Source organism: Arthrobacter sp. Y3223166, from assembly GCF_059090935.1.
Genome location: NZ_JBNHGE010000012.1, coordinates 1 through 55,723 on the forward strand (window position 1 = coordinate 1; position 55,723 = coordinate 55,723).

Genomic DNA, 55,723 nt, shown 5'->3' on the forward strand with positions numbered 1-55,723 from the left:
TCCAGCACGACGGCGTAGCTGCCGCCGCCGGCCGTCACCAGGGCGCCGGCGGGCGCGTCGGCGGCCGCGTCGCCCGTCCAGGCCACCGTCACGTCGCGGTGTTCTCCGCCGCCGAGGTCGAAGCTGACCGTGCCCGGGCGCGGCCCGCTCAACCGCCAGCCCTCGCTCCGCCAGGCGGACCCCGTGCCGCCGGCGGCACATGCCTGGATCCGCGCGTCCCGTTGCCGGAGCAGCCAGTCCACGGCGGCCACGGACAGTTCGGCGTCACCGGGCCGGCGGAACTGCTGGTGTTCGATCTTCCGGTCGATCAGCGTGGTGTCCAGCCGCCCGGCCCGCACGTCCTCGTCGGCCAGCAGGGTGCGGAGGTGCTCGATGTTGGTATGGATGCCGAGCACCATGGTGTCGGCGAGCGCACCGTCCAGCCGTGCCAGGGCCTGCTGCCGGTCTTCGCCCCAGGCGATGACCTTGGACAGCAGCGGGTCGTAGTCGGAGGGGATGACCAGCCCGGGCAGCAGCGAACTGTCCACCCGGATGCCCTCCCCGGCGGCTTCCTCCAGGGCCAGCACCGTGCCCGCCGAGGGCAGGAACTGCTGCGAGGGATCCTCCGCGTAGACGCGCGCCTCCACCGCGTGTCCCGTGAGCACGACGTCGGACTGGGCCAGCGTGAGCACCTCACCGGCGGCGATGCGCACCTGCCACTCCACCAGGTCCAGGCCGGTCACCAGCTCGGTGACCGGGTGTTCCACCTGCAGCCGGGTGTTCATCTCCATGAAGAAAAACTCGTCGGGGGCGTCGTCGGAGACCAGGAACTCCACCGTTCCGGCCCCGGTGTAGTCCACGGAGCGGGCGGCGTTGCAGGCCGCCTCGCCGATCCTGCCGCGGGTGGCGGCGTCGAGCAGCGACGACGGAGCCTCCTCGATGACTTTCTGGTGCCGGCGCTGCAGCGAGCATTCGCGCTCCCCCAGGTGGATCGCGTTGCCGTGCCGGTCGCACAGCACCTGAACCTCGATGTGCCGCGGCCGGGCGATCAGCCGCTCGAGGAAGAGCGTGTCGTCGCCGAAGGCGGAGGCGGCCACCCGGCGCCCGGCGGCGAGCGCGGCGCGCAGTTCCTCGGGCCGCTGCACGGCCATCATCCCCTTGCCGCCGCCGCCGGCCGACGGCTTGATCAACAGCGGGTAGCCGACCTCTTCGGCGGCCCGGACCAACCCGTCGTCGTCCAGCCCCGGTTCCGCGATCCCGGGAATGACCGGGACCCCATGCGATGCCACGTGGTTCTTGGAGCGGATCTTGTCCCCCATGATCCCGATCGCCCCCACGTTGGGTCCGATGAACACGATGCCGGCCGCCTCCAGCGCCTGGGCGAACGCCACGTTCTCGCTGAGGAAGCCGTAGCCGGGGTGGACGGCCTCGGCGCCCGTGGCCTTGCAGGCTTCAATCACCGCGTCGATGCGCAGGTAGCTCTCGGTGGCCGGGGCGGGCCCGATCCGCACCGCGATGTCCGCCTCGCGCACGTGGCGGGCCCCGGCGTCGGCATCCGAATAGACGGCCGCGGCCCGGATGCCCATGGCGCGCAGCGTGCGGATGACCCGGCAGGCGATTTCGCCGCGGTTGGCCACCAGGACGGTTTCAAACACTTTCGATCACATCCTGAACAGGCCGAAGGCGGTCTCGGGCAAGGGACTGTTGGCGCAGACGTCAAGGGCGAGGCCGAGCACGGTCCGGGTCTGCGCCGGGTCGATGATCCCGTCGTCCCAGAGCCGGGCGGTGGAGTAATACGGGTTGCCCTGCGCTTCGTACTGCTCCCGGATGGGGGCCTTGAACGCCTCCTCGGCCTCGGCACTCCACTCCTCCCCGCGGGCCTCCAACTGGTCCCGTTTGACGGTGGCCAGGACGGAGGAGGCCTGGTTGCCGCCCATCACCGAAATGCGAGCGGCCGGCCACATCCAGAGGAAGCGCGGCGAGTAGGCGCGGCCGCACATGGAATAGTTGCCGGCGCCGAAGGACCCGCCGATCACCACGGTCAGCTTCGGCACCCGGGCGGTCGCGACGGCCGTCACCATCTTGGCGCCGTGCTTGGCGATGCCGCCGGCCTCGTAGTCGCGGCCCACCATGAAGCCGGAAAGGTTCTGCAGGAAAACCAGCGGGATGCCGCGCTGGTCGCAGAGTTCAATGAAGTGCGCGCCCTTGAGGGCAGATTCGGAAAAGAGCACCCCGTTGTTCGCCACGATGCCCACCTGATGCCCGTGGAGCCGGGCGAACCCGGTGACCAGCGTGGTGCCGTACTCCCGCTTGAACTCGTGGAAGCGGCTGCCGTCCACCAACCGGGCGATGACCTCGCGGACGTCGTAGGCGGCGTTGACGTCCACCGGAACGGCTCCGTAAATTTCCTGCGGTTCGGCCGCCGGGGCCTCCACGGGCGCCGTCTCCCAGGCCGGTGTCCAGCACGGGAGCGTGGCCACGATGTCGCGGACAATCTCCAGCGCGTGCACATCGTTCTCGGCCAGGTGGTCGGTCACCCCCGAGGTCCGCGCATGCAGTTCGCCGCCGCCGAGTTCCTCCGCGGTGACAACTTCGCCGATGGCCGCCTTCACCAGCGGCGGGCCGCCCAGGAAGATGGTGCCCTGGCCGCGGACGATCACGGTTTCGTCGCTCATCGCCGGAACGTAGGCGCCGCCGGCCGTGCAGGAACCGAGCACCGCGGCGATCTGCGGGATTTTAGCCGCCGACATCCGCGCCTGGTTGTAGAAGATGCGGCCGAAGTGCTCGCGGTCCGGGAAGACGTCGTCCTGCTTGGGGAGGAACGCGCCGCCGGAGTCCACGAGGTAGATGCACGGCAGGTTGTTCTCCAGCGCCACCTCCTGGGCGCGCAGGTGTTTCTTAACCGTCATCGGATAGTAGGTGCCGCCCTTGACGGTCGCATCGTTGCAGACCACCAGCACGTGGCGGCCGTGCACCAGGCCGATGCCGGCGATCATCCCCGCCCCCGGCGAATCGCCGTCGTACATTCCCTCTGCGGCCAGCGGCGCGATTTCCAGGAACGGGCTGCCCTCGTCCAGCAGCGTGTCGACCCTGTCCCGCGGCAACAGCTTGCCCCGCTCCAGGTGGCGCCGGCGTGAGCCCTCCGGCCCGCCCGCCGCCACCGAGGCCAGGCGGGCGTGCAGTTCGGCAGCCAGCCGGCGCTGCTGCTCGTCGTTGGCCCGGAAACTGTCACTGGTAGTGTCCACCCGGGAAGCCAGTGTCTCCATCGACACCTTCCTGGCCGAAGCCGTCGCGCGCCCACGCCCGCCGCCCGCTGGGGGCGACTGGCCTGAAGGACGCATTTTGGTTAGTCTGTACTAACTGAAATCAGGCTAGTGGCCGTTAAGTGTCTTGTCCAGCACTTATTCGGCACCTTCTCGAAGGAACCGATCCATGCCCCCAGCACCGCATGCCGCCGCCGTGACGCGCCAGACCGGCCGCAGCCTGGCCAAGGCCACCCGGAGGGCCGCACTGCTGGACGCCGCCGCCCGCCTCTTCGCCGAGCGCGGCTTCAACGGCGTGTCCATCGAAGACCTCGGCTCGGCGGCCGGCGTCAGCGGGCCGGCCGTCTACCGGCATTTCGAGAGCAAACATGCGGTGCTGGCGGCGCTGCTCACGGGCGTCAGCCAGGACCTGCTCGACGGCGGCCAGGACGTGGCGGCCGGCCAGCAGGATGCCGAGGAGGCGCTCCGCGGCCTGGTCGCCTTCCACGTGGACTTTGCCTTGAAGAATCCCGACGTCATCCGGGTCCACGACAGGGACCTGGACAGCCTCCCCGCCGAGGATTCGGCGCTGGTCCGGACGCTGCAGCGCACCTATGTGGAGGTGTGGGTTTCCGTGCTGGCGCGGCTGCTGCCGGAGGCGGACGCTGCGCAGTTGCGGGTCCGCGCACACGCCGTCTTCGGACTGATCAACTCCACGCCGCACTCGACCCACCGGAGCCGGCAGCCGCGGGAAGCCTGGCGCCGCAATCTGCTGGAACAAATGGCTTGGGCCGCGTTGAAAGCCGAGTAGGGTGTATCAGACACCAACTAGCCGAAAGGTCTGCTGTGATTGAGCTTCGTCCTGTAGAACCTGCCGACCTCGACGAGTTCTTCGAGTACCAGCAGGATCCCGACGCCAACCATATGGCGGCGTTTGCCGCCCGGAATCCGTCTGACCGCGGCGTGTTTGATCTCCACTGGCAGAGCCTGCTCAACGACGAGTCCATCACCGTGCGCACCGTCACCGTCGACGGCGAGGTGGTGGGCAGCGTGCTGGCCTACCCCAACGAGGGGTACCCGGAACTGAGCTACTGGACGGCGAAGTCGCAGTGGGGCAAGGGCGTCACCACCGCGGCCGTCGAGGCCTTCCTGCGGGAATTCTCCGCGCGTCCCATCCGGGCGCGGGTGGTCAAGGACAACCTTGGCTCAGTCAAGGTCCTGCACAAGCTCGGCTTCCGGACCGTCGGCGAGGCCCAGGGCTTCGCCAACGCCCGCGGCGCCGTGGTGACCGAGGAGATCCTCGAACTGGCCTGAGCCGCCTCTGCACCCTGCTCACACCATGGCCAGCACCATGGCCGGGTGATCACACCATGGCCAGCACCATGGCCGGGTCCGACAGGATCGTGCCCACGTCGGCGAGGAAGCGTCCCGCCTGCTCCCCGTCCACCACGCGGTGGTCGAAGGACAGGCTGAGCGTCACCACATCGCGCAGCGCCACCTCCCCCCGGTATTCCCACGGCTGCCGGCGCACCGCGCCGAGGGCCAGGATGGCCGACTCCCCCGGGTTCAGGATCGGCGTTCCGGCGTCGATGCCGAACACCCCGATGTTGGTGATGGAGATGGTCCCCCCGCGCAGATCGGCCGGGGCGGTCCTGCCGGCGCGTGCCGTCTCGGTCAGCTCCCCCAGGGCCTCGGCCAGCCGGTGCAGGTCCATCCGGTGCGCGTCCTTGATGTTCGGCACGGTCAGTCCGCGCGGGGTCGCGGCGGCGATGCCCAGATTCACGTAGTTCTGCTGCACGATTTCGCCGGCGTCCCCGTCCCAGCGGGAGTTCAGCTCGGGGCGGCGCTGCAGCGCCAGGCACAGGGCTTTGGCGGCGATGGTCAGCGGCGTGAGTTTCAGCCCGGCGAACGCCTTGCCCGCCTTGAGCCGCCGGATCAACTCCATGCTCTCCGTCGCGTCGACCGTAAGGAACGAGGACGCATGCGGGGCGGTGAAAGCACTGGCCACCATGGCGGCGGCGGTGTGCTTCCGTACGCCCCTGACCGGGATCCGCGTCTCGGCCTCCGCGGCGCCGCCGAGCCAGCCGCCGGCCGTCCCGGACAGGGCGTCCGGGGCCGCGACCGCCGGGGCCGCTGCGGCCGCCTCGTGGACTGCGAGGACGTCGTCGCGGGTGATCAGGCCCCGTTCTCCGGTCCCGGCCACCTGGGCCAGATCGACGCCGAGGTCCTTCGCCAGCTTGCGGACCGGCGGGGTGGAGCGTGGCCGCTTCGGGATCGTCGTCCCGGACGGTTCGGCAGCGGCCTCGTGGTGCGCACCGGCCGGTGCGTTCCGGTCCAGGGTCGCCGGATAGGTGGCCGGCACCGCCGCGGTGGCTGCCCCTCCGCTCTTGCGCGGGCGCCGGGCAGGCCGCCCGTTCCCTTCGGCCGCCGCACCGTACCCCACCAGGTTCGCCTCGCGGCGCGGTTCCGGCGGGCTTCCCGCGGCCTTGGCACCGTCGTCGCCCTGCCCGGCGTCTTCCACCTCGATGGAGACGATCGGCTCGCCCACGCTGACCGTGGTGCCGGGTACCTCATGCAGGGTCCGGACCACGCCGGCGAACGGCGAGGGCAGCTCGACCACGGCCTTGGCGGTTTCCACCTCGCCCAGGATCTGGTTGAGCTGGACCGCGTCGCCCTCGGCCACGCTCCAGCTGACGATCTCCGACTCGGTGAGCCCTTCGCCCAGGTCCGGCAGTTTGAATACCTTGATCCCCACGGGTTCAGTCCTCCAGTCCGGTCAGCGAGTTGGGCCGGCCGAGCACCCGGTCCACGCCGTCAAGGATGCGATCCAGGTCCGGCAGATGATGCCGCTCCATCTTGGCCGGCGGGTACGGAATGTCCATCCCGGTGATCCGCACCGGCGCGTGTTCCAGATGATAGAAGCAGCGTTCGGTCAGGCTGGCCGCGATCTCCGCGCCGAGCCCGCCGGTCCTGGCCGCCTCGTGGGTGACCACCAGGCGGCCCGTTTTCCGCACGGAGGCCTCCACGGTGGGAAAGTCCAGCGGCGACAGCGAGCGCAAGTCAATGACTTCCACCGACACGCCGTCGTCCTCGGCGGCCTGCGCGGCCTCGCGTGCCGTCTGCACCAGCGCGCCGTAGGCCACCAGGGTCACGTCCGACCCGGGCACCTCCACCCGGGCGCTGCCCAGCGGCAGCGCGGACTCCAGCGCATTCTCGTCCACTTCGCCCTTGGTGTGGTACCGCCGCTTCGGCTCGAAGTAGACCACCGGATCGTCGGCGGCGATGGCCTGCTGGATCATTGTGCAGGCGTCCTGCGGGTTGGACACTGCCACCACCCGCAGACCGGACGTGTGGGTGAAATACGCCTCCGGGGATTCGGAGTGGTGTTCGGCCGCGCCGATGCCGCCGCCGAAGGGCACCCGGATGGTCAGCGGCATCTTGACCCGGCCGCGGGTGCGGTAGTGCAGCTTGGCTACCTGGCTGACAATCTGGTCGAACGCCGGGTAGATGAAGCCGTCGAACTGGATTTCGCACACGGGCCGGTAGCCCCGGTAGGCCATCCCGACGGCGGTGCCCAGGATCGCGGACTCGGCCAGCGGGGCATCGATCACCCGGTGGGCGCCGAAGTCCTTTTGCAGTTCGTCGGTAATGCGGAACACCCCGCCCAAGGCTCCGATGTCCTCGCCGATGATCACCACCCTGGGATCGTTTTCCAGGGCCTTGCGCAGCCCGGTGTTGATGGCGCGTCCAAACGTCATGGTGGTCATCAGCGGCCTCCCTCGGCAGCGTCGAACGAATCAAGATAGCGCTCGTAGTGCGCGCGCTGTTCTGCCAGCACGGGGTGCGGCGCCACGTAGACGTTCTCGAACAGTTCCAAGTCCGCCGGGTCGGCCATGCTCGTGCACCCGGCCCGCATCTCGGCCGCTGCCTGGTCGGCCGCGTCCCGGACCCGCTGTTGCAGGCCCTCGTCCAACAAGCCCTCGGCCGCCAGGTGGGCGGCCAGCCGGTCGATCGGATCGCGGCTCTTCCAGTCCTCCAGCTCGTTCGCGTCGCGGTAGCGGGTGGGATCGTCCGCCGTCGTGTGCGGTCCCATCCGGTAGGTGACCGCTTCGATGAAGGACGGGCCGCCGCCGCTGCGCGCGTGCTCCAGCGCCCGGCGGGTCACCGCCAGGCAGGCCAGGACATCGTTGCCGTCCACCCGGTAACTGGGAATGCCGAATCCGGGCGCCCGGTCGGAGAGTTTGCCCTGGGCCTGCAGTGACACCGGTTCGGAGATCGCCCACTGGTTGTTCTGGCAGAAGAAGATCACCGGCGCCTGGAAGCTGGCGGCAAACACCATGGCCTCGTTCACGTCGCCCTGGCTGGTGGCGCCGTCGCCGAAATACGTCACCGCCACGGCGTCGTCGCCGTCGAACTTGACCGCCATGGCGTAGCCGGTGGCGTGCAGCGTTTGCGCGCCGATGATGACCTGCGGGGTGGCCATGTTGATCTCGTAGGGGTCCCAGCCGGAGGGCCTGTTGCCGCGCCAAACGCGGATCATGTCGGTCAGGTCCACGCCGCGGCAGTACGCGACGCCGTTTTCCCGGTAGCTGGAGAAGACGAAGTCGTCCTTGCGCAGGGCGCGGCCGGAACCGATCTGGGCCGCTTCCTGCCCCAGCAGCGGCGGCCACAAGGCGAGCTCCCCCTGCCGCTGCAAGGCGGTGGCTTCCTGGTCCAGGCGGCGGACCACCACCATGTCCTGGTAGAGGCCGGCGAGTCGGTCGCCGTCGATATCCTCCAGCCAGGGGTCGAACTCCCCGCTGGGGGCCCGCGTGCCGTCCGGCGCGAGCAGTTGGATGTAGCTTTCCTGGTTATGCGGACCGGCCGGGTCCGTGCCTGGTAAGGACACTTGCGACACTCCCTTTGCGTCTTCAGGGCCGGGAAGTCTTGTGGACGTCCCGGCGCCGGACAGCCCCGCCTGCACCTTTGCCCGCGGTTGATTGTGACACTACTCACATCCGGCAAGTAGCGCAACGTTCCGGACAAAAACTGAGCAGAATGCCCTGTCGGGGCCGGGCAGGTCGTGCTAGTCTGCGCATTATGCGGAATCTGGACGGCACCGACCTGCGGTTACTGGCAGCCCTGACGCAGGATCCGCGCCGGACGGTCGTGGCCCTGGCGCAGATCCTGGGCCTGTCCCGCAACACGGTGCAGGCGCGCATGGCCCGGCTGGAAAAGGACCAGGTGTTCCTGTCCTTCGACCGGCGGATCAATCCCGCCGCCGTGGGATATCCGCTCGCGGCCTTCATCCACATCCACGTGCACCAGCCGAAACTGCAACAGATCACCGACGAGCTGGCCCGCATTCCGGAAGTACTCGAAGCGATCGGCATCACCGGCCAGGCGGATATTCTTGCCCGCGTCGTCTCCGAGGGCGCCGAGGACCTGTTCCGCGTCAACGGCAAGATTCTGGCGATCGACGGCGTGGAGCGGACCGACACGTCGCTGGCCATGCACGAACTGATCCCGTTCCGGATGGAACCGCTGCTCTCCCGCGGGGCCCCGGCAACCGGCTAGCTGTCAGGCCGGGTGCTGCTGCCCGCGCTGAGCACCCGGGATGGGAAGATCATTTCCGGACCCGTGCGCCTGGCTCATGCCCGCTGATCCCGAGCGCCCGCAACAGTGCGGGCCCGGCATCCATCCACCGGGCCCGCAGTGTTATCTGTGGCGGCGCGTTGCAGCAGGCGCGCGCCGCCGTCGTCGCATCAGTGAACCGTGGCCTTCTCCGCGCCGACGCCGGTGAGCGAGCGGACCTCCATTTCGGCCTGCTTGGACGCGTCCTCGCGGTTCTTGTCCAGCACGGTTCCCAGCCAGCCCAGGAAGAACGCGAGCGGGATGGAGACGATGCCCGGGTTGTTCAGGCCGAAGATGGCGAAGTCCGCCCCGGGGATCATCGACGTCTCCTTTCCGGAGACCACCGGGGAGAACACGATCAGGACGATGGCCGCGCCCAGGCCGCCGTACATGCTCCAGACCGCACCCTGGGTGGTAAAGCGCTTCCAGAACAGCGAGTAGACGATGGTGGGCAGGTTGGCCGAGGCGGCCACGGCGAACGCCAGCGCCACCAGGAAGGCCACGTTCTGGCCCTGGGCGCCGATGCCGCCGAGGATGGACACGACGCCGATGACCACTACGGTGCGGCGGGCCACCCTGACCTCGCCGGCCGAGTCGACCTGTCCCTTGCGCACCACGTTCGCGTAGATATCGTGCGCGAAGGAGGCGGCCGCGGTGATGGTCAGGCCGGCCACCACCGCCAGGATGGTGGCGAAGGCGACTGCGGAGATCAGCCCTAGCAGCACAGGGCCGCCGAGCGCGAAGGCCAGCAACGGTGCGGCGGAGTTGACCCCGCCCGGAGCGCTCTTGATGGCTTCCGGGCCGATCAGCGCCGCGGCGCCGTAGCCCAGCACCAGGGTGAACAGGTAGAACGCGCCGATCAGCCAAATGGCCCAGACCACGGACCGGCGGGCCTCCTTGGCCGTCGGCACGGTGTAAAAGCGCATCAAAACGTGCGGCAGGGCCGCGGTGCCCAGCACCAGGGCCAGCGCCAGCGAGATGAAGTCCAGCTTGGACGCCTCCGAGACGCCGTACTGCAGGCCCGGGTTGAGCAGCTCGGGGTTGCCGGCGGTTTCCACGGCGGCACCCAGCAGTTCGGACAGGTTGAAGCCGTGCAGTGCCAGCACCCACACGGTCATGATGAACGCACCGGCGATCAGCAGGCAGGCCTTGATGATCTGGACCCAGGTGGTGCCCTTCATGCCGCCAACCAGTACGTAGAGGATCATCAGTGCGCCGACGACGGTGATCACCAGAGACTGTCCCAGCCTGGAGTCGATGCCGATCAGCAGCGAGACCAGGGCGCCGGCTCCGGCCATCTGCGCCAGCAGGTAGAAAAAGCACACGGCCAGTGTGGTGATGGCCGCGGCAATCCGCACCGGGCGCTGCCGCAGCCGGAAGGACAGGACATCGGCCATGGTGAACTTGCCGGTGTTGCGCAACAGCTCGGCCACCAGCAGCAGGGCCACCAGCCAGGCCACCAGGAAGCCGATCGAGTACAGGAAGCCGTCGTACCCGTTGATCGCGATCGCGCCGCAGATGCCCAGGAACGACGCCGCGGAGAGGTAGTCGCCGGCAATGGCGGTACCGTTCTGACCGCCGCTGAAGGACCGGCCCGCCGCATAGTAGTCGGCCGCGGTCTTGTTGTTCCGGCTGGCCCGCAGCACCACCACCAGGGTCACGCCGACAAACAGGGCGAAGATCAGGATGTTGATCCAGGTGGAATCCTTGATGTCGTCCGCCGTGACGGCCAGCGGAATGTTCACGGCATGCCTCATTTGGTGTCCTCCGGTAGGCCGACGCCCTCGTTTTCGAGGCTGTGGCGGATGTCAGTGGCGATCGGGTCCAGCTTCTTGTTCGCGTAGCGGACGTACCAGGTGGTGATGGCGAAGGTGCTCACGAACTGCAGCAGGCCCAGTACCAGGCCGACGTTGATGTTGCCCCACAGCTTGGTGGACATGAATGCGTGCGCATAGTCGGCCAGCAGCACATAGGCGAAGTACCACAGCAGGAAGGCCACGGCCATCGGGAACACAAACGAACGGTGGCGCCTGCGGAGTTCGGTGAACTCCGGACTGCTCTGGACCACCTGGAAGTCCACGGCCGCGGCGGTGCCGGCGTCCGGGTTCGGGTCGTTACCCATCTTTTCCTCCTCATCGGGAACACGCAGGGTGTGACTGCGATCACTCTGCTAGCTCTCGGTCCCCGTGGCCAGCAGCCCGGCGGCGCGCATCGCCCAACGGTCCACCGGCTGCGGTGAACGGCGCTCCCCTGCGCCGAGCTGCATTCGGCCGTTCGGCCCTGCGGCTAGGCTGGAGGGCATGCTCAGCCCGGCCGTGGACATCGCGCTCATCGCCGCCCTGGCCGTGGTGGCGGTGGCGGTGATCGCGCTGGTGGGCTTTAAACTGACCCGCTCCCACCGGGACCTGGGCTCCGAGGCCGACCGCGCAACTTACGCCACGCTGCATACCGCGGGGCTCGCGGGCCAGTACCTGCGTTCCGGGCTGACGCCGGCCGGCGCCGGCAAGGCGAGCAAGCACCTGCGCGGCCTGTTGGGCTCCGAGGTGCTGGTGTTGACCGGGTTGGAGGACGTGCTCGGCTGGGACGGCGCCGGCCAGCCGCCGGAGTCGGCCCTGCGCCTGGCCGGCAAGACCATCGGATCGGGCCGCACCCAGGTGTTCCGCGGCGACCAGTTGCTGCCGGAGGGCCGGGTCCCGCGGGGGGCTGCCGCCCGGGACGGCGGCCCGACGGAAGCGGTCTTCGCCCCGATCCGGGTTCGGGACCGGGTGGTCGGCACCGTCGGCGCCTACACCGGACACGTAGCGGCGTCGCTCGTGCGGGCCACCAACGAGGTCGCAGCCTGGGTGGCCACGCAGATCGAACTGGCCGAACTGGACACCTCGCGGACGTTGCTGATGGAGGCCGAGGTGCGCGCGCTCCGGGCCCAAATCAGCCCGCACTTCATCTACAACGCCCTGAACGCCATCGCCTCCTACATCCTCACCGACCCGGCGCGGGCACGGGAGCTGGTGATCGAGTTCGCCGACTTCACCCGCTACTCCTTCCGACGGCACGGAGATTTCACCACCCTGGCGGAGGAACTGAAATCGATCGACCGCTACCTGCTGCTGGAACGGGCCCGGTTCGGCGACCGGCTCAGGGTCAGCCTGCAGATCGGCCCCGAAGTCCTCAGCACCGTCATCCCGTTCCTCTCCCTGCAGCCGTTGGTGGAGAACGCGGTGCGCCACGGGATCGAAGCCAAGGAAGGGCCGGGGCAGATCACCATCACCGCCCACGACGCCGGCGCCTACGCCGTGGTGACCATTGAAGACGACGGCGTGGGCATGGATCCGGAGCGGCTGCGCACCGTGCTGGCCGGCCGCGCCGAAGGCGACCATGTGGGTTTGCGCAACGTGGACGTGAGGCTGCGGCAGGTCTACGGCGATGAACACGGCCTGGTGGTCGACACGGCGCCCGGTGCCGGCACGCTGGTCACGCTGCGGCTACCCAAGTTCCAGCCCGGGAACCTGGTGGACTGAAGCGGCCCGCGCGAAGCTTCAGCCCGGGGCCTAATAGACTGTGGGCCATGGTCAATGTGGTTGTCGCCGATGACGAAGCCCCCGCCGTCGAGGCCCTGGCGTACCTGCTCGCCCGGGATTCCCGGATCGGGGAGGTACACAAAGCCACCAGCGGCGCCGAAGCGCTGCGTGCCCTGGAGCGCCACGACGTGGACGCGCTCTTCCTGGACATCCATATGCCGGCCCTGACCGGACTGGACATCGCCAAGGTCATTTCCCGCTTCAGCCGCCCGCCCGCCGTCGTCTTCGTGACCGCCGATGAGGACAAGGCGCTGCAGGCCTTCGAGCTGGCCGCCGTGGACTACCTGCTCAAGCCGGTGCGGGCAGACCGGCTGGCGGAGTCCGTGCGCCGGATCTGCGAACTGATGGAAGACGGCGGCGCGGCCAAGCCGGAAGTCGTCACCGTTGACCAGGGCGGCATCACCAAGATGATCCGGCGGGACGAGATCCAGTACGTGCAGGCCCAGGGCGATTACGCCCGGCTGCACACGGCCGACGCCAGCTACCTGATCCGGGTGCCGCTCAACGACCTGGAGCGCCAGTGGGCGGACGCCGGCTACCTCCGGATCCACCGCTCCTACCTTGTGGCGATGGACCGGATCCAGCAGATGCGGACCAGCGCCGGCAGGGCCAGCCTCCTGGTCGGCGGTGCCGAACTGCCCGTCAGCCGGCGTCACCTGCCCGCCGTCCGCGACCGGCTGGAGGCCACGCGGGTGAGGCCGCGCGGATGAGCAGCGGTCCCGGCCGCGGCGAGGTTCCCCCAGGTGACGACTGCGGCATCCCGCTGCACCACGGCGGCATACCGGTGAACGACGGTGGCGCCCCGCTGCCCGACGGCGATGCACAGGTTCCGTCGGCCGGTTTCCGGCAGCGGGTCCGCGTCACCGCGCCGCGTTCGGCCGCGCCCCGGCCGGCGGGCGGCTACACCTTCTCCCGCGAGGTGGCCGAGCAGTCGGAAGTCGGCGAGCTCTTCGTGCGGTCCCTGGTCCGTTCCCAATTGCGCCTGGCCGTGGTGGTGGCGGCCGGTTTCGGGCTGATCCTGCTGGGCATGGCCGTGCTGATCGCGCTGGTACCGCTCACGGCCACGTTGACCGTGTTCACGGTCCCGCTCCCCTGGCTGCTGCTGGGCATAGGGATCTACCCGATCATCCTGGCCTGTGCCGCGCTCTACAACCGTGCGGCCGCCCGCAACGAGCGCCGCTTCCGCGAGTTGACGGCCGACCGGGTTGGCCCGGGGACGAGGCAGTGAACGCGGCCGCCGGGCTGGCGGCGGTGGCCGCCGTCTGCGCCGCCACCGTGCTGATCGGCATCTACGGGCTGCGGATTTCCCGCACCACCGGTGATTTCTACGTCGCCTCGCGGACGGTCAAGCCGTGGTGGAATGCGTCGGCCATCGGCGGCGAATACCTCTCGGCCGCAAGCTTTTTGGGCGTGGCAGGGCTGATCCTGGTCTCGGGCATCGACGCGCTCTGGTTCCCCGTCGGATACACCGCCGGCTATCTGATGCTTCTGCTGTTCGTGGCCGCCCCGCTGCGCCGCTCCGGGGCGTACACAATTCCCGACTTCGCCGCGGCCCGGCTCGATTCCACTGCCGCGCGACGCGTCACCAGCCTGTTGGTGATAGCGGTCGGCTGGCTTTACATCGTGCCGCAACTGCACGGGGCCGCCCTGACCGTGCGCATCGCCACCGGCCTGCCGGGCTGGGCAGGCGCCCTCGCCGTCGTCGTCGTGGTGGTGCTGTCCGTGGTCACCGGCGGCATGCGCTCCATCACCTTCGTGCAGGCCTTCCAGTATTGGCTGAAACTCACGGCCCTGGCCGTCCCGGTGGTGTTCATCCTGCTGGTCCTCGCCGGTTCGGGCCAGTCGGCCACCGGCGGCGGCGCGGCCTTCGACCCGTCGCTGGATGTCGTCGGCGATGCATCCCTGTACCGGAATATCTCGCTGATCATCGCCCTGCTTTTCGGGACGCTGGGGCTGCCGCACGTGCTGGTGCGTTTCTACACCAATCCCGACGGTGCCGCCGCCCGCCGCACCACGCAACTGGTGCTGGGGCTGCTGGCGCTGTTCTACCTCTTCCCCACCATCTACGGCGTGCTCGGCAGGCTGCACACCCCGCGGCTGGCCGGCGGCACCCAGTCCGACGCCACGGTGCTGCTGCTGCCGGGGCGGATTGTGGACGGCCTGGCCGGCGATCTCTTGAGCGCCTGCGTGGTGGCGGGCGCGTTCGCCGCGTTCCTTTCGACCACCTCCGGGCTGGTGGTTTCCCTGGCCGGGGTGGTCAGCCAGGACCTGTTCCGCGGCAGCGTCAGGGGCTTCCGGCTGGCCGCCGTGCTGTCGGCCATCGTGCCGCTGGGCATCGCCCTGGGCACCGAATCGCTGGCCCTGGCCGGCAGCGTGGGCACGGTCTTCGCGTTTACCGCCTCGACCATCTGCCCGCTCTTGCTGCTGGGCATCTGGTGGCGGGGTCTCACCGATGCCGGCGCCATTGCCGGCATGGTGTCGGGGGCGGTGCTCTGCGGCGGTTCGCTGCTGGCGGCTGCCGTGGCGGGACCGAAACTGGGCGCCTGGGCCGAGCCGTTGGGACAGCCGGCGGCCTGGACTGTTCCGGCGGCGTTCCTGGTGACGGTGGCCGTTTCCCGGGCGACGGCTTCGCGCAGGCCGGCCACCACCGCCCGGGTCATGGCACGGCTGCACACCCCGGAGCGGGCGGACAGTCCGGAGCCGGCCGGTTGGCCCCGTCCCGGAGACTGAACGAGGTCGGGCCCCGTCAGTCGATCGCGGCCATTAACTCGACGACGCGGTCCAGGAACGCGTCCACCTGGTTTTCCTCGTAGCCGTCATTGCCCTTGGCCTCGCGGAACACGGCCCTGCGCACCACATCGACGCTCATCGGCTGGTCGTGCTCGAAATAGCCCAGCAGTTCCACGCACAGCGCGTCGACGTCCTCCACGTTGTAGCTGACGGCGTTCCGCTTCGTCGGCCGGCGGAAGCGTTCGCCCGGGGCGCGGTGCAGGCGGGCGCGCAGCATCGCCGACACGCGGCCGATCTGCGTCAGCCAGGCCTGTTCGCCGTCCCTACTGATCAGCGCATCGCGCTCCCGCTGGGCGAAGACGTCCTCCAGCCGGTCCAGCGCGGCGTCGACGGCCCGCGGGTCGTAGCCGCCCTTGGCCGGATCGAACGTCATGGCCCGGACATCGCGGCTGGTGATGGGAGCGTCGTCGGGCTCGGGGTTGTTGTAGTACTCCCGCGCCCGGCTGAGGAAGTCGTCCACCTGGCGTGCGTTGTAGCCGAAGTTCCGCCGGTCCACGTGGTCGAACGGGGCACTGCCCTTGCCGGCATCAATGGTTCGTCGCGCCATGGTGTCCTGTGGTTCCTGTTCCGTCAATACGTTCCGCTTGTCTACGGTGCCCAGTCTATGCGGGCCGCCGCGTGGCCCCGGGTATCCGCGGCCGCGCGCCTACACGGCCCCCGGGGCCAGCAACGAGGCGAGCACGAAGGCCACCGGGGCGGCAAACACGATGGAATCCAGCCGGTCCATCACCCCGCCGTGGCCCGGCAGGAAGTTGCTCATGTCCTTGATGCCAAGTTCCCTCTTGACCATCGACTCGGCCAGGTCGCCCACGGTGGAGGCGGCCACGGTGGCCACGGCCAGGACCAGCCCGAACCACCACTGAAGGTCCAGCACCAGCACCGAGCACAGGACGCCGACCAGGACGGCTCCGCCGACCGAACCGGCAAACCCTTCCCACGACTTCTTGGGGCTGATCTTCGGTGCCATCGGGTGCTTCCCGAAGAGCACCCCGATCAGGTACCCGAAGGTGTCGTTGGAGACCACCAGCAGCAGCATGGTGGCCACCTTCAGGGCGCCGGACTCCTCCAGCAGCAACAGCAGCGAGAAGCTGATGAAAAAGGGAACCCAGCAGAGGATGAAGGTGCCGCTGAGCACACTGCTGACCGCGCCGTCGGTACTGTCCAGGCACTTCCAGACCATCAGGGCCACGCAGGAGGCCACCAGGGCGAAGGCCAACCCCTCCGGCCCGCCGTAATAGGCGGCCACGGGCATCGCGAGGGCCCCCGCGAACAGCGGCGGCAGCGGCACCTTGATGTTCTTGACCGTCAGGGCCCGGGAAACCTCCCACACGCCCACGGCCGCGAAACCGGCCACCAGCACCACGAAGGCATCGGGCAGGAGGAAAAGACCCACCAGGACAACAATGAGCAGCGAGAGTCCGACGACGATGGCTGCCGGCAGGTTGCGCCCGGCACGGGAGGGCTTGGCGGCGGCACGCAGCGCCCGCCGTCCGGGTTCTGCCGGCCGCTGTCCCGGACCAGCCGCCGGAGCCGGCGTATCGCCAGCCATGGGTTGAGGCTGGTCCGTACTCATCAGACCTCGAGCAGCTCGGCTTCCTTGCGCTTGAGGAGCTCGTCCACGTTGTCGGTGTGCGACTTGGTTTTGGCGTCCAGTTCCTTTTCGGCCCTGCTGCCTTCGTCCTCGCCGACCTCGCCGTCCTTGACCAGCTTGCCGATGGTGTCCATCGCCTTGCGGCGGATGTTGCGGATCGAAACCTTCGCGTCTTCGGCCTTGCCCCGCACCACCTTGACGTACTCCTTGCGGCGTTCCATGGTCAGTTCCGGCAGGACCACGCGGATCACCACGCCGTCGTTGGCCGGGTTGGCGCCCACATCCGAATCACGCAGGGCCTTCTCGATGTCGTTCAGCGCCGACTTGTCGTACGGCGTGATCAGCAGGGTGCGCGGTTCGGGGTTCTGGAAGGACGCCAACTGCTGCAGCGGGGTCGGCGTGCCGTAGTAGTCGACCGTGACCTTGGAGAACAGTGCCGGATTGGCGCGGCCGGTGCGGATGGTGGCGAAGTCTTCCTTGGCCACTTCGACTGCCTTGTCCATCTTCTCGGCAGCTTCGCGCAGCGTCTCGTCTATCACGGTCTCTCCTTCACGTCCTTCATTCACTCCGCGATGCCCGCGGTCCTGGCTCTGCTTTCCATCCTAGGCTATCCGGCGGACGGCCCGGCGCCAGTCAGGCGGTGACGTAGGTGCCGATCTGTTCGCCCAGAATCGCACGGGTCACGTTGCCTTCGCCCTCCATCCCGAAGACCACCATGGACAGCTTGTTGTCGCGGCACAGGCTGAAGGCGGTCTGGTCCATCACCCGGATATTCCGGCGCATGGCTTCGTCATAGGTCAGGGTGTCGAGCTTCTCCGCGGCCGGGTCTTTCTTCGGGTCGGCCGTGTAGACGCCGTCCACGCCGTTCTTCGCCATGAGCACGACGTCGGCGTGCACCTCGAGGGCGCGCTGGGCGGCCACGGTGTCGGTGGAGAAATAGGGCAGGCCGGCGCCCGCGCCGAAGATGACCACGCGGCCCTTCTCCATGTGCCGGATGGCCCGCCTCGGGATGTAGGCCTCGGCTATCTGCCCCATGGTGATCGCGCTTTGCACGCGGGTGTCCACCCCGGCCTGCTCGAGGAAGTCCTGGAGGGCGAGGCAGTTCATGACGGTGCCGAGCATGCCCATGTAATCGGCTCGCGAGCGGTCCATGCCCGACGTCGACAGTTCGGCGCCGCGGAAGAAGTTGCCGCCGCCCACGACGATGGCCACTTCGACCTGGCCGACCGTGGCGGCGATCTGCTTGGCGACGCCCCGGACGGTGTCCGGGTCCACGCCCAGCTTCCCCCCGCCGAAGACTTCGCCCGAAAGCTTCAGCAGGACGCGGCGGCGTTTGGCCCCGGTATCAGCGGTGGTCTGGGTGTTCTGGGATTCCATGGTGCCTCCCGGCGTGCGTGGTTCTGGGGAAAGAGGGTGTGACTGGCCGCGGCTGCCCGACGGTTGAGGCCGCGCGGCCGATCCGGACATGAAAAAGGAGTGGTCACCCGATGGTGACCACCCCCTTGTCATCTGAATCAGCCAGTTCGCCTAAACGTTGCGACCGAGGTTACGCTCCGACGCGGAAGCGGGCAATGGCGGTGGCGTTGACACCGGCCGCCTCCAGCACCTTGCCGACGGACTGCTTCGGGTCCTTGGCAAACGGCTGGTCCAGCAGCACGATCTCCTTGAAGAAACCGTTCAGCCGGCCCTCGACGATCTTCGCGAGTGCTGCCTCGGGCTTGCCCTCGGCGCGGGCGGTCTCGTCGGCGATGCGGCGCTCGTTCTCCACGGTCTCGGCCGGGACCTCTTCGCGGGTCAGGTAGGCCGGGGCGTAGGCCGCGCTGTGCACGGCGATGTCGTGGGCTGCCTCGAAGGCCGAGTCGCCTTCGCCGTCGACGGCGAAGAGGACGCCGACCTGTGCCGGCAGGTCCTTGGACGTCTTGTGCAGGTAGGCATCGACGGTCTTGCCTTCGACGCGGGCGACCCGGCGGACGACAACTTTCTCGCCCAGCACGGCGCCTCCCTCGACGACGAAGTCACCCAGCGGCTTGCCGTCGACGTCGGCGGCCAGCAGGGCGTCGAGCTCGGCTGCGCCGGACTCAACCGCCGTGGCCAGTACCTTGTCGGCGAGTTCGATGAACTTGGCGGACTTGGCGACGAAGTCGGTCTCGCAGTTGACCTCGATCATGACGCCGACGGTTCCGTCGATGACCTTGGCGGCCACCAGGCCTTCGGCGGTGGAGCGGCCTTCGCGCTTGGTGGCGCCCTTCAGTCCCTTGATCCGGATCAGCTCAATGGCCTTCTCGGCATCCCCATTGGCCTCGTCCAGGGCCTTCTTGACATCCATCATGCCGGCGCCGGTGCGCTCGCGCAGTGCCTTGATATCAGCAGCGGTGTAGTTCGCCATTTGGACTCCAGTCCTCCCGTATTAAGTAGTGTTCGGTGCCGCTGGCGGCCGGCCTGAGCACAGGCCGGGCCGCCAGCGGAAGTCCGGCGGCGCGCAAGGCGCCCCCGGTGAGTCGGATTTACTTCTCGGTGTCCGCGGCGGGTGCTTCGGCAGCCGGGGCCTCGGCGGCGGGGGCCTCAGCGGCAGCTTCGGCGGCCGGAGCTTCGGCGGCGGGGGCCTCTGTCGAGCCCTCGAGCAGTTCGCGCTCCCACTCGGCCATCGGCTCGGCCGGCGCTTCGGTGTTGCCTGCGGCGCGGTTGTTGCGGGCGATGAGGCCCTCGGCAACGGCGTCGGCGATCACGCGGGTCAGCAGGTTGACGGAGCGGATGGCGTCGTCGTTGCCCGGGATCGGGAAGTCGACTTCGTCCGGATCGCAGTTGGTGTCCAGGATGGCCACCACGGGGATGCCGAGCTTCTGGGCCTCGTCGATGGCGAGGTGTTCCTTCTTGGTGTCGACAACCCACATGACCGAAGGAGTCTTGGTGAGGTTGCGGATGCCGCCCAGCGTGGTTTCCAGCTTGGTCTTCTCGCGCTGCAGCAGCAGCAGTTCCTTCTTGGTGCGGCCGGAAGCGGCGACGTCGTCGAAGTTGATTTCTTCGAGTTCCTTCAGGCGCGAGATGCGCTTGGAGACGGTCTGGAAGTTGGTCATCATGCCGCCGAGCCAGCGCTGGTTGACATACGGCTGGCCGACACGGGTGGCCTGCTCGGCGATTGCTTCCTGGGCCTGCTTCTTGGTGCCGACGAACAGGACGGTGCCGCCGTGGGCGACCGTTGCCTTGACGAACTCGTAGGCGCGGTCGATGTAGGACAGCGACTGCTGCAGGTCGATGATGTAAATGCCGTTGCGCTCGGTGAAGATGAAGCGCTTCATCTTCGGGTTCCAACGGCGGGTCTGGTGACCGAAATGTACGCCGCTGTCGAGCAGCTGGCGCATGGTAACGACTGGCATGTCGTCACTCCTTCCGGCAGCACCGGGCTGGGCCTGGGCTGCTGCCTGTAGACGGTTGTTAGCTTGTCGCCCGGCGGGCTAAGCTCCTGGCGTCTGTCGGCGCCGCCGGCTCGGCGGCGCATGTGCCCGGACCGGTTTCCCGGACCGCCTGGGCACACTTCCATCGCTGAGATCAAGCCGATGGATTTCAGACACGCGTAGTCAGCCTCCGTCCGGACATGGGTCATGGACGGAAAACTGCTTCGTCCAGTGTACTACAGGCGGCACCCTGTTCCTGCGCGTTCCCGCCCTCCACAGCCGGCCGGGCCAAGGGGTTGCGCACACCGTCCGGCGCCGCCGCGGCACGGACCACGGGCAGCGGCGAGGATCGGTTGCATGACGCCGTCCGTTTTGCGCTTGGCCGCCGCCGCGGCCTCTGCTGTGCTGCTGGCCGCGGCCGGGTCACCCGAGCCGGCAGGCCGATCCGGTTATTCGCCGCCGTGGGGCTGGCCCGCCAGCCCGCAACCCGCCATCGTGCGCGGCTTTGACCCGCCGCCAAAGCCGTGGTTGGGCGGACATCACGGCGTCGATCTGGCGGTTCCGGGCGGGGCGACGGTCCTCTCCCCCGCCGACGGCCGGGTCAGCTTCTCCGGCCGGGTCGTCGACAGGCCGGTGGTCACCATCGATCACGGCAACGGCCTGCGCAGCAGCCTGCTGGCCGTCGCGTCCGAACTGCAGGCCGGCGATACCGTTGCGTCGGGCGATCCGGTAGGAACGGTTGCCGCGAGCAGCCATTGCGCATGCCTGCATTGGGGCGTCCGTCGCGGCGACGTTTATGTCAACCCCCTGCAGTTCGTCATGGACCTGCGGCCTTCGGTATTGCTGCCGGTGCCGGATGGCTAAACGAACGCCGCCAAGCCGGTGATCGCCCGGCCTGCCACCAGGGAGTTGATTTCGTGGGTTCCCTCGTAGGAGTAGATGGCCTCGGCGTCGGCGAAGATCTTGGCCATTTCGTAGTCGGCCACGATGCCGTTGCCGCCCAGGATGTTGCGGCCCAGGGCCACACTTTCACGCATCCGCGCAGTGGTGAACGCCTTGGCCAAAGCGGACTGCTCGTCCTTGGCCTGGCCGGCGTCTTCCAGCTGCGCCAGGCGGACCATCATGCCCATTGAGGCGACGGTGTTGCCGAGGATCTGCACCAGCTGGTCCTGCACCAGCTGGAACGATGCCAGCGGCTTCCCAAACTGGTGCCGCTCCACGGCGTAGCGCCGTGCCACATCGAAGGCAGCCATCTGCTGCCCCACCGCCTGCCAGGCTACGGCAAGCCGCGTCACCTTCAGCACCTTGTTGGTGTCGCGGAAGCTGTTGGCGCCCTTGAGATGGAAATCATCGGGGACCACCACGTTTTCCAGGGTGATGTCCGCGTTCTGCACGGTGCGCAGGCTGATCTTGTTCTCGATCTTCGTCGCGGCATAGCCGGGGGTGGCCGTGTCCACGAGGAAGCCCTTGACCTGGTTGTCGGCCAGGTCGCGCGCGTAGATGACGACCCAGTCCGAGAAGGTCGCGTTGCCAATCCAGCGTTTGGCCCCGTTCAGCACCCAGCCGTTCCCGTCGCGCCGGGCCGTGGTGCGCGTGCCGCCGGCGACGTCGGAGCCGCCGAGGGGTTCCGTCAGTCCGAAAGCGCCGATCTTCTTGAGGGCGTAGATGTCCGGCAGCCAGGCCTCCTGCTGCTCCTTCGACGCGAGGACTTCGATCGATCCGGCGAACAGGCCGTCGTGGACCCCCAGGAACGTGGCGATGGACGTGTCGGCGCGGGTGAACTCCGCGTGGACGAGGCCGGCGAACAAGTTGGAGTATCCCTGCCGCCTGACCGGGCTGACCACGTCCAGGTCCGCCAGTTTCGGGATGATCTCCAGTGGGAACTCAGCCCGGTTCCAGCAGTCGACGGCGATCGGCCGGACTTCCTTGGCCAGCCAGTCGCGGATGTCGTGCAGCCGCGAGCGTTCGGGTTCCGAGAGCATCTCCTCGAACGAGTAGAAGTCTCCATCGGCGTAGGGAAGGTCGTTCGGATCGATGACGCGCTGGCCCATAGTGGCTTCCTTTTCTGTGAACAGGTCGCGGCCCCGGGCAGGAGGCGCCGGGGAGAAGATCAAGTTACTGATCAGTAACTTAGCGCAGAACCGGGCAGCGGGCAACGGCCGAACGCGTGCGCTGCAGCTTCGGCCGGGGTGCCGGGGCAGCCGCATCCCTGGAGTCCCGCGGGAGTCCGGCGGGCGGCATGACGAAGGCCCCGGGCCATTCTGGTCCGGGGCCTTCTCTCGACGTAGGGCGGGTGGGGCTTGAACCCACGACCAAAGGATTATGAGTCCTCTGCTCTGACCGGCTGAGCTACCGCCCCGCGCTGCCGGGCGGCGCCCCGCAGCGCGGGGACCGTTACCGGCACCTTAGACATACTAAGTCCTCCCGACCGGCGGGCGCACGTTGGCCTAGTCGAGGAAGTCGTCCGCCGAGGCTCCGCGGTAGAGCTGCTCGAAAGTGTCCATCGTCTTGTCGATGCCGTGCCGCATCGCCTTCGCGTGGCTGGCTTCGCCCATGGCCTCCAGCCGCTCGGGACTCTGGCCGAGTACGGCGTTGAGCTTGGCCGCCAGGTCGGAGGGATCGCGGGGGGCAAACAGGTAGCCGTTGACACCGTCCTCCACGAGGTGCGGCAGGGCCATCGCATTGGCCAGCACCACCGGCTTGCTGGCGGACATCGCTTCCAGGGACACCAGTGACTGCAGTTCGGCGGTTCCGGGCTGGCAGAACACAGCCGCGCGCAGGTACGCCCGGCGCAGTTCGGCGTCGTCCACATGGCCCAGGAACGCGATCCTGCGCCCAAGCCCCATCGCGGCAACCCTCGCCTCGAGGTTCTTTCGCTCGTCGCCGTCGCCGATGATCTCCAGGTGGACGTTCAGCGCCGGGTCCGTCATGGCCAGCGCCTCGATCAGCGTGTCCACGTTCTTTTCCACCGCCAGCCGGCCCACAAACAGCACCGTGGGGTGCTCCGGCCTCTCGATCGTTTCCCCGGGGGCCAGCTCATAGGCGGCGGCATCGATGCCGTTGGACAGCGGCATCACCTTGTGCAGGAAGGCGTGGTCCCGCATCGCCTTGGCGGCGAGCGGCGTCGGCGTCGTCACCACGGCAGCCTTGCCCATGATCTTGCCCATGTCGCGCCAGGAGTTCTTCGCGACGATGTCCAGGAACCACTGCGGGAACGGCAGGAACGGCTCCAGGTTCTCCGGCATGAAGTGGTTGGTCGCGATGGTGCGGATGCCCCGTCGCACTGCCTCGGCGATGGTGGCCTGTCCGATCATGTAGTGGCACTGGATGTGCACGACGTCCGGCTGGACCTCATCGAAGATCCGCTTGATGTCGCGTTTGATCTCCCAGGGAAAGCAGATGCGCCACGTCTCGTGCGTCGGCACCGAGTGTGAGCGGAGCCGGTGCACCGTCGCCTCCGCACGGTGTTCCACGAAGGTCGGGCCCTTGTCATACCGCCCGGCGATGATGTCGACGCTGTGTCCGCGCTTGGTCATCGCGGTTGCCAGCCGGTACCCGAAGACGGCCGCCCCGTTGACATCCGGCGGGTAGGTATCGGCTGCAATCAGGATCTTGAGGGGTTTCGGTCCGATGTCGTCGCTCACCTGCGGCAGGACTCCTTGTTTCGTGGTCACGGTATTGGTCATCGCGCCGGCCCTATGGTTTCTTGCCCGAGGCTTGGGCCCGGCGCCGGGCTTCTTCCTGTTTCTGCAACACGTCCGGATGGTGCCTCGAGAGGGCAATGACCCCAACAATAGCAACCAAACCTGCCCCCACCATGCCAATCGCAAACACCGGTTCGACGTCGGGCCTGAGCTCTCCGAGGATGAAAATGCCGATGGCGATGCCGACCAGCGGATCGATCACCGTCAGCCCCGCGATGACCAAATCGGGCGGGCCGCTGGCATAGGCACTCTGGACAAACCAAGCCCCCAGGCCGCCGGCCGCGGCGACCGCGATGACCGTGTAGATCGGTACGTTGGCGATGAAACCGCCGCCCGGCTCCAGCAGCCGCAGGCCGATAATCCTCACCAGCACGGCAACGAAACCGAACAACATGCCTGCTCCCAGAATGTAGGCGAAGGCATTCAGCCTGTGCCGGAACATCAGTTCCAGCGAGAGGAAGACGGCAACGACGACGGCCAGCAGCAGGACCGCTGAGAGTTCCTCCTCGGCCCGCACGCGATGGCTAGCGCCCGTGACGTTGACGGCCAGCAGTACGAAAACGGCGCTTCCTGCCACACACGTTGAGATCGCCACCACCGTCACGCGGTTCAGCCGGATCCCCTGGTCCTTGGAATTGATGATCGTGGTGATCACCAACGCGATGGCGCCGATCGGCTGGACGACGGTCAACGGCGCGCTCACCAAGGCAAACACGTTCAATCCCATCCCGACGGCCAACAGCAGCAGTCCCAGGACCCAGCGGGGATTGCGGAGCATCCGCAGCAAACCGGCGACGCTCATCGCCAGGCCGCCCGTATTGGCTTGGACGGCACTGGCTTGGCGCTGGGTGCCGAGGGCGAGGAAGAAGGCACCGAGCAGGGCACAGAGTATGGCTAACCAGACCATGGGGTCCCGTCAGAAAATGTCCGTTTCCGCCCGGAGCGCGGGTCAACCATGGAGTGGATCGTTCTGCCTGGCCTCGCGCCGGCGCTTGTACTTGCCCCAGGCCGCCCGCATGTAGCCCAGCCACGCAAGGACGTGCCCCGCACAGCCCGCGGCGAGGATGGCGTAGGCGAGGGTCAGCAGCCAGTCGTGCCCGAAGCCCTCCACCCGATGGAGCAGCAGCAGCGGAGTGCCTGCCAGCAGCAGGGCCGTCCGGACCTTGCCGATGAGTGTCACGGGAAGGTCGGGGCTGCCATGGAACAGGAGCAATGAGAACACGAGCAGGATCGCGTCGGGGATGATGATGGACAGCAGCAGCCACCACGGGGCGATGCCGGCCGCGACAAAGGTCGTGGCCACGATGATGAGGGCCAGCCGGTCGGCCACCGGGTCCAGCCACTTGCCGACCGAGGAGATTTGGTCGAGGCGGCGGGCGAGGTAGCCGTCCACCCAGTCCGTGGATCCCAGCACGACCAGCGTGATGGTGGCTGCCCCATACGAGTGCCGGGCGATCAGCCAGACAAATAGCGGCACCGCAAGGAAACGCAGGACGGTGATGAGGTTCGGGATGGTCCAGAACGTGTGCAGCTCGCGGTACTCGAAGTCGCGCCGCGTCCCGGCACCGATGATCCTCAACGCCGTCCCTCCCCTCAGTCGTCGTTCCACGCTGGGCAGCCGGCTGCGCTGCAGCCGGCTTCCGTGCCGCCGTGCGACGGTGGTAATGGTTATTTTTTCAGCAGCCGCCGGAGCATGACGCCCATGGCGGTCAGCGAAACCGCCAGCGTCGCCAGTGGCTTCCAACGCTCCCTCAGCTCCGGGCCGGCCTCGCTGACGGCTTCGGCGCCTGCCACCAGGCGTTCCGTGGCAGCATCTGCCGCATGCTTCGCCCGGCGCTTGGCCTGCTCCGCACGGGGCTTGGGGTCGACGCGGCGGCCGAGATCGTCCCTGACTGCCGCCAAATGGTCGCGGCGTTCCGCGGTACGGGCACGCAGTTCGTCCATCGTCGGAGCCGGCTCCTGCGGTTCCTTGCGCTCCGCCTTTTCCGCCTTGGTCTCCTTCCGGGGCTTTTCGTCCAGTGTCGCCGGATTGAAGCTGCTGCCCTCACGCAACACGCCGACGTCGTACTTGACGCCGCGGATGGCCTCGGCGGGAAGGAGCGGCATGGCCTTCTTGCCCCTCGAGATTCCAATGAGCGCCAGGATACCGCCGAGGATCAGGAACACGGCTGCGACGAGCAGCGCCGCCAGCCAGGCCGGCATGATGAGGGCCAGTCCCATGATTGCGGCGACCAAGAGGGAGATGGCCATCAGGACCAGGAACACCAACGCGACCGCAAGGATCGCGGCGGCAATGCCTGCCTTGGTGCCCTTGCCCTTGAGCTCGAGCAGGGCCAGCGAGAACTCGTCCTGAAGCTGGCGGGGGGTCAGCTGGCAGGCGAGCCGTGCCAGCCCCGCGGTCGACAACCTGGCGCCGGCGGCGGAGCTGCCTGGCTGCCCGGCGCGGGCAGCGGTGCTCCCTGGCTGCCCGACACGGGCTGCAGCGCTCCCGGGCGGCCGCAACCCGGTGACGGTGCTGCCGGGAGTCGCCGCACCGGTTGCGGTGCTCCCGGACGTCCTCTCACCGGTTGCGGTGCTTCCGTGGCTTTCCGGACCGGTCATGGGCTCTGCCTCCATCTTGTCGGTAGTGCGCGAGTGTCCACACCTTCAAATTATCATTCTGCCCCAGTCTGGCCCCTCAGCCGTAGGGAGTAGTTTCACTGGAGGGCTGTGGAACAAAAAATATGAGTAAACGCTTACGTTCACCTGCCCTGCGAACTAGGCTGGCAGGCAGCCCGTGTCCGCGCCCGTTTCCGCAAGGGACCAGTGATGAGCAAGGTCGTGCAATTCCCGAAGCAGTTCCTGTGGGGCGCCGCGACGGCCGCCTACCAAATCGAAGGTGCGTCCCGGGACGACGGCCGCACCGATTCCATCTGGGATGTCTTCTGCCGGCTGCCGGGGGCCACCGTGGGCGGCGAGACCGGCGAACGGGCCTGCGACCACTACCGCCGCTACCGCGAGGACGTCGCGCTGATGTCAGCCCTGAACCTGGGTGCCTACCGGTTTTCCACGTCCTGGCCGCGGGTCAAACCGGACGACGCGGTCGTGAACCCGGCCGGCCTGGATTTCTATTCGCGCCTGGTGGACGAACTGTGCGCGGCGGGCATTAAGCCCTGGCTCACGCTGTACCACTGGGATTTGCCGCAGGCGCTGCAGGAGAACGGCGGCTGGGCGAACCGGGACACCGCCTACCGCTTTGCGGAATACGCCCTGGCGGTCCATGAGGCGCTCGGTGACCGGGTACGCGTCTGGACCACGCTCAACGAGCCATGGTGCTCGGCGTTCCTCGGCTATGGTTCGGGCGTCCATGCGCCGGGCATCCAGTCGAGGCCGCAGGCCTTGGCGGCCATGCACCACCTGCTGCTGGGGCACGGGCTGGCCTCCGACGAGCTGCGCCGCCGCGATCCGGCCGCCGAGCTGGGCCTCACCCTGAACTTCACGGTGGCGGATCCCCTGAATCCGGAGGATCCCGTCGATGTGGACGCCGCCCGCCGCATCGACGGCCAGTTCAACCGCGCCTTTCTGGACCCCGTCTTCCGCGGTTCCTACCCGGCGGATTTTCTGGTGGACGTGGGGCCGTACGGACTGGAAGCCAGGATCCGGGACGGCGACCTGGCTCTGATCGGAACCAGGATCCAGGTGCTGGGGGTCAACTACTACCACGGTGAAGCGGTGACCGGGCACCCCCGCCCGGACGCGGAAAACACGCATGCCGCCCCGGTCGAGCGTCCGCTGGCGCCGCCCTACCCCGCGGCCGACCATGTCAGCTCTGTTCCCCGCGGGCTGCCCACGACGGCGATGGGCTGGGAGATCCAGCCGGAAGGACTGCACCGGCTGCTCGTCCGTTTGCAGCACGAGTACAGCGGCCCGGCCGGGACGGCGCTCTTCGTCACCGAGAATGGGGCGGCCTTCGACGACGAGGTCTCGGCCGACGGCGCCGTGCATGACCGGCAGCGGCTGGAGTTCCTGCGCGCACACATCCTGCAATGCCACCGTGCCATCCAGGACGGCGTGGACCTGCGCGGCTACTTCGGCTGGTCGCTGATGGACAACTTCGAGTGGGCCTGGGGCTACAGCAAACGCTTCGGCCTGACCCGGGTGGACTACGCCACCCTGGAGCGCACCGTCAAGGACAGCGGCCGCTGGTATGCGCAGGTCGCGGCCGGCAACCGGGTCGCCTCGGCCTAGCCAAAGAAAAATCCCGCAGCCGGCGCGGGGTGCGGGATTCTGCCTTGCAGCTCCCCCGACTGGACTCGAACCAGTAACCCTTCGATTAACAGTCGAATGCTCTGCCAATTGAGCTACGGGGGATTGAAGCGAGTAAAACTCTAGCAGGACGGCGGCACGGAGACGAAATCGGCCTCGCGCCGAGGGCCCCCAAACGCACAGGATCCCCGCCTCCTGCAGAAGGCGGGGATCCAGTGTTTGTCCGCTCCCCCGACTGGACTCGAACCAGTAACCCTTCGATTAACAGTCGAATGCTCTGCCAATTGAGCTACGGGGGAAAGAAATCATCCGCCACCGGCGGTTTGACCTCCAACAGCATACTCAATGGAGGCCGGAACTTGCCAATTGAAGGCCCGGCCTACTCCGCGCGAAGGGCCCGCCGCTGCATTTCCAGTTCCATCAGTTCACGGTTGATCTGCTGGAAACTCTCGGGATCGGACGCTGGATCCATCCGTTGCAACTGGCCCAGCTTGTCGGCCTTCAGGTGGGTGATCTGCAGGTCCTGCAGCCGGTTCAGGATCCCCCGGCAATACAGCCGCAGGGCGTCGTCGTTTTGTGCAGGCAGCGGGGTCACCGCAAGTTCCGAGACGAAGGTGCGCAGCTCCTCCGGGACCTCCTGGCGGATGGTCTCCACCCACTGCGAGGGTGTGGCACCGGAAACACCCGCAGCCCGGACGGCGCCGTGGATGGCCACGTGCACGGGCGCCAGGAAGCGGGCCTGCATGAACTGTTCCCACTGGTTGGCATCGAGGAGGCCGGGCTGCTGGATGGCCACTTCCAGTGCCTGGTGTTCCAGGCGGACCACGGGATCACGCAGGTCCGGCCGCGGAAAGGCAGGGGGTGCCGCGTACTGGCCGGATTCCCGGGCGTAGTCCGTTTCTCCGCCGGCCTCGGCGCCCCTGCCGTAGCCGTGCTGCGCGGCCTGCCCGTAGGCCGGCCGGCCGTCCTGTTGCCGGGGGGAAGGATTTCCCGGATTCCATGCGTCCCGGCCCTGCTGACCGCCGCCGCGCCGGTACGGTCCGGGCGGCTGCTGGTTGCCGCGGCTCGATTCCTGCCCGCGGTCCTGCTGGCCCCGCTCGCGGCCCGCCGCCCGGGTCCCGGCTTCCTGTCCCCGTTTAGCGGCCCCGGCCACCGCCCGGGTGACGTCGTCGATGTCCATGCCCAGCCAGCCGGCGAGCTCGCGCGAGTAGCCGGGACGCATGGCGGGGTCCCTGATCTCGGCGACCACCGGGGCCGCGGCACGGAGGGCCTGGACCCTTCCTTCGACCGTGTCCAGGTTGAACTTCTTCAAGGTGGCCTTGATCGCGAACTCGAACAGCGGACGGCGGGAGCTGATCAACTCGCGCACCGCACCCTCGCCGTGGCTCAAACGCAGGTCGCATGGATCCGCGCCGCTCGGCTCGACGGCTACGTAGGTCTGGGCAACAAAGCGCTGGTCTTCCTCGAAGGCGCGCAGCGCGGCCTTTTGGCCCGCCTCGTCGCCGTCGAAGGTGAAGATCACTTCCCCTCCGGTTCCGTCATCGGAGAGCAGGCGCCGGGCGATCTTGATGTGGTCGGTGCCGAAGGACGTGCCGCACGTCGCCACGGCCGTCCCGATGCCCGATAGGTGGCAGGCCATCACGTCCGTGTAGCCCTCCACGACCACCAGTTGGCGGTTGCGCGCGATGTCCCGTTTGGCCAAGTCGATCCCGTACAGGACCTGCGACTTCTTGTAGAGCGCCGTCTCCGGCGTATTGAGGTACTTGGGGCCCTGGTCATCCTCGAAGAGCTTGCGGGCACCAAATCCTATGGTCGCCCCCGTCAGGTCGCGGATGGGCCAGATGAGCCGGCCACGGAACCGGTCATAGATCCGGCTGTTCCTGCCATCGGATCCGTCCGATCCGCCGGAGAACATGCCGGTCATGCGCAGTTCGTCCTGGGTGAAGCCGCGGCCGGTGAGGTGCTTGAGCAGGCCGTCCCAGCCCTGCGGGGCGTAGCCGACGGCGAACTGCTCCGCGGCTGCCTGGTCGAAGCCCCGTCCGGAGAGGAACTCCCGGGCCGCCGCGGCACCCGGGCTCTGGAGCTGCTCCCGGAAGAACTCCGCGGCAACCTTGTGTGCGTCCAGCAGCCGCTGCCGCTTGCCCACGTCCTCCCGGCGGGGGCCGGTACCGCCGTCTTCGTACCGGAGCGTGTAATTGATCCGGTGGGCGAGTTTCTCCACGGTCTCGCTGAACGTGGTGTGATCCATCTTCTGCACGAAGGAGATGACGTCGCCGCCCTCGCCGCAGCCGAAGCAGTGGTAGGTGCCCACCTGCGGACGGACGTGGAACGACGGCGACCGCTCGTCGTGGAAGGGGCACAGGCCCTTGAATGACCCGATGCCGGCCGACTTCAGCGTGACGTAGCCGTCGATGACTTCCTTGATGTCGGTACGCTGGCGGACTTCATCGATGTCTTCACGCTTAATGAGTCCGGCCATAGTCCCATGGTATGCAGCCGCGCCAAATCGGCGCCGGAACCGCGGCGGCCTGTGCCCCAGGCGCCGCGCGCAGCCGCCTGTGGAGGGAAGCTGCTCGCGGCCCGCAACCTCACAGGAGGGTGCGGTGGGCCCCCATCAGGCGTTCGTGCAGCGCCAGGGCGGAGACATCGGTGAGCGAGGCGATCTGGTCGATGACCACGCGAAGGCGGCCGCCGTCGTCGTCCGCATCCCGCCAATCCGAGGCAAAGGGCTCCTCCAGATGCTTCTCCCCCGTGGCATGGAGCTCGCTGACCAGGTCGTGCAGGATCTCCTGCTGGTGTTCGTAGACCGGCTGGCGCAGGTCCGCGGTCATCACGAACGTGGTGGCCAGGCCCTTCATCACCGCGATCTCGACGGCGGTTTCCTGCGGCACCACCAGCTCCGCCCCGTAGCGGGTCAGCTGCTGCGGGCCGTAGATGGAGCGGGTGGCTTCCATCGCGCTCGAGCAGAAGCGGCCGATCAGCTGGCTGGTCATGTCTTTCAGCGCCGCCATGGCCTTGCGGCTGCCGTCGGCCTCGCGCACCCAGACGCCGGATTGCTCCAGCCGGGTCAGTGCTTCGTCCACCTCTTGGGCGTCGCTGGAGGGCAGGTACCACTGCTGGGTGTAGCCGATGACCCGGCTGCGGGTGTCGGGGCTGTCCAGCCACTTGAGCTGGATGCGCCCGGCCACGATGGCGTCTTCGACGTCGTGCACGGAGTAGGAGATATCGTCGGCGAGGTCCATCACCTGGGCCTCCAGGCAAGACCGGCGCTCCGCGGCGCCTTCGCGCAGCCAGTTGAACACGGGAAGGTCGTCTTCGTAGGCGCCGAACTTGCTGGTGCGCTTGCCGTGGATCACCGGCGCGTCGTCGGCGGACCACGGGTATTTGCAGGCCGCGTCCAGGCTGGCCCGGGTCAGGTTCAGCCCGGCCGGGGATCCGTCCGGGCGCAGGATCTTGGGCTCCAGCCGGGTCAGCAGCCGCAGGGTCTGGGCGTTGCCTTCGAAACCGCCGATGGCGTGGGCCGCGGCGTTGAGTGCGGTCTCCCCGTTGTGGCCGAACGGGGGATGGCCCAGGTCGTGGGACAGGCAGGCGGCGTCCACCACGTCGGGGTCGCAGCCCAGGGTACGGCCCAGTTCGCGGCCGACCTGGGCCACTTCCAGGCTGTGCGTCAGCCGGGTCCGCACAAAGTCGTCCGTGTCCGGGGACACCACCTGGGTCTTGGCGCCCAGCCGCCGCAGTGCCGACGAGTGCAGAACCCGGGCCCGGTCGCGTTCGAACTGCGTGCGGTAGGTGCTCTTCGGCTCCTCTGTGTACCAGCGTTCCTGGTCGAACTCCGTGTAGCCCGGCGTGGGCGGGGCCGGGCGCCCGGTGCGTACCTTAGCCACCGGAGACGTCCAGTTCAGCGGCGGCGATCATGGCCTTGTGGTCCGCGTTCAGCTCCCGGCTGGAAAGCCAGCCGTCGGGCAGCGCCGTGCGTTTGGGCGAACCGGCCCGGCCGCGCGGGCCCTCGGCGTCCGCCCCCGGGTAGGGAGCGTCGGCATCCAGTTCGGCCAGCAGTTCGCGCAGCACCTCGAGGGTGGGCACCTGGGCCAGCGCGGCACGCAGCTCGCCGCCCACCGAGTATCCCTTGAAGTACCAGGCCACGTGCTTGCGGATGTCCCGCAGGGCCTTGCCCTCGTCCTCGAAGTAATCCACCAGCAGCTCGGCATGCCGGTAGAAGCTGTCCGCGACGTCCTTCAACCCCGGCCGGAAGCGCCTGTCGGTTCCTTCGAAGGCGGCCTGCAGGTCCCCGAACAGCCACGGGCGGCCTTGGCAACCGCGTCCGACGACGACGCCGTCCACTCCCGTTTGTTGCACCATCCGCACCGCATCCTCGGCGCTCCAGATGTCTCCGTTGCCCAGCACCGGGATGTCCGGCAGGGCTTCCCGCAGTTCCGCGATCGCGTTCCAGTCGGCCTTGCCCGAGTAGAACTGGCTGGCGGTGCGGCCGTGCAGCGCCACGGCCGCCACCCCGGCGTCGCGGGCGATCTTGCCGGCCTCGATGAAGGTCAGGTGCTCGTCGTCGATCCCCTTGCGCATCTTGATGGTCAGCGGGACGTCGCCCTTGGCGGCTTCGCGGGTCGCCGCCTGGACGATCGCGGTAAACAGTTCGGTCTTCCAGGGCAGCGCCGAGCCGCCGCCGCGGCGCGTGACCTTCGGCACCGGGCAGCCGAAGTTCAGGTCGATGTGGTCGGCGCGGTCTTCCTCCACCAGCAGGCGGACGGCGGCGCCGACGGTTTTGGGATCCACGCCGTAGAGCTGGACGGACCGCACGTCCTCGTCCTCATCGTGCGAGATGATCCGCATGGACTCCCGGTTGCGTTCGACCAGCGCGCGGGACGTGACCATTTCCGCCACATACAGGCCACCGCCGTACTGGCGGCAGAGCCGGCGGAACGCCTTGTTGGTGATGCCGGCCATGGGTGCCAGCACCACCGGGGTGTCGACGGTTATCGGGCCGAGTTTGAGCGGCGGAAGCTCGAGCTTGGCGCCCGATTCGGGGGCAGCGGTAAGTGTCACCCCACCATTCTCTCAAAACCGGGCAAATCCGTCCGCCGGCACCGGCGCCTGTGGACTAACGGCCCCGGTCCGCCGCGCCGCCGTTCCTCCGCGTCGCCGGGGTTCGTCCGCGTCCGCGGGACAGCCGGGCCGAGCGCCGGCCTTGGGGCGCAGCAGGCCGCCTGCCTGCCGCGCGCTGGCCGTCAGGCGCGCAGCAGGCCGCCGAGCGCGCTGTCCGTGAAGTGTTCGAGCAGGTCCTGCGGGTCCCGGTACACCTCTGCCGCACCGGCGTGGAGCAGGGTCGCAGCGGGGGTCCCGCCGCATTCGAGGCCGATGCACGGAATCCCGAGGTCTCCGGCCGCCTGGACATCCCACACGGCATCGCCCACGAAAACGGTGTCTGCCGGATGCAGGCCCGCCGCGTCCAGGGCCGCCTGCAGGATGTCCGGCGCCGGTTTGCTGTTCTCCGCGTCCGCGGAGCTGGTGGCGGCGGTGATGGACCCGTCGGCGTCGATCACTCGGCGCAACACTTCCAGCTCCGTTCCCTCGGCGGAAGAGGCCAGCACGACGGCCAATCCCTCCTCGGCGGACCGGCGCACCAGCTCACGGGCACCGTCGAAGCGGCGCAGGGAAGGCCAAAAGGTGGAGAAGACGGTTCCGTGGGCGGCCTTGAGGTCCTCGTCCCGGGACTGGTCGCGGTCCTCGTCGAGCAGCTGCGCGATGAGCCTGCCGCCGCCCATTCCCACGCAACGGTGGATGGCCGCCATCGGGACGTCGAGACCCGCCTGCCGGAAGGCCTGCCACCAGGCCAGCACGTGCAGGTAGTTCGAGTCCACCAGCGTCCCGTCCACGTCAAACAGCACGCCCTTCATGAGCACTCCTCCCGACGACGGCGATGGTTCTTTCGGCACCGGCCCGGGCACGGCGCCAATGTGTGCAGTCTAGCCGCTCGGGTCGCCGGGCCTGCCGTGGCCGGCCGCGGCTTCCGCCCCGGGGTCCCGCACGCCTGCGTCGACATCCGCGGCGGCCACGTCAGGCCCCCGTACCCCCGCGTCGGGATCGCCGGCGGCTCCGGCCATGAGGTGCCGGGGGCCTGACCGCTCCCCCGCCGCCACCGGACCACGGATGCCGGTGGCCTTGACCACCAGCACCGCAATCAACGTGGTGATCGGGATGGCCAGGACCAGGCCGATGGATCCGACCAGGGTGCGCACAATCTCCTCGGCCAGTTCCCCGCTGGTCAACGTGGCGAACAGCGGCCGGTCGTGCAGCGACACCAGGATCAGTACCGGAAGGGACGCGCCGGCGTAGGCGAAGGCAATGGTGTAGACGGTGGAGGCGATGTGGTCCCGCCCCACGCGCATGGCCCCGGTGAACAGGCGCCTGGCAGAGGCACCGGGAGCCAGTTCGTACATCTCCCACACCGCCGACGACTGGGTGATGGTGACGTCGTTGAGCACGCCCAGTCCGGAGATGATCAACCCGCACATGATCAGCCCGGAGACGGAGAGGCTGCCGCCCAGATTGATCAGCTGGTAGGTGTAGTCGTCGTCCACGCCGGTCAGGTAGGCGGCGTCGGTGGCCCAGGCCGCCAGCAGGGCGGTCACGCCCAGGCCGAACAGGGTGCCCAGCAATGCGGTGGACGTGCGGGCGGAGAATCCGTGGGCGAAGTAGAGCACCCCGACCATGATGACCACCGAGCCGATGAGCGCCAGCAGCAGCGGCGGCTTGCCTTCCATGAGGCCCGGCAGGATGAACTGCGCCAGGACCAGGAAACCGCCCGCCAGTCCGAGCATCGCGCGGAAGCCGCGCCAGCGGGCCACGGCCACCACGACCAGGGCGTAAAGCACGGCCAGCAGCACCATGGGGACGCTGCGCACGAAGTCCACGAAGACGTAGGCCCCCTCCTGCCCGCCCATGACGCCGGAGAGATTCAGGTAGCGGATGGTGTCGCCGGCCTCGACGCCGCGCGAGGCCGCGATCTCCGGCGTGATCTCCACGGGCAGCGGCGAGCCGCCGGCGTCGGGCTGGGTGTAGGCGACCAGGCACTCCTGTGCTTCCATGCCGGCGTCCACCGCCGCCTGCGAGGTGGGGCAGTCTTCCAGCTCCACCCTCTGCACGGTGCCGACGTCGAACGTCACCCCGGGCGCCGCGGCATAGGGATCGGGGACATCGGCTCCGGCTCCGTCCCCGGAGGGCCAGAGCAGGATCATGCCCACCAGGGTCAGGACGGTGACCGGCAACAGGATGGCCGCCAGGAGCAGGTTGGCCCGCCGCCGCGCGGCGAGTGCGGCGGCGCCGGGCGTGGAAGTCCCGTGGCTGTGGCTGTGCCCCATCCGTCAGTCGCTGACGATGGAGGTTTCCGGACCCAGCTGGCGCGCGAGACCGGAGTCCAGCAGCGGCTGCAGCACGGCCAGCACAGCGGTCATCGAGTCGTCCACCTCCAGCTGCACCGGGTACTGCGCCACCAGCATGGCCAGCAGCGCCCGCACCGCGGCCTCGGCGTCCTCGGCCGGCAGCGCGGTGTCGTATCCCAGCAGCACGTCCGCCGGGGCGTCCGTGCGCTCGTGCGTGTAGCTGACGGCGAAAGCCTGGATGGTGCCGCCGTCGGACTTGGGCGCGCTGCGCAGCACCACCGCTCCGCCGGCCCCCGCGCTCTCGCTCAGCAGCATCTGCTGGGCGCGTCCCACGGTCATGTCCGCGCGGTCCCACACGTGCACCGAGTTGTAGAAGTCGGCCACGGCCCGGGTCAGTTCCACCGACCCGGTGGCCGCCTCCTCCAGTTGCGGACCGGTTTCCCCGAGGTCGGGCAGCGGCAGCGCGCCGGGCGAGATCAGCACCACGCGCGAGCTCTGGATCTGGGTCAGGCCGGCGGCCCGGGCGAAGGCGGCGCCGGAGGTGTCCGGCTCCACCTTCGCCCGCAGCTTCCGCACGCCCGAGGGCGCGTGCTCGGCCTCGGCGCGAAGCCGTGACAGCAGGTCACGGGCGACCCCGGCGCCGCGGTGGTCGCGGGCAACCTCGACGTACACCCACAGCCGGTCCGGATGCAGGCTGGTTTCGTACACGGTGCCGGCGGCAACGGCTATCCCCTGGTCTTCGGCAACGATGCACCGCGACCACGGCTGGTCGGCGGACGGGCGGAGCATGGCACGGAAGTGACCTGCCTGGCCGGTTTCCGGGTCGCCCCAGATCTCCAGCAGGGCCAGGTCATCGTCCTCGCGCCAGTCACGGTAGGTCAGCTGGGCCATGGTTCTCCTTTAGGGGTGGGCTGCCCTGATCGGGCGGCCGGACGGTTGCCGCAGCGGCTGCGGACGCGCGGTCCGCGGCCGGTTCAGGCTCCGATCAGGCGGGCTGCCAAATATGCTTCGACCTTGTCCAGGGAGACCCGTTCCTGGGCCATCGAGTCACGTTCACGGATGGTCACCGCCTGGTCCTCGAGCGTGTCGAAGTCCACCGTGATGCAGAACGGCGTGCCGATCTCGTCCTGCCGGCGGTAGCGGCGGCCGATGGCACCGGCGTCGTCGAAGTCGATGTTCCAGTTCTTGCGCAGCGCCTCCCCCAGCTCCTTGGCCTTGGGCGAGAGGTCCTCGTTGCGGGACAGCGGCAGCACGGCGGCCTTGACCGGGGCCAACCGCGGGTCCAGCCGCAGCACCGTGCGCTTGTCCACGCCGCCCTTGGCGTTCGGCGCCTCGTCCTCGTTATACGCGTCCACCAAAAAGGCCATGAAGGACCGCGTGAGCCCGGCGGCCGGCTCGATCACGTACGGGGTGTAGCGCTCGTTGGTGGCCTGGTTGAAGTAGCTCAGGTCGGTGCCGGAGTGCTTGGAGTGGGTGGACAGGTCAAAGTCCGTCCGGTTGGCGATGCCTTCCAGCTCGCCCCATTCCGAGCCCTGGAAGCCGAAGCGGTATTCGACGTCGGTGGTGCCCTTGGAGTAATGGCTCAGCTTGTCCAGCGGGTGCTCGAAGAGGCGGAGGTTGTCGCGTTTGATGCCCAGGTCCACGTACCACTGCAGCCGGGCGTCGATCCAGTACCGGTGCCACTCTTCGTCCGTCCCGGGCTCCACGAAGAATTCCATTTCCATCTGCTCGAACTCGCGGGTGCGGAAGATGAAGTTGCCCGGGGTGATCTCGTTGCGGAAGCTCTTGCCGATCTGGCCGATGCCGAACGGCGGCTTCTTCCGCGAGGTGGTCAGGACATTGTTGAAGTTCACGAAGATGCCCTGCGCGGTCTCCGGGCGCAGGTAGTGCATGCCTTCTTCCTGGGCGACCGGGCCCAAAAAGGTCTTCAACAGGCCGGAGAATTCCTGGGGTTCGGTCCACTCGCCCTTGGTGCCGCAGTTGACGCAGGCGATGTCCTTCAGCCCGTTTTCCGGGGCGCGGCCCTTTTTCTCCTCGTACTCTTCTTCGAGGTGGTCGGCGCGGTAGCGCTTGTGGCAGTTCAGGCACTCCACCAGCGGGTCGGAAAAGACGTCCACGTGGCCGGACGCTTCCCAGACCTGGCGCGGCAGGATGACCGAAGAATCCAGTCCGACCACGTCGTCACGGCCGCGGACCATCGTCTGCCACCACTGGCGCTTGATGTTTTCCTTCAGCTCGACGCCGAGCGGCCCGTAATCCCATGCGGAGCGGGATCCACCGTAAATTTCACCAGCCTGGAACACGAAGCCGCGGCGCTTGGCCAGCGAAATAATCGAATCGAGGGCTGATTTGGCTGCTGCCATGAGGTGGTTCTCCGTATCTCTCCAGGGCCGCTGGGTGCGGTCCGAGGGTTGTCATGGCACAGATCCGCCCGGCTGCTGCAGGCACGGATCGGCGCATAGCGAAGCTACAACGTTAGCCTACCGAAAACGGGAACCCGAACCCGAACCGCGCGGATGCATCGACAGGCATCAGGCATGATGGTTCCATGGCTTCCGACGATATCCATGACGTGCCGATCCGCGACGAGATGATCCGGCTGGGCCAGCTGCTGAAGCTGGCCAACCTCGCCGACGACGGGATCCAGGCCAAGGAGTTCGTCGAGAACGGACTGGTCCAGGTCAACGGCGACATCGAAACGCGCCGCGGCCGGCAATTGCACGCCGGCGATACGGTCAGCTGCAACGGCCAAACGGTGCGGGTCAGCCGCGACTGACCCGCACGGGCCGTTTGCTACTTCCCCTGCAGCACCTTGTAGGTCAGGAACTCCTTCACATGCGCCAGTTCCTGGGCGTTGATGCCGTGGCCGATGCCGGGGTAGAGGACCTTGGTCAGGTCCACATGCTCGTTCGTCCAGGCGTGGGTGAACTCGATCTTGTCCGGGGTGATGACCTGGTCCGCTTGGTCCCGGCCCCAGAAGAGCGGGGGCTTGATCGCCTTGACCGCATCGTCGCGGAAGAAATCGTTGCCCGCGGCCGGCACGGCGAATCCGGACAGGCCGACCACCGCGGCGATTTCCTCCGGGCGGTGCCGCAGCACCGAGGTGGCCACCGCCATGCCCATGGAAAAGCCCAGCACCGAAACGCTGCTGTGCATGTCCTTGACTCCGTCCAGCCAGGACACCACGTCGCTGACGGCCTTCGTGACCTTGTCCACGGAAAAGTCCGGCTCGTGCATCAGGGGGAACCAGGTGAAGCCTGGCCCCATCGCCACCGGCGCGCGCACCGCCGCCACGGTGAATTCCTCCGGCAGTCCGGGCACCAGGCCCATCAGGTCCTGCTCGTGGGATCCGTAGCCGTGGAAGAGCACCAGCAGGGGCGTCCCCGCCCGCTCCTGTTCGGGTTTGGACCAGGCAACGACGGGCTGATAAGCAGTTTCAGTCATGAGTTCCATGATGGCACAAAGAGCCCATTGCTTGAAAGTTCAATCTTCTTAAGGTGTCGGATCTCCCAGGGCCCGGGCACCCGAGCCGGTGCCGGGGAGGGTGCCGCCCGCGGGCTGGCCGGCCCCGCCGCTCCGTTCGACGGGCGCCGTCAGCCCGGCGACGAACCGCTTGCTTCGACGGGCGCCGTCAGCTCGGCGACGAACCGCTTGCTTCGACGTGCGCCGTCAGCTCGGCGACGAACCGTTCCGGATACTCCACGTGCGGCGAATGTCCGCAGTTGTCGAGCAGCACCTCGGTGAAGCGCCCGCCGTTGGCCGCATACTTTTCCAGCACCGCCCGGGTCTGCGCGACCATCGGCTGCGGCGGGGCCGCCTCCTCCCCCGGCCAGCCGGGCACCAGACCGGCCTTGCCGAGGCAGTTCAGGTCGAAGAATGAAGCATCGGAAACGATCGCATCGCTGTCGCCGCGGATCCAGAGGATATCCGGCTTGACTGCCAGGTCAACAAGGCCGCTGGCGTCGAAGACCCCCGGCGCCATCGTGTTCAGCACCCCCTTGCGTCCGGGAGCGAAGCCGGGCCAGTTCGGCGAGGGGACGGAATCGCCCGGATAGTTGTCGCGGCCGGTCTTGGTGCTGAGCATCGATTCGACCCAGATGCGTTCGTAGGGCGACTGGAACCCGGCGTGCACATAGGTCGAGCGGTAGACCGACAGCGGCGAGGCAGGCGCGTCGCCGCTGGTGTCCCTGGCTGCCAACCGCGCCACGAAGTCGGGGTTGGCGCCCCCGCCGCCGGTGCCGGCGTCGTCCCCGGTGAGCCTGCGCCCCTCCGGTCCAGCCGTCCCGCCGAAGCCGTACGGCGAGACCGGAGCCTGGAGCGTCAGGCTGCTGACCGGATGCTCCAGCGCGTATTGCATCACCACGCCACCGCCCATGCTCCACCCCACCAGGTGCGCGGGCGCCAGTTGCAGGGTTTCCAGCGTGGCATGAAGATCGTCCGAAAAGTCACGCAGCCCGCGGGCGGCGTCCACCGGCGCCGGGTCCGTCTGGCCGAAACCCCGCAGGTCCACCGCGAGCACGCGGTAGTCGGCCGGCAGCGCCTGCATCGCCTCCTGCCAGAACAGCGCGGAGGAAACATTCCCATGCACCAGGACCACCGGCGTGCCGTCGGGCCGGTCGCCGTCGCGCTCAAGGATGTTCACCGTCAGCCGCTCCGTCGGCACACGCCGCGCCACGATTCCCGCCAGCAATTCCATCCCTGCTCCTCGAGGTCGAGGCGGCCGCCGTTGGCCGCGTCAAGCACACAGTAGTCGGTAAACCGAGCGCTGACCATCACTTCCTGAAAGGTGATTCAGCTATTGGTTCCCACCGCCTGTGCATCCCCGCGCCTTCTTGGGAGAATGTACTTGTGAGTAACTTGTCCCTTCCCGAAACACAAGCGCCCATCGCCGCGGCCCGCCATCCTTGGAGCCGTTTCGTTGCCCTGGGTGATTCGTTCACTGAAGGCATCGGCGACCCGGACCCCGGGAGCCCGGGCGGACACCGCGGATGGGCCGACCGCGTGGCCGAGGAACTCGCCCGCGGCCACCATGACTTCGCCTACGCGAACCTCGCGATCCGCGGCCGCCTGCTGCAGCAAATCATCGATGAACAGGTCGAACCGGCCCTGGCTCTGCAGCCGGACCTCATTTCGATTTGCGCGGGCGGCAATGATGTGATCCGGCCGGGCGGCGACCCGGACGCCCTGGCGGAGAAGTTCGACCGCGCCGTCACCCGGCTGGCAGCGTCGCAAGCCACCATCGTCCTGTTTACCGCGCCCGACATCGGCGACACGCCCGTCATCGGCAGTGTCCGCGGCAAGGCCGCCATCTACAACGAGAACCTGCGCACGGTGGCGGCACGCCATAACGCCGTCGTGGCCGACATGTGGGCGCTGCGCCAGCTGAAGGCACCGCAGATGTGGGCGCCTGACAGGCTGCATTTCTCCCCGCTGGGGCACCACACCATCGCGGCCATGGTGCTGGACGCCCTCAACGTGGAGCATTCGCTGCAGCCCGAGACGCCCAAACCCTTGCCACCTAAGAACTGGCGCACCGCCCGCACCGAGGACCTGGTGTGGGCCCGCCAGCACCTGGTCCCGTGGGTCCTGCGCCGGGTCCGCCACCAGTCCTCGGGCGACGGGATCCTGCCCAAGCGGCCGGCCGCCGACCCCTTCTTCGGTCCGGGCATGCCTCCCGGCGCGGCCGGGTAACAGGAGCAGCCGGTGCAGCAGCCGAGTCCCCAGGAGATCCGCCGTCACCGGCTGCGGGCACAGCGGCTGTGGGACAGCCCCCGGGACGACGCCGCCTCCGCCTTGCGCTGGCTGCTCGCCTTCCAGTCCCAGGAATATGCCTATGCCCGCTGGTCGCTGGCGCAGCGCTGCGGCGGACCGGCACGGGACAACGCTGCAGAGGTGGATGCGGCGATCGTCGGCGGACGCATTCTGCGCACGCACGTCCTGCGGCCCACCTGGCACTTCGTGGCGGCCGCGGACCTGCGCTGGCTGATGCTGCTCTCCGGCCCCCGCCTCAAGGCAGGGAACAAGGGCCGGGACCGGCAGCTGGGACTGGATGAGGCAACGGTGGCGCGCAGCAACGACGTGCTGGCCGCGGCCGTCGCCGGAGGCCGGCACCTGACCCGGGACGAGCTCGCCGCCCGGCTCGCCCACGCGGCGCTGCTCAAGGACGACGGCGCGAGGCTGAACGGAGCGACGCTGCGCGGGCAGCGGCTGGGGCATCTTGTGTTCCATGCGGAGATGGACCGGGTGCTGGTGAACGGGCCTCCGCGGACCGCCGCGTCGGGCGCCGTGCAGCAGACGTACGCGGCCTTCGACGAGCGGGTACCGCCGCTGGCCGCGGACTTCGACCGCGACGCGGCGCTGGCCCAACTGACCGGGCGGTACTTCACCAGCCGCGGACCGGCCACCTTGAAGGACTGTTCCGACTGGTCCAAACTGCCTCAGGCGGACCTCAAGCGCGGCCTCGAAGCCGGGGGCCGAGACGGACTGGAAGTGTTCGAAACCGAGGGGCAACAGCTCTGGTACTCCCCCGCCGCCGGGACGATCGGCGGCGCCGCTGCGGCGGCGGGCGACGGACACCCGCGGGCGGACCTGATTCAGTGTTACGACGAATACGTCATGGGTTACACCAAGACCCGCGGCTATCTGGGCGGCAGCGCGCCGGCGGCGCCGGGCGGCGACGTGCCGATCCACGTGCTGCTGTTGGACGGACGGATGGCCGGCAACTGGAGACACGTCCTAGGGCCCGGCTCCGCCGAGCTGCGGCTCAAGCCGCTGCGGGTCTTGACCGAGCCGGAGCGGCAGGCCGTGGACGAGGCGGTGGAACGGTACGCGGCCTTCCTGCGGCGGCCGGTATCGCTCGAACTGACCTGACGCTCCGCTCCCCCTGATCGGGCGCAGCGGTGGGAATGGGCGCGGACGGCGGGCACCGACGTCGTACCGAGGCCGCTGTCACGCGGGCGGAAAAGTCAGGCGGGCGCGAAGAACGCCTCGGTGAGGGCCTCGTGCAGCTGGTGGATGTCGGTGAGGAAACCGTCGTGGCCCAGCGGCGTCTCGATGGTGTGGACCTTGACCGCCCCGGGCAACGCCTCGGCCAGCTGCCGCGACTGTTCGGGGAAGTACAGGCGATCGGAATCCACCGCGGCGACGAAGAACTGCGTGTCGGTGAGGCCGCCGAGCGACTGCTCCAGCGAGCCCCGGCCCCGGGCAACGTCGTGGCTGATGAGGGCCTCGGTGAGCAGGATGTAGCTGTTGGCGTCGAAGCGCGCGACGAGCTTGTCCGCCTGGTAGTCGAGGTAGCTTTCCACGGCATAGCGGCCACGGGCGGACGGCGTGATGCCGCCGTACGGCTGCTCCTCCGCCTGCGGCTTACGGCCGAACCTGTACTCCAGCTCCGGCTCCGAGCGGTAGTTGATGTGCGCGATCCGCCGGGCGATACCCAGTCCCGCCTCGGGAGCGGGGCCCCCGTAATAGTCGCCGCCGGAGAAGTGCGGGTCCAGCCGGATGGCCGCGACCTGCGCCTGCGCGAAGGCAATCTGTTCGGCGGTGCTCGCGGCGCCGCACGCCAGGACGGCGCACCGGGCCGTCCGCTCCGGGAACGTGGCAGCCCATTCAAGCGCGCGGGCGCCACCCATCGACCCGCCGAGCACCGTGTGCCAGCGCCGGATCCCCAGCGCGTCGGCCAGCCGCGCCTCGGCCCGGACCGAATCGCGGATCGTGACGAACGGGAAGCGTGAACCCCACGGCGTCCCGTCCGGAGCCGGCGACGAGGGACCGGTGGAGCCGTAGCAGCCGCCAATCATGTTGGCGGCCACGACGAAATAGCGCTCCGTGTCGATCGTGGCACCGGGGCCTACCAGGTCGTCCCACCAGCCGTCCTCGTCCGAGTAGCCGCGTGCGACATGCGTGCTGCCGGTCAGGGCGTGCTGGATCAGGACGGCGTTGGACGCGTCCGCATTCAGGGTGCCCCAGGTTTCAAAGGCGAGGACCACCTCGGGCAGATAGCCGCCGGCTTCCAGCTCCAGCGCACCAACCGGCATCCGGCGCAGGATGCCGTCGGTCGCCTGTTCCACCAGTTCCTGCGGTTGCACTATCGTCACGCTGCGCTCTACCTGCTTGCCTAGTCGTCCGCACCCTTGGCGGCACGGAAACCAGCCTCCAGGTCGGCGATGATGTCGTTGACGTTCTCGATGCCCACCGACAGCCGGACCAGACCGTCGGTCACCCCGGCCGCGACCCGTTCCGCGGCCGAGAGCTGGGCATGGGTGGTCGACGCCGGGTGGATCACCAGCGAGCGCACATCGCCCAGGTTGGCCACGTGGGAGTGCAGTTCAAGGCCGTCCACAAAGCGCTTCCCGGCCTCGATGCCGCCCTTGATTTGGAACGCGACGATGGCGCCGGTCCCCTTCGGGCCGTACTTGCGGCCGCGCTCATACCAGGGGCTGGAGGGCAGGCCGAGGTACGCGACCGAGGCAACGTCGTCGTGCTCTTCCAGGAATTCCGCCACCCTCTGCGCGTTGGCCACATGGCGCTCCACGCGCAGGCTCAGCGTCTCCAGCCCCTGGGCGATCAGGAATGCATTGAACGGCGAGATGGCGGACCCCAGGTCGCGCAGCAACTGCACCCGGGCCTTGAGGATGTAGGCCAGGTTGGCGCCCAGAGCGCCGCTGACGCCGAGGTCGCGGGCGAAGACCAGCCCGTTGTACGTGTCGTCCGGCGTGTTGAATCCCGGGAACTTTTCGGGGTCGGCGGCGAAATCGAACGTGCCGGCGTCGACGATCACGCCGCCGATCGCCGTCCCGTGGCCGCCGAGGTACTTGGTGGCCGAGTGGAGCACGATGTCGGCCCCCCACTCGATCGGACGGATCAGGTACGGGGTGGACAAGGTGTTGTCAACGATCAGCGGCACGCCGTTTTCGTGGGCGATGGCGCTGACCGACTCCAGGTCCAGCACGTCCTGGCGCGGGTTGGAGACGACCTCGCCGAAGAACGCCTTGGTGTTCGGCTTGACGGCATCGCGCCACTGCTGCAGGTTGTCCGGATCCTCGACGAAGGTGACCTCGATGCCGAACTTGGGCAGCGTGGTGCGCAGCAGGTTGTAGGTGCCGCCGTACAGGCTGGGGCTGGCCACGATGTGGTCGCCGGCCTCGGCCAGGTTGAGGATGGAGAACGTCGACGCGGCCTGGCCCGAAGCAAGCAGCAGGGCGCCGACGCCGCCCTCCAGGTTGGCGATCCGGGTCTCGACCGCTTCCTGGGTGGGGTTGCCGATCCTGGTGTAGATAGGTGCCAGTTCAGACAGGGCGAACCGGTCGGCCGCGCTCTGCGCGCTGGGGAACACGAATGACGTGGTCTGGTAGATCGGCAGTGCGCGGGCGCCCGTGGCGGCGTCCGGCTCCTGCCCTGCGTGAATCTGACGGGTTTCAAAGGACCAATCGACGTTGGACATGGTGCAACTCCTTCACTGGAAGGGGCCATCCGGGATCCGGCCGTGCCGGCATGTCTGTCCCGGGTGTGACCCGCGCTTGCGCACCGCCTTATGGCGGCTGCCTGGTCTTCACCCGGGGCACCCCACCGCGGTTGGAGGGTTGCCGGCCAGCAAACCGGGGTTTTGCGCTGGCACTCATGACCTGCCTCCAGTCTCCGCAGACAAGCCGGCGGCCGCAACAATATGACACCTTATGACTGGGCACCGGTCTCCGGACCGCCTGTCCGACCGTCCGCTTGTCACCGTTGCCGGCGCGTGCCAGCGAGGCGGAATTGCTGCCCGGGAAAGCCGCGTTCCGCAGGAGCCGCAAGTTCAGTGACTTAGGTCACCCTAAGTCGAGAGCGGGTTCACAAAGTGCCAAGATAATGCCATGCGCTTCGACCATGTTTCTTATGCTGCTGAACCCGACGGTCTGGCTGCCACCTCAGAGCGGATCTCCAAAGCCCTGGGCATCGACGCCGTCAAGGGCGGGGTTCACCCTCGCTTCGGCACCCGCAATATGATCTTCCCCCTCACGGACCACCATTACCTGGAGGTCGTGGAGGTGCTCGACCACCCCGCATCCGACAAGGCCCCCTTTGGCCAGGCCGTGCGGGCGCGGTCGGAAGCCGGCGGCGGCTGGATGGGCTGGTGCGTGGCGGTCGACGACCTGACCCCGTTCGAAGAACGGCTGGGCCGCCACGCGGTTCCCGGCAACCGCAAGTTCCCGGATGGGCAGGAACTGAGCTGGCAGCAGATCGGGATTAAGGGCCTCATCGCCGACCCGCAGGTGCCCTACATGTTGCGCTGGGACGACGGCACCGAACCGCTGCACCCGTCCAACGCCCGCCCCGCCACGGTCAAGCTGATCGGCCTGACCATCGCCGGCTCTTCCGAGCGGGTGGCGGACTGGCTGGGCACGCCTGTTGACGGCCTGCTGGACGACGTCAAGGTCGCCTGGACGGCACCGAACGGTACGCCGGGCATCCTGTCCGTCCGCTTCGAAACCGCCAACGGGATCGTCGAACTCTGAGTTCTCCCGGCATCGCTCCGTTTCGGGCGTCCGCTCCGCGTTATAGAAGGAGCAGACGCCCGAAACGGAGCTTTTGAGTGCACAAGCCCTCCAGATCGTCCTGCTGGGCATGCGCTTCGCGTGGACCGCTACCTCGGCTTTCCCGCCCTGCAGGCCACCCGGATTCTTGCTCTGGCCGGCCGGTTCTTTGCCACCGGGAAAGTCAAACCGCGTGAAACGGGTTTTCGCCTTCGCCAATCCCGCCTCGCAGTCGCCGGGCGAATCCTACTCCCGGGCTCTGATGTACCTGAACCACTTCCCGGAGCCGTTACTGCAGTACCCTGTCTTCGATCCGCAGGGAGTTCGTGTCGGCATCGTCGACTTCTACTGGGAACAATTTCGTCTTGCCGGCGAATTCGATGGTGCAGGAAAATACTCCCGAAACGAGTACCTTCGGAGCCGTAGTCCCGCCGCCGTAGTGGAGGCGGAAAAGAGGCGGGAGGACCGCATTCGGGCGACGGGGGCGGGAATGGTTCGCTGGATGTGGGACGCGCTCCAGCCCACAGGTACCGACACACCACTGGGTATCGTCCGGTCCCTTTCCATGGCGGGCCTTCCCCAGGACAGGTGGAACAACTCGTGGACGGGCACGTAGCGGTCAATTCTCCCCAGCACCACTCCTGACTTGGGGGCGGGCCGTTGCTCCGGTTTGGGCTGCGGCTCTGGGAAACAGCAGGAGCACGCGCCCCAGGCAAAGCTCCAATGATGGCCGGCTACGTGCCGATGGCCGGCAACTCTTTTGTGCCCGCTACGAGCCGATGCCGATGGCCGGCCCCAGCAGCGTGTAACCGACGAAGCCGGCAATATCCAGCAGGGCGTGCGCCACCACCAGCGGCATCACCCGCTTCACCTTCGTATAGGCGTAGCCGAAGATCAGGCCCATGAGGAAGTTCCCGATGCCCGGCCCGATGCCCTGGTAGAGGTGATAGGTCCCGCGCAGGGCGGCGCTGACGAAGATCGCGGACCAGATGCCCCAGCCGAACCTCGCGAAGCGGTTGAAGAGGTAGCCCACCATGACCACCTCTTCGAGGACCGCATGCCGCAGCGCGGACAGGACCAACACCGGAACCGTCCACCAGTATTCGTCCAGGGCCGCCGGGACAATGGCGGTGGTGATACCCAGGGCCCGGCCTGCGGCATAAACGCCCAGCGTCCCGACACCGATCACCAGCGCGAGCAAAAAGCCCAGGCCGAAGTCCAGCCGCGGCCGGGAAAACGTGAACCCGATCGCGCGGAAGGCCGACCGGCCGGGAACGGTCATCAAGAACAGCACCAGGGCCACCGGCACAAGCGCAAAGACGATGCCGAGCATTTGGTACACGAAATCGAAGAGTTCCCGCTCGTTCAGCACCGGGTTCAGCGTGGTCGTCTGCGAGGCCAGCGGAGCGCGGGTTATTTTTTCCAGCAGGTTCACCACGGCGTAGACCGCCGACTGCCCGAGCGAGAGTCCCAGGACGATCAATACCTCTGCCCGGTAGTACCTGACCGTGCGCCGCGTGCCCTCGGCGGCGACCTTCTGCTTGTCCATAGCCTCCATCTTGCCAACAGAACCGCGGGAGTCGTCGGCCTGGGACGCTTCCGTTCCGTGCGCGGCTGCTCCCGTGGCCCGCGTCGGCGCCGGGAACGCTTGGCTGCTACAAGTCCAGCAGCAGGCGCCGGCCCTTGCATCGCGACACGCAGATCATCATGGTGTCTCCGGCCTCGCGCTCGTCGTCGGACAGCAGCGAGTCACGGTGATCGATCTCACCACCCAAAACGGGGGTTTGATAGAAACCGGCAAAGGGCAAGTAGCGTAATGACCGCCAGGAATCGCGTGGCTAGTAATCAGGTTGCAAGGTTTCCGTCCGATCCATTTTTAGAAGGCTGGCTGCCAGCACATGCACTCCTGTACTGATGTGCTCGGCGTCTGTCCACTCTTCCGGGCAATGGCTTCGGCCGTTGTGAGACGGGATGAAGATCATTCCAGCAGGGCAGCGGGCTGCCAGGTGCGCAGCGTCGTGACCGGCGCCACTGGGCATGGGCATCCAGGGGAGCCCGAGGTCATCGAGTGCTGATGCCGTCACGTTTTGTACTGATGCGTTCGTCGGCACGACAGGAGTTTCCGCCGCCCAGTCGAGGAGTGCTTCTACTCCGCTTTCGGCGCTTTGCCGAAGGATTTCATCGGCTACCCTTCTCCGCACACCAGAGAGCCAGATTTGGTTGTCGCTGCGGAATTCTGCCATCAGCGTTGTTCGACCCGGAATCACGTTTCCAGAACCTGCTTCAACAAGCAGGTTGCCGCTGGTCGCGACCGCGTGGACAGGTGCTTCGCAGGCCTCCCGTTCGACGGCCAGGACGGCCTTGGCTGCAGCGACCAATGCATCCCGCCGGTCATCCATGTTACGAGTGCCGGCATGATCCGATCTGCCGAGAAAGGTGGCGAGCAGCGTGTGCACGCCAACGATTGAGGTAACAATTCCTACATCGATTCCCTTCTGCTCAAGGATCGGGCCTTGCTCCACATGCAGTTCGAGGTACCCGTGCAGTTCGTTTTGCGCCCACGAGCGTGCAAGCATGCCGTTTGGATCCAAGCCGAAGTGTGCCACCGCGTCACCCAGTCTGTTGCCAACTGAGTCTGTACGGTTCAGATCTTCTGTTTTGAGCACGCCTGCCGCTGCCCGACTGCCGAGGCAATATCCACCGTAGGGGTTTGCTTCTTCGCCCAGAAAGTCGACGACCAGCAAATCATGATTGAGCATCGTGGAAGTCTCGCGGAAGCGGCGCGCAGCTTCGATGCCTCCAAGCACTCCGACGATCCCGTCGAATCGTCCGCCTCCCACTACAGTGTCGGTGTGTGAACCGGTGACCAGCGGCGGCCCGGGATGGCGCCCTCGGAGACGGCCAATGACGTTGCCGGCAGGATCCACAGTGACTTCCAGACCGGCGTCCCGCATGCGGGATTGTACCCAGATGCGGGACGCCGAATAAGGATCGCTGAAGACCGGGCGGCTCCACCCAGGTGAGTCAGATTCCCGTATCTGTGAGAGCGCTGTCAGATCGTCCCATAGGCGTTCTTGGACCGGCTCCAGCGATGCCGCATCCTGCATGTTTCTCCTCCTAAGGCGGCGTTTTAGGCACTTACCCTTGCGGCTGCCGTCTGTTCACCGGGCGGGGGGGAAGGGCCTGGTGTGAGATGAAGGGCTGTGGTGCCTGCGGCAACAGAAGTGCCCGCCTACAAATCAAGCAGCAGGCGCTGGCCCTTGCACCGGGAGACGCAGATCATCATGGTGTCTCCGGCCTCGCGTTCGTCGTCGGAGAGCAGCGAGTCACGATGGTCGATTTCGCCGCCCAGCACAGGGGTTTCGCAGGTGCCGCAGATTCCCTCCCGGCAGGAGCTCAAAGGGGCGATCCCGACCGACTCAAGGGCCTGCAGGATGGTTTCATCCGAGCCCACCGGGACCTCCGTCCCATCGGCCAGTTCAACGATGAAGGCCGCATTGCCGCCCACGGGCACAGGCGGGTTATCGCCGGTGGCGGTGAAGCGCTCACAATGAAAACGCGCAGGGACTTCCCACCCGTCGGCAATCGCCTGGATGACATTTAGCAACGGCCCGGGACCGCAGGCGTAAACGTGTGTTTCCGAGGGTAGGTCCCCCAACAGCTCTGCCAACGGGTAAAAGCCGCTTTCGTCATCCGCGTGAATATGGATGTCTCCCCCAAGCGACTGGATCTCATCGAGAAACGCCATCGACGAGCGACTCCGCCCCAGATAGAGCAGACGCCATGGGACTCCAAGGGCGGCGGCCTCGCGGATCATCGGCAGGATGGGGGTAATGCCAATGCCGCCGGCGATGAAGACATAGCTCCCGGCAGGTTCCAGGACGAAATTGTTGCGCGGTCCCCGAACCTGAATTTTGGTCCCCGGCCTCAGCATCTCGTGCACGTAGGCCGAGCCGCCGCGCCCGTCGGGTTCGCGGAGTATGCCCAGCCGCCAGGCAGCACGGTTCGTCCGCTCAGAGCAGAGCGAGTATTGGCGCAAGAGGCCGTTGGGAAGGAGGACGTCCACATGGGAGCCGGCGTCCCACTCCGGCAGATCCTCACCCAGCGGATGTTCCAACTGCAGGGAGACTACACAGTTGGACTCCTGCCGGATTGACCGAACTTCGACGTCAAAAAATTCTTCATTCATGATTGCCCTCACGGTGGGTATCAGGCTGCTGCCGGTTCGGCGAGAACAGAGGCCAGGAAGGCCTTGGTGCGATCGTTCTTCGGGTTGGTAATTACCTCGCGGGCCGGCCCCTGCTCCACTACGTAGCCGTCCGCCATAAACACCACCCGGTCCGCGACGTCCCGGGCAAAATGCATCTCGTGCGTCACCACGACCATCGTCATGCCGGAGTTGGCCAGGTCCTTCATCACCTTCAGGACCTCACCCACCAACTCCGGGTCAAGAGCCGAGGTCGGCTCGTCAAAGAGCATCAGCCGCGGCTCCATGCACAGGGCGCGCGCGATGGCCACCCGCTGTTGCTGGCCGCCGGAGAGCTGCCTCGGGTAAGCCTCGGCTTTTTCCGCCAGACCTACTTTTTCCAACAGTCCCATCGCCCGGGCCACGGCCGTGGCTTTCTTTTCCTTTCGGACCAGCCGTGGTGCCTCGATCAGGTTCTCCAACACCGTCATGTGGGGGAACAAGTTGAACTGCTGGAAGACCATTCCCACTTCGGTACGGCTGCTGCAAATGTCGTTGTGGCTCTGTTCGTAGAGCTTGTTGCCTTTAAGGTCGTAACCCACGATCTTGCCGTTCACCCACATGCGGCCGCCGTCGACCGTTTCCAAATGGTTAATGCAGCGCAGGAAGGTACTCTTACCGGATCCCGAGGGGCCGATCAGGCAGACCACTTCCCCCGGCTGCACCTCCAAATCAATGCCCTTCAATACCTGATTGGAACCGAAGTTCTTGCAGATCGCGTTGGCCCTCACCATCGGTTCAACGCCGTGGGTAACCGTCATTTCTTGCCGCCTTTCAAGGAGAGCGCGTCATGGGTGGCGAAAAACCGCTTCAACTGCTGCAGCGGCGTCGGCGGCAGGTTCCGCTGGTTGCCGCGGGCAAATCGCCGCTCCAGGTAGTACTGGCCGATGGTCAGGACCGAGGTAATCAACAGGTACCAGAGGCTTGCGACGATCAGCAGCGGGACGGTCTCGAAGGTCCGCGCGTAAATAATCTGCGCCGAGTACAAGAGCTCCGGCACCGAGATCACGCTGACCAACGCCGTGGTCTTGAGCATGCCGATGGTTTCGTTGCCAGTGGGCGGGATAATGACGCGCATTGCCTGGGGCAGCACCACCCGCCGCATGGTCTGCATGCGGGTGATACCCAGGGCCTCGGCTGCCTCTGTCTGCCCGTGGTCAACCGACAGTATGCCCGCCCGGACGATCTCGGACATGTAGGCGCCTTGGTTCAGGCCAAGCCCCAGGATCGCTGCAGTCATGGGTGTGATCAACTGGTTTGCGTCCAGTTCAATGCCCGGGATGCCGAGAGTGATAACCGGGTACAGCGCAGCCAGGTTGAACCAGAACAGCAGCTGCACCAGCACCGGCGTGCCCCGGAAAAAGTTCACGTACGCAAACGCGGCACTACGCACCACCGGATTGACGGAGAGCCGCATGACTGCGAAGACGACCCCGAGCACGATGCCGATGGCCATGCTGATCGCCGTCAGGCCAAGCGTGACGAGAATGCCGCGGCCGATGGACACGTCGCGCAGGTACAGGCCCACGACGTCCCATCCGAAGTTGGGGTTCGTCATCACGGATCGTAATAGCAGCCCGGCGATCACGATGATGACGGCTGCGGACAGCCACCGACCGGGATGCTTTGCCTTGACGACGGTGTAACCATCGCCGGCAGGGGCTGCTTGCTCGTTGCGGGTAGTCACGGCAGTCATGCGGATGCTTCCTCTCCGCTACTTGTTGTCGAGGGCTTCGGACGTGATCAGAACCGACTCCGGGAGGGCCCACTTGGCGCGCATTTCCTCGTAGTAGTCGCTGTCCAGAATGCCTCGGGTGGCCTCAGTAACTGCTTCCTGCAGCCCGCCGTCCTTGGCTAGTGCGATGCCGGTGGGAATCGGGTCGTAGTCCTCACCGGCGGCCAACTCGAATTTATCCCCGGCTTCCTTTGCCTGGTAGGCCAAGGAAACGCTGTCTGCGACCACGGCGTCTACGCGGCCGGAAGTCAGGGCAAGGTTGGCGTCCGTCTGCCCGGGAAAGTTCTGAATGGTGATGGGTTCCTTGCCCGCTGCCGTGCATTCCTTGGAGAATTCGGGCAGGTACTCCATGGATTGGATCGATCCCTTTTGGCCGGCGATCTTCTTGCCGCACATGCTCATGGGATTCATGGAGATCTTCTGGGGGTTCCCGGGAAGGACGGCGACGCCGGAGCCCCCGTTGAGGTACGGCACGAAGTCAACAATTTTCTCGCGTTCCGGGGTGATCGAAAAGGTCGACATGGCCATGTCATACTTTCCGGAGGCCAAGCCCGGCAGGATGGTGTCGAAGGTCGCGGGCACGTGTTCAATCTCCAAGCCCAGGGCAGCACCGATTGCGTCCGAGAAGTCGACGTCGTAGCCGATCATGGTCTTGTTATCCGTGTCGTAGTACTCGAACGGCGCGTAGGTCGGGTCGGAGGCAACGCGCAGGGTTCCGGCGGCCCGGATCTCCTCCGGCAGCAAGTCTCTGGCCGCCTCGTTGAGGGCCACAGCATCCGAGGAAGCATTGGAGCCGCCCGGAGCAGCGGAACCAGCAGGTTCCGGCACGGCCTGGGACGCGTTGGTGCAGGCAGCCAGTGACAGGGCCAGCAGGACTGAACCGGCGAGGACGGTTGATCGGGGGGCGCGTTGACGTGAATGACGCATGGATTTTCCTTTCGAAGTCCGGACAGCGTTGTCCGGTTTTGGATATCCGCACTGACCAGGAGACGGTCAGTGCCTCGGTGCTTCAATTTCGGGTGCTACGTGCAGCATGTAGTTGCCGAGCGAGACGAGTGCGGGCCTGCGCAGGATGGCCACCATGCCATTCACCGGGGCGGTGTAGGTTTGCGGCGGCCGCTGCAGGTCATCGATGGCATGGACCCGTGCAACCGGGTCACCGGCCCGGACCCGCTGGCCCAGTTCCACCAGGGGTTCGAATAGCCCGGCAGTGGTGGCCATCACTGGGGAATCGGGCACCAACTCCAGCCAGACGGGTTCGGCTGCTTCCACGGCTGCCGGTTGCAGGACGGTGTCGTACTGTGCCGGCATGATTCCCACGTGGGCCAGCAGCGAGCGTACGCCGCGCCGCCCGCCCGCCAAGACGCCCGGATGTATCGTGCCTCCCCCGCCGAGTTCGGTGGAAAGCGTCAGTGCACCCGCGTCGTCGCCGGCGGAACTGAGCGAACCAGGTTCAAGCCGGGGTGGCACGGCTATCGCATAGGGCAATCCCATCGCCCGAGCCGCGGCCACTTTCCGCGCCCACGCCTGCTCGTCCGGGCCCCGGTACAAAAACATGCTTGGCAGGTAGGTGGAATTGGACCCGCCCGAATGCAGGTCGATCACAACGTCGGCTAGCGGCAGCAGCGTCCCGGCGATCAGGTCGGCAACTTGGTCGGTGGGTCCCCCGCGCCGCCCGCCCGGGTAACTACGGTTGAGGTTCCCCCCATCGATCGGCGACACCCTTGTACCGGCACGCACCGCCGGCGCGTTCGCCGCCGGCACGATGATCACCGTCCCGTTCACGTCCTCGGGCTCCAAAGAACGGATCAGTTCGTGCAACACGACTTGGCCTTCATACTCATCGCCATGCGTGCCGGCGACCAGCAGCGCCGTCGGTCCCGGCCCCGAAGAAATCACTGCCAGGGGAACCGGGATCAGCCCGTTGTCATGGACGTTGTCTGAATGCGACAAACCGGCAAAACCCAACTGCTTGCCGGGCCTGCCAAGCTCGATCCCATTTAGGGCATGATCCGTGATGCGCCGGGCAGCGTCGACGCTGCCACCGGCCGTCAAGGGACCCACCGCAGCACCTTGGCCTTTCGCGGGGCGAGGGTGATGACCTGGACGGCGGATTCTCCCGCCGCGAGCGAGAGCCGGATAGTCTCCGCGTCCTCTCCTTCGACGATGAACACATCGCCGGCCCGCAACCAGCGTTTCCACGGGCCGTCCTCGGCGGCGACCAGCGCCTCGCCGGCCAGTCCGGTCACCAGCAGCTGCTCGCCGGGCCCGCGCTGCAGCGTGCCGGTGTAGTTGCCGGTGTAGCGACGGCTGTCGGAAGCGATGTAGTTCTCATCGGCTTCAAGTGCGACGGCGGGCTCGGGGCCGGATTCATCCAGTTCCACCGTCCAGCGCCACGGGTCGCCGCGCTCGGCCGAATCCGGGCATGCCGCCAGGATCTTGGCACCCGAGTCCGCCGAAGTCTCCGCGCCGAGGGCGTTTGCCCTGATCAGCATCCACATGCCGGCGCCTAGGCCGTCACGGGAGCAACCGGCTCCCGGCGGGCGGCCGAACCCATCGCGGACTTGGCCTGCTGCTCCTTCTTGATCAGCGCGGCCAGGATGCGCCGCGCCTTCGCGACCCCGCCGTCCTGGGCGATCAGGACATCGAACTCGCCCTCGGGCCGGGTCTGCATCCCGATCTCCTGGGCCTCCAGCGCGGATGCGTCCTCGTCCAGTACGGTGGCCAAACCGACCCGGAGGTCCTCGGTCGCCTGCTCGTTGTCGACGGCGAAGTTGCGGCTGAAGGCGTAGTAGTACCAGGAATTGTGCTGGTCGATGGGCGTGATCCCGTTGAGGACCTTGATCAGGAAGCCCTCTTCGCGCGGCTTGCCCTCCCCGGTGATGCCGGAGTGCAGGACGTGCAGGTTGGGCACGAAGAACTCGGTGCAGTGGAAGCGGTCGAACAGCCCGCGGGCGTCCATGGTTTCGGCATAGAGCGGCGGCGCTTCGACCGAGGGCATCAGGCGGTCGACGCTGACCACGTTGCCCTCGACCTCCACGGTGATGCCGTGTTCGTAGATGTAGTCGTCGCCCACGGTGGTCTTGTGCAGGAAGGACTCGTGGGTCAGGTCCAGCAGGTTGTCGTGGATCAGGTCGGCCCGGCACTTGAAGTGGTACGAATGGGTGACGGTGGCCCACTCGGGGTCCACCATCCAGTGGGTGTCCGGGACATCGGCCGGGTCGGCCAGTTCCGGATCGCCGGTCCACACCCAGATCCATCCGTCCTGCTCCACCACGGGGTATTTGCGCACCTTCGCGCGCTCCGGGATCGAGGACTGGGCCGGCACCTTGGTGCACATGCCGTCCGGGCCGTAGGTGAAACCGTGGTAGCCGCACTCCACCGAATCTCCGATCGTGCGGCCTTCCGAGAGCGGGAAGGCACGGTGCGCGCAGCGGTCCGCAAGGGCAATGGCTTCGTTGTCCTGGGTCCGGAACAGGACGATCGGCTGCTCGCAGATGACCCGCCGCACCGGCTTGCGGGTGACCTCCGTCGACCACGCCGCCACGTACCAAGTGTTCAGCACATACATTTTAAGGTTCTCCTCCAACAGGTGTGTATACACTGTATTCAGAGCCGCAATGTGACGTCAAGCACTTTCAGCTAAACGTTGGCAAGTTACGCGTTTCGCCGCTTTTGCCTCGAAATCCATGTCCTGCCCGGC

The 55,723-nt window shown here is 67.5% G+C and carries 52 protein-coding genes, 3 tRNA genes and 1 riboswitch; of the genes, 14 read left to right on the forward strand and 41 right to left on the reverse strand.

Going from position 1 to position 55,723, the window contains the following annotated elements; translation table 11 throughout:
- The coding region (locus AC5RUH_RS07735; protein WP_494128275.1) for an acetyl-CoA carboxylase biotin carboxylase subunit at positions 1–1,634 on the reverse strand (1,634 nt) is incomplete at its 3' end.
- A gap of 6 nt (positions 1,635–1,640) precedes the next feature.
- Positions 1,641–3,245 (reverse strand): carboxyl transferase domain-containing protein, encoded by a 1,605-nt coding sequence (locus AC5RUH_RS07740; RefSeq protein ID WP_494128276.1) that lies wholly within the window; start codon positions 3,243–3,245, stop codon positions 1,641–1,643.
- A gap of 166 nt (positions 3,246–3,411) precedes the next feature.
- Between AC5RUH_RS07740 and AC5RUH_RS07745 the strand changes: the two genes are divergently transcribed.
- Positions 3,412–4,032, forward strand: coding sequence for an SACE_7040 family transcriptional regulator (locus AC5RUH_RS07745; RefSeq protein ID WP_494128277.1), 621 nt, complete (start codon positions 3,412–3,414; stop codon positions 4,030–4,032).
- A 35-nt stretch (positions 4,033–4,067) separates the two neighbouring features.
- Entirely contained in the window at positions 4,068–4,535 is a 468-nt protein-coding gene (locus tag AC5RUH_RS07750) for a GNAT family N-acetyltransferase (RefSeq protein WP_494002453.1), read from the forward strand.
- A gap of 49 nt (positions 4,536–4,584) precedes the next feature.
- Here AC5RUH_RS07750 and AC5RUH_RS07755 read toward each other — a convergent pair whose 3' ends face one another.
- The 3 genes from AC5RUH_RS07755 to pdhA are packed head-to-tail and all read right to left on the reverse strand — an operon-like array spanning position 4,585 to position 8,109.
- A complete protein-coding gene (locus AC5RUH_RS07755; RefSeq protein WP_494128278.1) occupies positions 4,585–5,976 on the reverse strand; it encodes a dihydrolipoamide acetyltransferase family protein in 1,392 nt (463 codons plus the stop codon).
- A gap of 4 nt (positions 5,977–5,980) precedes the next feature.
- Complete coding sequence (locus tag AC5RUH_RS07760) at positions 5,981–6,988, reverse strand: alpha-ketoacid dehydrogenase subunit beta (protein ID WP_494002455.1); 1,008 nt, start codon at positions 6,986–6,988, stop codon at positions 5,981–5,983.
- Positions 6,988–8,109 (reverse strand): pyruvate dehydrogenase (acetyl-transferring) E1 component subunit alpha, encoded by a 1,122-nt coding sequence (pdhA, locus tag AC5RUH_RS07765; RefSeq protein WP_494026385.1) that lies wholly within the window; start codon positions 8,107–8,109, stop codon positions 6,988–6,990. The genes AC5RUH_RS07760 and pdhA overlap by 1 nt, the downstream gene beginning before the upstream one ends.
- A 191-nt stretch (positions 8,110–8,300) precedes the next feature.
- On the opposite strand from pdhA, the gene AC5RUH_RS07770 reads away from it, so the two are divergent.
- Entirely contained in the window at positions 8,301–8,777 is a 477-nt protein-coding gene (locus tag AC5RUH_RS07770) for an Lrp/AsnC family transcriptional regulator (RefSeq protein WP_494128279.1), read from the forward strand.
- Positions 8,778–8,965: 188 nt separating this feature from the next.
- On the opposite strand, the gene AC5RUH_RS07775 is transcribed toward AC5RUH_RS07770, so the two are convergent.
- Positions 8,966–10,579: a monocarboxylic acid transporter gene (locus tag AC5RUH_RS07775; RefSeq protein WP_494128280.1), complete on the reverse strand. Its 1,614-nt coding sequence runs from the start codon at positions 10,577–10,579 to the stop codon at positions 8,966–8,968.
- A gap of 8 nt (positions 10,580–10,587) precedes the next feature.
- Positions 10,588–10,956 (reverse strand): DUF485 domain-containing protein, encoded by a 369-nt coding sequence (locus tag AC5RUH_RS07780; RefSeq protein WP_494002459.1) that lies wholly within the window; start codon positions 10,954–10,956, stop codon positions 10,588–10,590.
- 178 nt (positions 10,957–11,134) lie between these two features.
- Here AC5RUH_RS07780 and AC5RUH_RS07785 point away from each other — a divergent pair, with 178 nt between their 5' ends.
- From AC5RUH_RS07785 to AC5RUH_RS07800, 4 genes are read left to right on the forward strand one after another with little or no spacing between them, the layout of a single operon-like run.
- Positions 11,135–12,352, forward strand: a complete 1,218-nt coding sequence (locus AC5RUH_RS07785) for a sensor histidine kinase (RefSeq protein ID WP_494128281.1) — start codon at positions 11,135–11,137, stop codon at positions 12,350–12,352.
- Between the two features lie 47 nt (positions 12,353–12,399).
- Positions 12,400–13,122: a LytR/AlgR family response regulator transcription factor gene (locus AC5RUH_RS07790; protein WP_494002461.1), complete on the forward strand. Its 723-nt coding sequence runs from the start codon at positions 12,400–12,402 to the stop codon at positions 13,120–13,122.
- Positions 13,119–13,640 (forward strand): hypothetical protein, encoded by a 522-nt coding sequence (locus AC5RUH_RS07795; protein ID WP_494128282.1) that lies wholly within the window; start codon positions 13,119–13,121, stop codon positions 13,638–13,640. The genes AC5RUH_RS07790 and AC5RUH_RS07795 overlap by 4 nt, the downstream gene beginning before the upstream one ends.
- On the forward strand, positions 13,637–15,142 hold the full coding sequence (locus AC5RUH_RS07800) for a sodium/solute symporter (protein WP_494128283.1): 1,506 nt from the start codon (positions 13,637–13,639) through the stop codon (positions 15,140–15,142). Before AC5RUH_RS07795 ends, AC5RUH_RS07800 begins: the two co-directional genes overlap by 4 nt.
- A gap of 16 nt (positions 15,143–15,158) precedes the next feature.
- On the opposite strand, the gene AC5RUH_RS07805 is transcribed toward AC5RUH_RS07800, so the two are convergent.
- The 6 genes from AC5RUH_RS07805 to rpsB form a co-directional block, all read right to left on the reverse strand.
- On the reverse strand, positions 15,159–15,749 hold the full coding sequence (locus tag AC5RUH_RS07805) for a DivIVA domain-containing protein (protein WP_494128320.1): 591 nt from the start codon (positions 15,747–15,749) through the stop codon (positions 15,159–15,161).
- 99 nt (positions 15,750–15,848) lie between these two features.
- Complete coding sequence (locus AC5RUH_RS07810) at positions 15,849–16,751, reverse strand: phosphatidate cytidylyltransferase (protein WP_494002465.1); 903 nt, start codon at positions 16,749–16,751, stop codon at positions 15,849–15,851.
- Between the two features lie 23 nt (positions 16,752–16,774).
- Positions 16,775–17,332, reverse strand: coding sequence for a ribosome recycling factor (gene frr, locus AC5RUH_RS07815; protein ID WP_494014218.1), 558 nt, complete (start codon positions 17,330–17,332; stop codon positions 16,775–16,777).
- A gap of 94 nt (positions 17,333–17,426) precedes the next feature.
- Positions 17,427–18,170 carry a UMP kinase gene (pyrH, locus tag AC5RUH_RS07820; RefSeq protein ID WP_493988119.1) on the reverse strand — a complete coding sequence of 248 codons (744 nt, stop codon included), beginning with the start codon at positions 18,168–18,170 and terminating at the stop codon, positions 17,427–17,429.
- Between the two features lie 169 nt (positions 18,171–18,339).
- A complete protein-coding gene (gene tsf / locus AC5RUH_RS07825) occupies positions 18,340–19,179 on the reverse strand; it encodes a translation elongation factor Ts (protein WP_494128284.1) in 840 nt (279 codons plus the stop codon).
- A gap of 118 nt (positions 19,180–19,297) precedes the next feature.
- Complete coding sequence (gene rpsB, locus AC5RUH_RS07830; protein WP_494128285.1) at positions 19,298–20,167, reverse strand: 30S ribosomal protein S2; 870 nt, start codon at positions 20,165–20,167, stop codon at positions 19,298–19,300.
- A gap of 375 nt (positions 20,168–20,542) precedes the next feature.
- Between rpsB and AC5RUH_RS07835 the strand changes: the two genes are divergently transcribed.
- Positions 20,543–21,049, forward strand: a complete 507-nt coding sequence (locus AC5RUH_RS07835) for a murein hydrolase activator EnvC family protein (protein WP_494128286.1) — start codon at positions 20,543–20,545, stop codon at positions 21,047–21,049.
- On the opposite strand, the gene AC5RUH_RS07840 is transcribed toward AC5RUH_RS07835, so the two are convergent.
- The 6 genes from AC5RUH_RS07840 to AC5RUH_RS07865 all read right to left on the reverse strand — a co-directional run bounded on the left by AC5RUH_RS07840 (position 21,046) and on the right by AC5RUH_RS07865 (position 26,490).
- Positions 21,046–22,236 (reverse strand): acyl-CoA dehydrogenase family protein, encoded by a 1,191-nt coding sequence (locus tag AC5RUH_RS07840; protein WP_494002470.1) that lies wholly within the window; start codon positions 22,234–22,236, stop codon positions 21,046–21,048. The two genes, AC5RUH_RS07835 and AC5RUH_RS07840, sit on opposite strands and share 4 nt — an antisense overlap.
- 234 nt (positions 22,237–22,470) lie before the next feature.
- A tRNA-Ile gene (locus AC5RUH_RS07845) sits at positions 22,471–22,544 on the reverse strand.
- A gap of 88 nt (positions 22,545–22,632) precedes the next feature.
- A complete protein-coding gene (locus AC5RUH_RS07850) occupies positions 22,633–23,829 on the reverse strand; it encodes a glycosyltransferase (RefSeq protein ID WP_494014221.1) in 1,197 nt (398 codons plus the stop codon).
- A gap of 52 nt (positions 23,830–23,881) precedes the next feature.
- Entirely contained in the window at positions 23,882–24,796 is a 915-nt protein-coding gene (locus AC5RUH_RS07855; protein ID WP_494002471.1) for a DMT family transporter, read from the reverse strand.
- Positions 24,797–24,838: 42 nt separating this feature from the next.
- On the reverse strand, positions 24,839–25,468 hold the full coding sequence (locus AC5RUH_RS07860; protein ID WP_494023776.1) for a CDP-alcohol phosphatidyltransferase family protein: 630 nt from the start codon (positions 25,466–25,468) through the stop codon (positions 24,839–24,841).
- 89 nt (positions 25,469–25,557) lie between these two features.
- Complete coding sequence (locus AC5RUH_RS07865; RefSeq protein ID WP_494128287.1) at positions 25,558–26,490, reverse strand: phage holin family protein; 933 nt, start codon at positions 26,488–26,490, stop codon at positions 25,558–25,560.
- A gap of 207 nt (positions 26,491–26,697) precedes the next feature.
- On the opposite strand from AC5RUH_RS07865, the gene AC5RUH_RS07870 reads away from it, so the two are divergent.
- On the forward strand, positions 26,698–28,116 hold the full coding sequence (locus tag AC5RUH_RS07870) for a GH1 family beta-glucosidase (protein WP_494128288.1): 1,419 nt from the start codon (positions 26,698–26,700) through the stop codon (positions 28,114–28,116).
- A 50-nt stretch (positions 28,117–28,166) separates the two neighbouring features.
- Here AC5RUH_RS07870 and AC5RUH_RS07875 read toward each other — a convergent pair.
- From AC5RUH_RS07875 to AC5RUH_RS07915, 9 genes are all read right to left on the reverse strand, one after another.
- Positions 28,167–28,239: transfer RNA gene (locus AC5RUH_RS07875), tRNA-Asn, on the reverse strand.
- Positions 28,240–28,360: 121 nt separating this feature from the next.
- Positions 28,361–28,433 (reverse strand) — tRNA-Asn (locus AC5RUH_RS07880).
- Between the two features lie 80 nt (positions 28,434–28,513).
- A complete protein-coding gene (gene dnaG / locus AC5RUH_RS07885; protein WP_494128289.1) occupies positions 28,514–30,613 on the reverse strand; it encodes a DNA primase in 2,100 nt (699 codons plus the stop codon).
- Between the two features lie 109 nt (positions 30,614–30,722).
- Positions 30,723–32,018, reverse strand: a complete 1,296-nt coding sequence (locus AC5RUH_RS07890) for a deoxyguanosinetriphosphate triphosphohydrolase (RefSeq protein WP_494128290.1) — start codon at positions 32,016–32,018, stop codon at positions 30,723–30,725.
- Positions 32,011–33,192 carry a tRNA dihydrouridine synthase DusB gene (dusB, locus tag AC5RUH_RS07895; protein ID WP_494076158.1) on the reverse strand — a complete coding sequence of 394 codons (1,182 nt, stop codon included), beginning with the start codon at positions 33,190–33,192 and terminating at the stop codon, positions 32,011–32,013. Before dusB ends, AC5RUH_RS07890 begins: the two co-directional genes overlap by 8 nt.
- Positions 33,193–33,374: 182 nt before the next feature.
- Positions 33,375–34,043: an HAD family hydrolase gene (locus AC5RUH_RS07900; RefSeq protein WP_494128291.1), complete on the reverse strand. Its 669-nt coding sequence runs from the start codon at positions 34,041–34,043 to the stop codon at positions 33,375–33,377.
- Positions 34,044–34,112: 69 nt separating this feature from the next.
- Positions 34,113–35,507 carry a YibE/F family protein gene (locus tag AC5RUH_RS07905; protein ID WP_494128292.1) on the reverse strand — a complete coding sequence of 465 codons (1,395 nt, stop codon included), beginning with the start codon at positions 35,505–35,507 and terminating at the stop codon, positions 34,113–34,115.
- Between the two features lie 3 nt (positions 35,508–35,510).
- The gene (locus AC5RUH_RS07910; protein WP_494128293.1) at positions 35,511–36,419 is read right to left on the reverse strand and encodes a GNAT family N-acetyltransferase; all 909 of its coding nucleotides are present in this window, start codon (positions 36,417–36,419) and stop codon (positions 35,511–35,513) included.
- Between the two features lie 83 nt (positions 36,420–36,502).
- Entirely contained in the window at positions 36,503–37,891 is a 1,389-nt protein-coding gene (locus AC5RUH_RS07915; protein ID WP_494128294.1) for a glycine--tRNA ligase, read from the reverse strand.
- A 185-nt stretch (positions 37,892–38,076) separates the two neighbouring features.
- On the opposite strand from AC5RUH_RS07915, the gene AC5RUH_RS07920 reads away from it, so the two are divergent.
- Positions 38,077–38,304: an RNA-binding S4 domain-containing protein gene (locus tag AC5RUH_RS07920; RefSeq protein ID WP_494014231.1), complete on the forward strand. Its 228-nt coding sequence runs from the start codon at positions 38,077–38,079 to the stop codon at positions 38,302–38,304.
- Positions 38,305–38,321: 17 nt separating this feature from the next.
- Here AC5RUH_RS07920 and AC5RUH_RS07925 read toward each other — a convergent pair whose 3' ends face one another.
- Both AC5RUH_RS07925 and AC5RUH_RS07930 read right to left on the reverse strand, forming a co-directional pair.
- Positions 38,322–38,972 carry an alpha/beta hydrolase gene (locus AC5RUH_RS07925; RefSeq protein WP_494026396.1) on the reverse strand — a complete coding sequence of 217 codons (651 nt, stop codon included), beginning with the start codon at positions 38,970–38,972 and terminating at the stop codon, positions 38,322–38,324.
- Positions 38,973–39,159: 187 nt separating this feature from the next.
- Positions 39,160–40,224, reverse strand: a complete 1,065-nt coding sequence (locus AC5RUH_RS07930) for an alpha/beta fold hydrolase (RefSeq protein WP_494128295.1) — start codon at positions 40,222–40,224, stop codon at positions 39,160–39,162.
- Positions 40,225–40,376: 152 nt separating this feature from the next.
- Between AC5RUH_RS07930 and AC5RUH_RS07935 the strand changes: the two genes are divergently transcribed.
- Positions 40,377–41,219 carry an SGNH/GDSL hydrolase family protein gene (locus AC5RUH_RS07935; RefSeq protein ID WP_494002485.1) on the forward strand — a complete coding sequence of 281 codons (843 nt, stop codon included), beginning with the start codon at positions 40,377–40,379 and terminating at the stop codon, positions 41,217–41,219.
- 12 nt (positions 41,220–41,231) lie between these two features.
- Complete coding sequence (locus AC5RUH_RS07940; protein WP_494076162.1) at positions 41,232–42,398, forward strand: winged helix DNA-binding domain-containing protein; 1,167 nt, start codon at positions 41,232–41,234, stop codon at positions 42,396–42,398.
- Positions 42,399–42,493: 95 nt separating this feature from the next.
- Here AC5RUH_RS07940 and metX read toward each other — a convergent pair whose 3' ends face one another.
- Positions 42,494–43,564: a homoserine O-acetyltransferase MetX gene (gene metX / locus AC5RUH_RS07945; RefSeq protein ID WP_494128321.1), complete on the reverse strand. Its 1,071-nt coding sequence runs from the start codon at positions 43,562–43,564 to the stop codon at positions 42,494–42,496.
- Positions 43,565–43,644: 80 nt separating this feature from the next.
- Positions 43,645–44,970, reverse strand: a complete 1,326-nt coding sequence (locus tag AC5RUH_RS07950; RefSeq protein ID WP_494128296.1) for a bifunctional o-acetylhomoserine/o-acetylserine sulfhydrylase — start codon at positions 44,968–44,970, stop codon at positions 43,645–43,647.
- A gap of 67 nt (positions 44,971–45,037) precedes the next feature.
- Positions 45,038–45,152: riboswitch (SAM riboswitch) on the reverse strand.
- A gap of 227 nt (positions 45,153–45,379) precedes the next feature.
- Between AC5RUH_RS07950 and AC5RUH_RS07955 the strand changes: the two genes are divergently transcribed.
- Together AC5RUH_RS07955 and AC5RUH_RS07960 are read left to right on the forward strand one after the other, a co-directional pair.
- Positions 45,380–46,021 (forward strand): VOC family protein, encoded by a 642-nt coding sequence (locus AC5RUH_RS07955; RefSeq protein ID WP_494002488.1) that lies wholly within the window; start codon positions 45,380–45,382, stop codon positions 46,019–46,021.
- A gap of 211 nt (positions 46,022–46,232) precedes the next feature.
- Positions 46,233–46,655, forward strand: coding sequence for a hypothetical protein (locus AC5RUH_RS07960; protein ID WP_494128297.1), 423 nt, complete (start codon positions 46,233–46,235; stop codon positions 46,653–46,655).
- A 153-nt stretch (positions 46,656–46,808) separates the two neighbouring features.
- Here the strand turns inward: AC5RUH_RS07960 and AC5RUH_RS07965 are convergent, their stop codons facing one another.
- The 9 genes from AC5RUH_RS07965 to AC5RUH_RS08005 form a co-directional block, all read right to left on the reverse strand.
- A complete protein-coding gene (locus tag AC5RUH_RS07965) occupies positions 46,809–47,588 on the reverse strand; it encodes a CPBP family intramembrane glutamic endopeptidase (RefSeq protein WP_494128298.1) in 780 nt (259 codons plus the stop codon).
- A gap of 289 nt (positions 47,589–47,877) precedes the next feature.
- Complete coding sequence (locus tag AC5RUH_RS07970; RefSeq protein WP_494128299.1) at positions 47,878–49,146, reverse strand: M20 family metallo-hydrolase; 1,269 nt, start codon at positions 49,144–49,146, stop codon at positions 47,878–47,880.
- Positions 49,147–49,271: 125 nt separating this feature from the next.
- On the reverse strand, positions 49,272–50,228 hold the full coding sequence (locus AC5RUH_RS07975; RefSeq protein ID WP_494128300.1) for a PDR/VanB family oxidoreductase: 957 nt from the start codon (positions 50,226–50,228) through the stop codon (positions 49,272–49,274).
- 20 nt (positions 50,229–50,248) lie between these two features.
- Entirely contained in the window at positions 50,249–51,046 is a 798-nt protein-coding gene (locus tag AC5RUH_RS07980) for an amino acid ABC transporter ATP-binding protein (RefSeq protein WP_494128301.1), read from the reverse strand.
- Entirely contained in the window at positions 51,043–51,981 is a 939-nt protein-coding gene (locus AC5RUH_RS07985; RefSeq protein ID WP_494128302.1) for an amino acid ABC transporter permease, read from the reverse strand. Before AC5RUH_RS07985 ends, AC5RUH_RS07980 begins: the two co-directional genes overlap by 4 nt.
- Positions 51,982–51,999: 18 nt before the next feature.
- The gene (locus tag AC5RUH_RS07990; RefSeq protein WP_494128303.1) at positions 52,000–52,947 is read right to left on the reverse strand and encodes an ABC transporter substrate-binding protein; all 948 of its coding nucleotides are present in this window, start codon (positions 52,945–52,947) and stop codon (positions 52,000–52,002) included.
- Between the two features lie 66 nt (positions 52,948–53,013).
- Entirely contained in the window at positions 53,014–54,084 is a 1,071-nt protein-coding gene (locus tag AC5RUH_RS07995) for a succinylglutamate desuccinylase/aspartoacylase family protein (protein WP_494128304.1), read from the reverse strand.
- Positions 54,072–54,515, reverse strand: a complete 444-nt coding sequence (locus AC5RUH_RS08000; protein WP_494023761.1) for a hypothetical protein — start codon at positions 54,513–54,515, stop codon at positions 54,072–54,074. Before AC5RUH_RS08000 ends, AC5RUH_RS07995 begins: the two co-directional genes overlap by 13 nt.
- 14 nt (positions 54,516–54,529) lie before the next feature.
- The gene (locus AC5RUH_RS08005) at positions 54,530–55,609 is read right to left on the reverse strand and encodes an aromatic ring-hydroxylating dioxygenase subunit alpha (protein ID WP_494026403.1); all 1,080 of its coding nucleotides are present in this window, start codon (positions 55,607–55,609) and stop codon (positions 54,530–54,532) included.
- Between the last annotated feature and the right edge of the window lie 114 nt (positions 55,610–55,723).

What these genes read in the sequence shown, in the direction of transcription:
- AC5RUH_RS07740 (WP_494128276.1), bottom strand. Translation starts at nt 3,245, where the DNA reads ATGGAGACACTGGCTTCCCGGGTGGACACTACCAGTGACAGTTTCCGG.
- AC5RUH_RS07745 (WP_494128277.1), top strand. Translation starts at nt 3,412, where the DNA reads ATGCCCCCAGCACCGCATGCCGCCGCCGTGACGCGCCAGACCGGCCGC.
- AC5RUH_RS07760 (WP_494002455.1), bottom strand. Translation starts at nt 6,988, where the DNA reads ATGACCACCATGACGTTTGGACGCGCCATCAACACCGGGCTGCGCAAG.
- AC5RUH_RS07770 (WP_494128279.1), top strand. Translation starts at nt 8,301, where the DNA reads ATGCGGAATCTGGACGGCACCGACCTGCGGTTACTGGCAGCCCTGACG.
- AC5RUH_RS07780 (WP_494002459.1), bottom strand. Translation starts at nt 10,956, where the DNA reads ATGGGTAACGACCCGAACCCGGACGCCGGCACCGCCGCGGCCGTGGAC.
- AC5RUH_RS07785 (WP_494128281.1), top strand. Translation starts at nt 11,135, where the DNA reads ATGCTCAGCCCGGCCGTGGACATCGCGCTCATCGCCGCCCTGGCCGTG.
- AC5RUH_RS07790 (WP_494002461.1), top strand. Translation starts at nt 12,400, where the DNA reads ATGGTCAATGTGGTTGTCGCCGATGACGAAGCCCCCGCCGTCGAGGCC.
- AC5RUH_RS07795 (WP_494128282.1), top strand. Translation starts at nt 13,119, where the DNA reads ATGAGCAGCGGTCCCGGCCGCGGCGAGGTTCCCCCAGGTGACGACTGC.
- AC5RUH_RS07805 (WP_494128320.1), bottom strand. Translation starts at nt 15,749, where the DNA reads ATGGCGCGACGAACCATTGATGCCGGCAAGGGCAGTGCCCCGTTCGAC.
- AC5RUH_RS07810 (WP_494002465.1), bottom strand. Translation starts at nt 16,751, where the DNA reads ATGGCTGGCGATACGCCGGCTCCGGCGGCTGGTCCGGGACAGCGGCCG.
- pyrH (WP_493988119.1), bottom strand. Translation starts at nt 18,170, where the DNA reads ATGGAATCCCAGAACACCCAGACCACCGCTGATACCGGGGCCAAACGC.
- tsf (WP_494128284.1), bottom strand. Translation starts at nt 19,179, where the DNA reads ATGGCGAACTACACCGCTGCTGATATCAAGGCACTGCGCGAGCGCACC.
- rpsB (WP_494128285.1), bottom strand. Translation starts at nt 20,167, where the DNA reads ATGCCAGTCGTTACCATGCGCCAGCTGCTCGACAGCGGCGTACATTTC.
- AC5RUH_RS07835 (WP_494128286.1), top strand. Translation starts at nt 20,543, where the DNA reads ATGACGCCGTCCGTTTTGCGCTTGGCCGCCGCCGCGGCCTCTGCTGTG.
- AC5RUH_RS07840 (WP_494002470.1), bottom strand. Translation starts at nt 22,236, where the DNA reads ATGGGCCAGCGCGTCATCGATCCGAACGACCTTCCCTACGCCGATGGA.
- AC5RUH_RS07855 (WP_494002471.1), bottom strand. Translation starts at nt 24,796, where the DNA reads ATGGTCTGGTTAGCCATACTCTGTGCCCTGCTCGGTGCCTTCTTCCTC.
- AC5RUH_RS07865 (WP_494128287.1), bottom strand. Translation starts at nt 26,490, where the DNA reads ATGACCGGTCCGGAAAGCCACGGAAGCACCGCAACCGGTGAGAGGACG.
- AC5RUH_RS07870 (WP_494128288.1), top strand. Translation starts at nt 26,698, where the DNA reads ATGAGCAAGGTCGTGCAATTCCCGAAGCAGTTCCTGTGGGGCGCCGCG.
- dnaG (WP_494128289.1), bottom strand. Translation starts at nt 30,613, where the DNA reads ATGGCCGGACTCATTAAGCGTGAAGACATCGATGAAGTCCGCCAGCGT.
- AC5RUH_RS07900 (WP_494128291.1), bottom strand. Translation starts at nt 34,043, where the DNA reads ATGAAGGGCGTGCTGTTTGACGTGGACGGGACGCTGGTGGACTCGAAC.
- AC5RUH_RS07905 (WP_494128292.1), bottom strand. Translation starts at nt 35,507, where the DNA reads ATGGGGCACAGCCACAGCCACGGGACTTCCACGCCCGGCGCCGCCGCA.
- AC5RUH_RS07910 (WP_494128293.1), bottom strand. Translation starts at nt 36,419, where the DNA reads ATGGCCCAGCTGACCTACCGTGACTGGCGCGAGGACGATGACCTGGCC.
- AC5RUH_RS07915 (WP_494128294.1), bottom strand. Translation starts at nt 37,891, where the DNA reads ATGGCAGCAGCCAAATCAGCCCTCGATTCGATTATTTCGCTGGCCAAG.
- AC5RUH_RS07920 (WP_494014231.1), top strand. Translation starts at nt 38,077, where the DNA reads ATGGCTTCCGACGATATCCATGACGTGCCGATCCGCGACGAGATGATC.
- AC5RUH_RS07925 (WP_494026396.1), bottom strand. Translation starts at nt 38,972, where the DNA reads ATGACTGAAACTGCTTATCAGCCCGTCGTTGCCTGGTCCAAACCCGAA.
- AC5RUH_RS07930 (WP_494128295.1), bottom strand. Translation starts at nt 40,224, where the DNA reads ATGGAATTGCTGGCGGGAATCGTGGCGCGGCGTGTGCCGACGGAGCGG.
- metX (WP_494128321.1), bottom strand. Translation starts at nt 43,564, where the DNA reads ATGCCGGTTGGTGCGCTGGAGCTGGAAGCCGGCGGCTATCTGCCCGAG.
- AC5RUH_RS07950 (WP_494128296.1), bottom strand. Translation starts at nt 44,970, where the DNA reads ATGTCCAACGTCGATTGGTCCTTTGAAACCCGTCAGATTCACGCAGGG.
- AC5RUH_RS07955 (WP_494002488.1), top strand. Translation starts at nt 45,380, where the DNA reads ATGCGCTTCGACCATGTTTCTTATGCTGCTGAACCCGACGGTCTGGCT.
- AC5RUH_RS07965 (WP_494128298.1), bottom strand. Translation starts at nt 47,588, where the DNA reads ATGGACAAGCAGAAGGTCGCCGCCGAGGGCACGCGGCGCACGGTCAGG.
- AC5RUH_RS07970 (WP_494128299.1), bottom strand. Translation starts at nt 49,146, where the DNA reads ATGCAGGATGCGGCATCGCTGGAGCCGGTCCAAGAACGCCTATGGGAC.
- AC5RUH_RS07975 (WP_494128300.1), bottom strand. Translation starts at nt 50,228, where the DNA reads ATGAATGAAGAATTTTTTGACGTCGAAGTTCGGTCAATCCGGCAGGAG.
- AC5RUH_RS07980 (WP_494128301.1), bottom strand. Translation starts at nt 51,046, where the DNA reads ATGACGGTTACCCACGGCGTTGAACCGATGGTGAGGGCCAACGCGATC.
- AC5RUH_RS07985 (WP_494128302.1), bottom strand. Translation starts at nt 51,981, where the DNA reads ATGACTGCCGTGACTACCCGCAACGAGCAAGCAGCCCCTGCCGGCGAT.
- AC5RUH_RS07990 (WP_494128303.1), bottom strand. Translation starts at nt 52,947, where the DNA reads ATGCGTCATTCACGTCAACGCGCCCCCCGATCAACCGTCCTCGCCGGT.
- AC5RUH_RS08000 (WP_494023761.1), bottom strand. Translation starts at nt 54,515, where the DNA reads ATGCTGATCAGGGCAAACGCCCTCGGCGCGGAGACTTCGGCGGACTCG.